This window comes from Chitinivorax sp. PXF-14 (assembly GCF_040812015.1).
Classification (GTDB): domain Bacteria; phylum Pseudomonadota; class Gammaproteobacteria; order Burkholderiales; family SCOH01; genus JBFNXJ01.
This window is the reverse complement of sequence record NZ_JBFNXJ010000018.1, coordinates 1-57,377: the sequence shown is the minus strand read 5'-3', so window position 1 is coordinate 57,377 and position 57,377 is coordinate 1. Positions and strand designations below refer to the sequence as shown.

The window sequence follows — 57,377 nt, the reverse complement described above, 5'->3', positions numbered from 1 at the left end:
TGCGGGCTGGTCCACGCGCAAGAAGACCCACCATTTCGCCGCCTACGACGAAGTGGCCGACGACTTCGCCAAGCTGATCGGCATCGACCCATGGCTGATCAACCCCTACTTTGACCGCTGCGAAGGCATCGACTTCCATGAGCGCAAGGGCGAGGAATGCCTCGCCGCCAAGGTGGAACTGCTGCTCGACCGCATCGCCGAGAAGTACAAGGAATACGGCATCACCGAACAGCCCTACGTCATCGTCAAGGCCAACGCCGGCACCTATGGCATGGGCGTGATGAGCGTGAAGAGCCCGGACGAGGTGATCGGCCTCAACCGCAAGCAGCGCAACAAGATGAGCGTGATCAAGGAGGGCCAGGAGGTGCACGAGGTCATCGTGCAGGAAGGCGTGCACACCTTCGAGAGCATCAACGACGCGGTGGCCGAGCCGGTGGTCTACATGGTCGACCGCTTTGTCGTTGGCGGCTTCTACCGCGTGCACACCGGCCGCGGCGTCGACGAGAACCTCAACGCGCCCGGCATGCATTTTGAACCGCTGTCGTTCGAGGCCCCCTGCAGCCTGCCCGACTGTGGCGCCGACCCGGACTGTCTGCCCAACCGCTTCTACAGCTATGGCGTGGTCGCCCGTCTGGCGCTGCTCGCCGCGAGCCTCGAGCTCGAACAGACGGCTCCGGCCGAAGAAGAAGCCTACCGGGTGGCCGTGTGACGCGGGCACCCCAGCTGGCCACCAGCACAGCGCAGGGTCGCGGCCAATGACGCTCGAACAGCTCGAAGCGCTGCGTGCCGAGTGCCGCGCTATGGTCACGCGGCGCGCCGGCCTGTCGGCTGGCGCCGCGGTCGTCCCCTTGCTGGGCATCGACATCGGCGCTGATGCCGCGTTGCTGCTGGAAATGATCCCGGCCATCAACCGCAAATTCGGCCTGACCCCCGAGCAGATCGACACGCTCGATCCACAACTCAAGAAGATCATGCTGGTGGCCATCACCAGCATCGGCAGCGAGATGATCGGCAAGGTCGTCACGCGGCAGCTGATCATGCGCGCCCTGAGCCGCATGGGCGTGCGCCTGGCCGGCAAGTCAGCGCTGAAGTTCGTACCGCTGCTCGGCCAGGCCGTTGCGGCATCGATCAGCTTCGGTGCCATGCGCATGATCGGCAACGCCCATGTCGATGATTGTTACGAAGTCCTCAAACGATCTTTGCCGGCAACCCAGCCATAGCGCTGCAATCGAGACGATTGGCCGCCCGCCCTGGGTGCCCGTTGCCGCGCCAGTTCGCCTGAACGGGGCTGCCTGCCTCGTTGTGCGCCCGTCAACCCTTGTCGCCCTGGCAAGCAAGGCGCCACTTTTCTCCCTCTGCCGTTACTTTTTTTAAATGATCCACGAACGGATGTAAGGAAAATATAGATTTGTAAATAATGTAAACCTTATATACTTGATTCTGATGTAACGCTCGCCGTATCCGGCCCGGATTCCCGGGCACCCCTCACACAACAACAAGGTTCGGAGGTTCAATGTTTGCTTCTCCCAGTTTCCGCCTGCGCGCACTTGCCCCGCTGGTCCTGCTTGCTCTTGCCGCCTGTGGCGGCGGTGGCGGCGGTAGTGATTCGCCGGCCGCACAAACCAATCAGGTCACGGTCGCACCGTCCCTTGGCAAATTCTCAGCCAACACCCGTATCGAAATTCACGACATGAGCGACAAGGTGATCGGTACTGGCACGATTGGTGCCGACGGCACGGCCACTGTCGACCTGGGCAGCTATAGCGGCGCCTTTATCGTCAAGGTGGTGGGTGGGGCTGGTGTCAAATACTACGACGAAGCCGCTGGCACCGACGTCGATTTCCCCGCGGGTGAATCGATCGAGGCCGTGGTGCCTGATGCCACGAGCAAATCGATTGCCGTCACGCCACTTACCGATGCCTCGGCCAAGCGCGTCCGTAGCCAGCTCGGCTCGCTGACCGCCGATCAGGTGGCGACCAAGATCAAGGAAGCAAACGCACTGATCGCGCAGGTGTTCGGCGTGGCTGACGTGCTGGTGCCGCCGCGCCTGGTGGATGCGTCGGTCAAGGACCTCAAGGACGACCCCAAGGACAAATATGCGCTGGTGCTCGCAGCTCTGGCTGGCAACGGCAACAGCGGCAAGAAGGCGTTCGAGATCGCCAAAGATCTGGCCAAGGATCTGGCCGACGGCGTGCTCGATGGCAAGGGGACGGATGGCAGTGCCGTCACCGCATTCGATTCGGGGGCGTTCGTCGCCAATATCAACACCGCCCTGATCGCGGCTGCCGAGAAATATGCCGATGATGCCACCAAGGAACGCCTGAAAGCCGACACCTACGTCATCATCGTCAAGCCGACACCGGTTACGCCGACCCAGGTCAGCGATCTGGCCAAGGCCAAGCAGATGCTGAGCGATGTGCGCGTATCGGCGCTGATTGCCCAGGATCGTCTGCTGGGGGTATCGCGCGGTGTGCAGGAGGCAGTTACTGTCGCATCGAATAACGGCTCGCTCGCTGCCGAACACTATCAGTGGCTGGCCAAGGGCATCGAGTTCGCCTCCGATATCGCGGCTGGCCGAGCGCCGGCTGCAGTAAATGGCCAGTATGTGTTGCAGACCTCGGCGGGTGGCGTGGGGGGTAAATGCACTGCCGATGCAACTACCCCTGCGGGTAATGTAACGTGTACCTACGGACGTAATGATCGCCAGGTCGATGGCGCAACCGTCAACTCCGCCTTTGCGTTTACCTTGCATGCAACCGGTAGCGGCGCCTATCAGTGGGATGCATTCAAGAAGACGTTTGCCAGCCCGAGTGCGACGACTGCAACCAAGGTTACCTTTCTGGCCGATATCGATGGCACCGCGACCGTGACCTATGACGGTAGTGGCAGGGCTGTCGGCGTGGTAGCCAAGGGCGACATGCCGTTCGGCTTCGGTTCGACCGACAACAAGACCAGCCTCGATGTCTCCGGCACGCTGAGCAGCGATGCCAACAGGGAAACGTTGACACTGAAAGGCACCGCGACAACCACGCTGAATGGTGTGGCGAGCTCGCTCCAGATTGGTGACGGCAGCGTCGTCTACTTCCCAGCCAATGACGGCACGCCGTATGGCTCGCTGAACCTGGTGGCAGCGGTTGGTGGCAACGCCTACACCGTGTCCGGCACGCTCGACGTGGGTGATCTGTCGGTTATGCCTGTCACCGGCAAGTTCACCGGCTCGGTCTCCAATGCTGTGGGTCCAGTCGCGGACGTGACCGCCAACGTGACGATGGCCGGCGAAGACGCCAACGGCCCGTTCGGCGCGGCTTCGCTGAAGGCAGTCGTACATGGGGCGCTTGCAGAAAACGATGTCACCGTAATCCTCGGCGCGAAGCGTGATGCGGCTACACCGACCAACGTGGCTTACTCGTTGAAGCATACCTTCCATGGCCGCACGATCACGGTCGATGCCGCGACGACCTCCGGTGAGCTTGCCGGCGTGGCAAACCTGTCGAATACCGACGGTGTCGTGGTGACGGTCGAGTTCGACAAGACCACTGGCCAGTACAAGGGCACGGTCAAGGTTGGTGACAACGCGGTTGGTACCATCATCGGCGGTCGAGCGAACTTCGTCGACGGCAGCAGCGAATCGCTGGGTTGATGCCACAGGCTGTTTGATGTTAAAGAAGCCGGCTTTGCCGGCTTCTTTTTTTGGAGTATGCGATGCCCCGCCGCCATTCCCTCGTGCTCGCCGTGATGTTTGCCATCCAGTCGGCCGCCATGGCCAGCCCACTGGCCATTTCCAACCCTGCCGAGATTGCGACGGTTGCTACGAGCCGTCTCGATTTCGAGCTTTACGGTGCCAACGACCCGATCGATGTCATGAAAGCCAGCAAGAGCTGGTCCGACCATGTGCGCTGCTGCCAGGGAAACAATTTCGCGTTGTTTCAGACCAAGCTCGAGCTGGCGGGTGACGCAAAAGGCTGGCGCCTTGGTGTCTTTCATCGGCGCGATGCGCTGGCACAAGGCAACGACGACGTGATTCGGCTGGCACCCTTGCTCGATCGCGGCGATGTGTTGACTCCCGGCAGCACTTACGATGTCGACTATCGCATGGAGTATTTCGCGGCAAACGGCGTCCGTCTGGGGCGTGCCATGGCATTCGATGCCGGTGGGCTCGGCAAGTTTCGCTCCGGCGTGGCCCTGAGTTATCTGCGCGGAACCCGGGTACGCCTGGAGCACGGAGCCGGACATGCCGACGTGGCAACGGCTGACAAACTCAGTTTCTACGGTATTCGGGAGCGGCTGGATTCCGGCCTGAATACTGGCGACCCGAATCAGTTCAACCCCTACGTGAGGGAGGGTAACCCCAGTGGCGACGGGTTTTCTACCGATGTCGGCATCAGTTGGGAGCTGCCGCAGGGCGTGAAGATCAACGCCGTGGTGTCGGATCTCGGTGCGCGTATCCGCTGGCGAGATATTCCGCAGACGGTGACGGCTGGTGCTGTGACCTACGATAACAATGGCAAGCTGGTCGGTGCCGAAAATGGTGCAGCCTCGCTGGTCGAGCAGGATAGCCGTGTGGCGGTCACCCAGCGGCTCAAGGAGAAATGGCTGGTCAACGCCTCTGCACCGTTTGGCGCATACCGGGCGCTGGCCGAGCTCAGCTATATCGACGGCCTGTGGATTCCTCAGATTGGTGGCGCATACGTGGTCAACGAGCGAACCACCGTGGGGTTGTCGTATGACACGCGCTTCAAGGCCTGGCAGATGCAGATGAGCTGGCTCGGCCTGGGCTTGTCGCTCTATGCCAGCGACCTGAATCTGGCTCGCGCGTCGGCCCTCGGGCTTGCCGTGCATACGGCAGGCAAGGGGCTGTAGCCGCGCCCTTGCTTGCCTTAACCCTACTGGTCGGAAACAATGATGGCCAAGGCGCGAATTCCGCTGCTTTCTAGAGAACTCACCATGAACATCGCCATCCTGCTCGACCCGCTCGATCATCTGAAGATCTATAAGGACTCCACCTTTGCCATGATGGAGGAGGCGGCCAGGCGTGGGCATGCGCTGTATGTGTTCGAGCAGCACGAGCTGTTCGTGCGCGATGGCGGCGTGCTGGCGACCATACGGCGTCTGCATCTGACTGGCGACCACACGCATTGGTATCGTCTCGACGCGACCGAGGTCCGGGCGCTGGCGGATTTCGATGCGGTACTGATGCGCAAGGACCCGCCGTTCGATATGGAGTACCTGTATTCCACGCATCTGCTCGATGCCGCACAGCGCCAGGGCGCGCGCGTCGTCAATCACCCGCAGGCCTTGCGCGATTTCAACGAGAAACTGGCCATCCTGCGGTTTGCAGAGTACATCACGCCGACGCTGGTGACGCGCGAGCCGGAGCAGGTGCGCGAGTTCCTGGCGGAGCATGGCGACGTGATCCTCAAGCCGCTCGACGGCATGGGCGGCATGGGCATTTTCCGCCTGAAGCTCGACGACCCGAACCTTGGCAGCATTCTTGAAACACAGATGCAGCAAGGTGCGCAGACGGTGATGGTGCAGCGCTACATCCCCGATATCGTCAATGGCGACAAGCGCATCCTGATCATCGACGGCGAGGCGGCGCCTTATTGCCTCGCACGCATCCCGAAACAGGGCGAGACACGCGGCAACCTGGCCGCCGGTGGGCGGGGCGTCGCACAGCCCTTGTCCGAGCGTGACTGGACCATCGCGCGCGCGCTGGGGCCGCAGCTCAAGGCTGAAGGGCTGCTGCTGGTGGGGCTCGACGTGATCGGCGATTACCTGACCGAGGTCAACGTGACCAGTCCGACCTGTTTCCGCGAGATCATGGACCAAACGGGGTTCAACGTCGCGGCCATGTTCGTCGATGCGCTCGAACGGGCTATGCCATGACTCGCGACTGGGTGGGGGCTGCGCTGCTGCTGGTCTTATCGGCCTGTACGAAGCCGCCGCTGGTGCAGCAGGGGCAGGCCTTCGGCACGACGGTCAGTGTTGCCATTGCAGGTGAGGAGGAACCCCGCGCAAGGCAGGCTGCGATGGCCGTGCTGACCGAGCTGGAAGGGCTGAGCAAGCGCTGGGACCCATGGCAGCCATCCGAGCTGGCCGATCTCAATGCCGCCCTGGCGCAGGGCTCGACACCGCACTCGGCCGACCCGGCCCTGCTGGCGATGCTCAAGGAGGCCCGCAAATACGAGTCGTGGTCCGATGGCATGTTCAACCTGGCGCAGGGGCGGCTGACCGAGCTCTGGGGCTTTCATGCACACCCGGTGACAGCGGCTCGCCCTGAGGAGGCCGAGATCAAGCGGCTGCTGACCGCTGCACCGTCGCTGCAGGCGCTGTCGATTGGCGACAAGGTGGTGTTCGGCAACAATGCTTTCTTGAAGCTCGACCTCAACCGCGTGGCACGCGGCTGGCTGCTCGAGCGCGAGGCGCAGACCCTGCATGGCCAGGACATCGGCAACGCGCTGATCAGCATCGGCGGCGACAGCCTGGCGCTGGGGCGCAACGGGCGTAGCGACTGGACTGTCAGCCTGCCGCACCCGCGCAAGGCTGGCGCGATGGCTACACTGGAATTGAAGGATGGCGAGACGGCCGTCACCGTTGGCGACTACCAGCGCCACTTCGAGCTCGACGGAAAACGCTATAGCGATCTGATCGACCCGCGCAGCGGTTGGCCGGTGAGCGGCATGCAGGCGGTGACCGTGGTGGTGCCGAGGGCGTCACAGGCCGGGCTGCTGGCCGAGGCGGTGACGCGACCGCTGCTGTTTGGCGGTGTGCAGACGGCGGCGGAGTATGCCAAGCGCTTCGACGTGGCCGATGTGCTGATGATCGACATGGCTGGCAAGGTATATGCCACCCCCGGTATAAACAAGCGCTTGTCATGGGTTGGGGACAAGCCTGAGGTGCAAGCCATACCGTAAACGCGTAAAATCAGACGCTTGGGCCTCGATGGGTGCGGTACGCCGCCGGTAGGCCGATATTCGGAACAGCAATGGTTGGTTTACTTCTCATCACGCACGACGAGCTCGGCCAGAGCCTGATTGCCTGTGCCAAGCACATCCTGGGGCCTGACGTGCCCCACTTGGCCGCGATGCCGGTCAACAAGCAGGACGATCCCGCCGATGGCCTGGCGCGAGCGCGCAGCCTGGTCGCGGAACTCGACGACGGTCAGGGTGTCTTGATCCTGTCCGATATTTTCGGCGGTACGCCCAGCAACATCGCCTGTCGCCTGATCGAGGCCGGCCGTATCGAAGCGATTGCCGGGGTGAGCCTGCCCATGCTGGTGCGGGCGTTGACCTATCGCAACGAGTCACTCGAGGTGGTGGTGAGCAAGGCCATCACCGGCGGGCTTGAAGGCGTGCGCTATGTACTGCCAGGGGAATGCAATGCTGCAGTGTGAAATCGAGATCATCAACAAACTGGGTCTGCACGCGCGTGCCTCGAGCAAGCTCACGCAGACCGCGGCTCGCTTCAAGAGCGACGTGTTCATCGCGCGCAATGGCAGGCGCGTCAACGCCAAGAGCATCATGGGAGTGATGATGCTGGCGGCCGCCAAGGGCTCCACGGTTCAGCTCGATGCCAGCGGCGAGGACGAGGCAGAGGCGATGCAGGCGATCGTTGACCTGATCAATGACAAGTTCGGCGAAGGCGAATGACTTCGCTTAGACTGAAAAGCTGAAACAAAAAACAACAATCAAAAATGGCGGGCTGAATGGGGATTACGTTACATGGCATTGGGGTGGTGGGTGGCATTGCCATCGGCCACGCCCATTTGATGTCGCACGAAGAAATCGACGTCGCCCATTACGAAATCTCCGAAGCACAGGTCCCCGCCGAGCAGGCGCGTTTCGACAAGGCCGTGCGCACCACGCGCAAAGAGCTCGAAATGCTGTGGGGCTCGATCCCCGAGAATGCCCCGGCCGAGTTGGGCTCCTTCCTCAGCCTGCACATCATGCTGCTCAACGATGCCACGCTGTCGCGCGAGCCGCGGCAGATGATCGAGGGCCAGCACTGCAATGCCGAATGGGCGCTGAAACAGCAGCTCGACACCCTGCTCGCGCAATTCGACGAGATCGAGGAAGAATACCTGCGCGAGCGCCGTGCCGATGTGATGCAGGTGGTCGAGCGGTTGTTCAAGGCGCTTGCCGGCCAGCCCGCCACGCCGCATCTGGCGCCGCCGCCGAACAAGAACAGCATCCTTGTCGCGCACGAGCTGAGCCCGGCTGACATGGTGCTGTTCAAGGACAACGAGTTCGCAGCTTTCGTTACCGACGTCGGCGGGGCCACCTCGCACACCGCCATCGTCGCGCGCAGCCTCGATATGCCGGCGGTGCTCGCGCTGCACCACGCACACCAGCTGATCCAGGAAGGCGAGCTGCTGATCGTCGATGGCATCCAGGGTGTGGTGATCATCGACCCGGACGAGAAGATTCTCGCCGAGTACAAGAAGCGCCAGACCGCCTGGAACCAGGAGCGCAAGCGGCTCAAGGGCCTCAAGGGCAAGGTGCCGACCACGCGCGATGGCGTGGCTGTCGAGCTGATGGCCAATATCGAGCTGCCTTCCGACATCGAGCAGGTGAAGGCCAACGGCGCGACGGGCGTTGGGCTGTTCCGCTCCGAGTTCCTGTTCCTCGGCCGTGACGAGATTCCCGACGAGGACGAACAATTCGAAGGCTACCGCCAGGCTGTCGAGCGCATGGGCAACCTGCCCGTGGTGATTCGCACGCTCGACCTCGGTGCCGACAAGATTCCCAAGTGGCAGCATAACGACCAGAGCGTGAACCCGGCGCTGGGGCTGTGTGGCATCCGCCTGTGTCTGTCCGAGCCGCAGATGTTCCGCGCCCAGCTGCGGGCGCTGCTGCGGGCCTCGCACTATGGCAATCTGCAGCTGCTGGTGCCGATGCTGATCTCGCTGACCGAGCTGTCGCAGATGCTGATGCATCTCGAGCTTGCCAAGCAGAGCCTCGCCGACGAGGGCATCCCGTTCAACCGCGACATCAAGGTGGGCGCGATGATCGAGACGCCAGCGGCCGCCGTGCTGGTGACGAGCTTCCTCAAGCATGTCGATTTCGTGTCGATCGGCACCAATGACCTGATCCAGTACACGCTGGCGATCGACCGTGGCGACGATACGGTGGCGCATCTGTACGACCCGCTGCACCCCGCCGTGCTGCACCTGATCCACCAGACGATCAAGTCTGCCGACCGCGTCGGTGTGCCGGTATCGGTGTGTGGCGAAATGGCGGGCGACAAGACCTTGACCCGGTTGCTGCTGGGCCTGGGGCTGCGCAAGTTCTCGATGCACCCGGCGCACCTGCTCGACGTGAAGAATCTCGTGCTCAATACCGATCTGGTGCAGATCCAGCCGCTGATCAACAAAATGCTCAAGGCCGAGGATTCCGATAAAATGCGCGACCTCCTCGAACAGCTCAACGCGCTGTAATCTCGCGCAACTTTATGGTTCCTGACGCAATCCCGCTCGACCAGGTCCGGCGCGTGCTGGTGATCAAGCTGCGCCACCACGGCGACGTGCTGCTGACCTCGCCGCTGTTCTCTGTCCTCAAGGCGCACGTGCCCCATGCCGAGATCGACGCGCTGGTGTATGCCGATACCGCGCCAATGCTGGCCGGCCACCCGGCGCTCGGCGAGCTGTTCACCACGCAGCGCAAGGGGGCGGGGTTCGGCGCCGAGCTTGGCCTGTTTCGGCGGCTGCGCGCGCGGCGCTACGACCTGATCATCCATCTCACCGATTCGAGCCGCGGCGCCTGGCTGGCCCGTCTGCTCAAGCCGCGCTGGGCCGTATCGGGCCAGTATGGCAAGCCCGGGTTCTGGAAGCGCAGCTTCACCCATCTCTACCCGATCGTCGGCGGCAACCGCCGCCACACGGTCGAGCTGCACCTCGACGCGCTGCGTCGCATCGGCATCTACCCCGGCCTCGACGAGCGCCGCATGACGCTGGTGCCGGGGCGCGCGGCCGAGGCCAAGGTCGCGTCCTGGCTGGCGGAGCAGGGGATTGCCGCGGGCCAGTTCATCCAGATCCATCCTGCGTCGCGCTGGCTGTTCAAGTGCTGGCCGGCCGAGCGCATGGCGGCATTGGTCGACCGCCTGACCGGGGCCGGCCACACCGTGGTGCTGACCGGCGCGCCCGACGACAAGGAGCGGCGCCTCATCGCCGATATCGAGTCGCGTCTCGCGCAGCCGGTGCATGGCCTGGTCGGGGCGCTCAGCCTCAAGGAGCTGGCGGCACTGACTGCATCCGCCAGGCTGTTCGTCGGCATGGATTCGGTGCCGATGCACATCGCCGCTGCCGTCGGCACGCCGGCCGTGGCCCTGTTCGGCCCCAGCGGGGATGTCGAGTGGGGGCCCTGGCAGGTGCGTGCCGAGGTGCTGACCTCCGACCACAGCTGCCGCCCCTGCGGCAAGGATGGCTGCGGCGGCAGCAAGCGCAGCGAGTGCCTGGAGGCGATCGAGGTCGGCCGCGTGTTCGACGCCGCCACCCGCTTGCTGGGCGAGGCCCGATGAGCGGGCCGCACATCGCGCTGATCCGGCAGAAATACAATGCCGCCGGCGGCGCCGAGCGTTTCGTCTCGCGCGCGATCCAGGCGCTGACCGCCAACGGCGCCGAGGTGACCTTGCTCACGCGGCGCTGGGAGGCGATCGAGGGGATGCGCACGATCAAGGTCGATCCGTTTTACATCGGCAATGTATGGCGCGATTGGGGGTTTGCCCGTGCCGTGGCGAAGACCCTCGAGCAGCATCGCTTCGACCTGGTGCAGTCGCACGAGCGGCTCGACTGCTGCGACCTGTACCGTGCCGGCGACGGCGTCCACCGCGAATGGCTGCGACAGCGTGCCCGCCATGCTGGGTGGCGCGCGCGCGTGTCGATGCGGCTGAATCCGTTCCATGCCTACAACCAGGCCGCCGAGCGGCGCATGTTCGAAAGCGCGCGCCTGAAAGCGGTGATCTGCATCTCCGAGATGGTGAAGCAGGACATCCTGCGTCATTTCCGTATCGACCCGGCCAAGCTGCACGTGATCTACAACGGCATCGATACCGAGCGCTACCACCCGCGCCTGAAAGCCGAGTATCGCGGGCCGGTGCGGCAGTCGCTCGGCATCGGCGAGGATGAGCTGGTGCTGGTGTTCGTCGGCGCGGGCTACGAGCGCAAGGGGCTGGCGACGCTGATCCGTGCCGTGCACGCCGCCAAGTTGCCCGTCCGCGCGCTGGTGGTGGGCAAGGACAAGCACGAGGCCCGTTACCGGCGCCTGGCGCAACAGCTCGGCGTGGCTGACCGGGTGCACTTTCTCGGCGCCCAGCGTGACGCACGCCCTTACTATGCGGCTGGCGATGCCTTCGTTTTCCCGACGATCTACGAGCCCTTCGGCAATGTGCACCTTGAGGCCATGGCCATCGGCCTGCCGGTGATCGCCTCGAGCGCGGCCGGCGGCGCCGAGTTCATCACCCCCGGCGAGAATGGCGAAGTATGCGAGGCGGGGGATGTGGCCGGCTTTGCCGCCGCCATCGACCGGCTCGAATCGGTGGCGCATTGCGCCAGGCTCGGCGAGGCGGCGCGTGCCCGGGTCGAGCCCTATACGCTGGCCCGCATGGCCGACGAAATGGCTGCGCTGTACCGGCGATTGCTCGGTACCTGAGCACGGCGCATCCGGTATAATCCCGCGATTGTTCCTAGCCCGGTTTCACATGTCCGCCACTGACACCAACGTGTCCAGCAAGGAGCTGTATCTGCGCCTGCTGGGCTACGCCAAACCATACTGGCGTATCTTCGCGGTATCGCTCGTGGCGATGCTGATTGCCTCGGGGGCAGAGGCTGCGTTTTCCTGGCTCATGAAGTTGCTGGTCGACGAGAATTTCGTCAACTCGAGCAAGACCATGGCCCCCTACGTGCTGCCGCTGGCCATCGTCGGCCTGTTCATGCTGCGCTCGATGGCGACGTTCGCCAACGACTATGCGTCGAGCTGGCTGTCCAACCGCATCGTCACCGACCTGCGTTTCAAGATGTTCGATCACATGCTCACACTGCCTGTGCGCTATTTTGATGAGCAGGCTTCCGGCCGTTTGCTGACGCGCGTCACCAACGATGTCAACAACGTGACGCAGGCCGGCATCAACGTGCTGACCGTCACCGTGCGCGATGGCAGCCTGATCGTCTGGCTGCTGGCCACCATGCTGCTGCTCGACTGGCGGCTGACCATGGTGTGCTTCCTCATCGTGCCGCTGGTGGCGGGCAGTATCCGCCTGACCGCCAAGCGCTTGCGCGGCTTGTCGAGCGGCCAGCAGAAGGCCACCGGCGAGGTTGCCCAGGTGCTGCAGGAGTCGATCGACGGCCAGCGCATCGTCAAGATCTTCGGCGGCCAGCGCTACGAGAGCGCGCGCTTCCGGCAGGTGGCCGACAAGCTGCGCCGTTTTGGCGTCAAGCAGACCGCGGCCTCGTCGCTCAATACCGGCGTCACCCAGTTCCTGGTCGCAACGGCGCTGGCCTTCATCGTCTATTTCGCCAGCAACCGCGCCGCCAGCCAGCATTTCAGCGCGGGCGACTTCGTTGCCTTCATGGGCGCGATGGCGGCGCTGTTTGCGCCGTTCAAGCGCATCACCAGCGTATCCGACGCGGTGCAGCGCGGCCTGGCGGCGGCCGAGTCGGTGTTCGAGCTGCTTGACGCCAAGCCCGAGGTCGATGGCGGTAGCGAAGTGATCGAGCGCGCTCGTGGGCAGGTGGAGTTCCGCGATGTCAGCTTCCATTACCAGGACCCGGATCGGCCGGCGCTGCGCCACATCAGCTTCAGCGTCAGGCCCGGCGAGACGATCGCGCTGGTGGGCAGCTCGGGCAGCGGCAAGACCACGCTCGTCAACCTGTTGCCGAAGTTCTACCACGTCAGCGGCGGCGAGATCCGTATCGATGGCCAGCCGCTGGAAAAGATCGACCTCAAGAGCCTGCGTGCCAACCTGAGCCTGGTTTCACAGGAGGTGGTGCTGTTCAACGACACGGTGGCGGCGAATATCGCCTACGGCCGTGCCGACACGCCGCGCGACAGGATCGTCGCGGCAGCCGATGCGGCCTATGCGCGCGAGTTCATCGAGCAGATGCCCGATGGCTTCGAGACGCTGATCGGCGAGAAGGGCATGCGCTTGTCGGGTGGCCAGCGGCAGCGCCTGGCGATCGCGCGCGCCTTGCTCAAGGATGCGCCTATCCTGATCCTCGACGAAGCCACCTCGGCGCTCGACACCCAGTCCGAGCGCCAGGTGCAGGCCGCCCTCGAGCGCCTGATGCAGAACCGCACGACCTTCGTCATCGCGCACCGCCTGTCCACCATCGAAAACGCCGACCGCATCATCGTGATGAGCCACGGCGAGATCGTCGAGGTCGGTACGCACGACGAGCTGCTGGCCAAGGGCGCGCACTACGCGATGCTGCACAAGATGCAGTTCCGCGAGGCCGAGGCCGCCGCCGAATGAAACGCGAACGGGCCTTGATCATGGCCCGTTCTGAAAAGGAAGCTGTACATGAGCAAACCATTGACGATCCTGCATACCGAGGCCTCCTGCGGCTGGGGCGGACAGGAGATCCGCATCCTGACCGAGATGGCCGGCATGAATGCACGCGGCCACCGCACGATCCTGCTGTGCCCGCCCGAGGCGAATATCTATCGCGAGGGCAAGGCGCGCGGGCTGGAAGTCCACGCCCTGCCGATCGGCAGGAAGCGCCTGAACGGCGTCGGCGCGTTGCGCGCCTGGCTGAAGAAACACCCGGTCGATGTCATCAACACCCACAGCTCGACCGACTCCTGGCTTGCTGCGCTGGCCTGCAAGACGCTCCGCAACGCGCCGCCGATCGTGCGTACGCGCCATATCTCGCCACCGATCAACAACAAGGCGACCACGCGCTGGCTCTACCAGACTGCAACCCGCTTCATCGTCACGACCGGCGAGAGGCTGCGCGAAACGCTGATCCGTGACAATGGCTACGATGGCAAGCGCATCCTGTCCGTCACTACCGGCATCGACACGCGCCGTTTCGTGCCCGGCGACAAGCGCGCCGCACGCGAGTTGCTCGGGCTCGACCCCGATGCGCCAACCGTCGGCATCCTCGCCACGCTGCGCAGCTGGAAGGGCCACCAGTACCTGCTCGACGCGTTTGCCGGCCTGGCGGACAAGCGTACCCGGCTGTTGATCGTTGGCCATGGCCCGCGTCACGATGCGATCATCGAGCAGATCAAGGCGCTTGGCCTCGATGGCCGTGTCACGCTGCCCGGCAACCAGGATGACGTCGTGCCCTGGCTGCAGGCGATGGACGTGTTCGCCCTGCCGTCCTACGCCAACGAAGGCGTGCCGCAGGCCATGCTACAGGCCATGCTGGTCGGCCTGCCCATCGTCACGACGCCGGTCGGCTCGATCACCGAGGCCATCGACAGCGGTCAGAACGGCTTGATCGTCGAGCCGCAGCAGGTGGCGCCGCTACAGGCCGCGCTGGAAAAGCTGCTGGGCGACCGCGCCTATGCCGAGGCATTGGGCGCCGCGGCACGTACCACGGCGCTCGCGCGCTACAGCACCGAAGTCATGCTCGACAAGATGGAAGGCGTGTTCAGGGGCGTCAGCACGCATGGCTAGTCGTGCCAGGGCACGGCTGCAGGCCGCGCCCCGCTTGGCTCGCAGCTGGCTTGAAAGCCGCTTCCGGCGCCGTTTTCCGGCCGACCCGCAGCGCATCCTGATCGCCCACCACCTGCTGTTGGGCGATACTTTGATGCTGGCGCCGCTGTTGAAGAAGCTGCGCACGCTGTATCCACGTGCCGAGATCGTCATGGCCACCCCCAAGGCGGCCGTGCCGCTGTTCGCCGGCCAGCCTTACGGTGTGCGGGCCTTGCCCTATGATCCGCGCGATCCGGGCAGCGTCGATGCGCTCGCGGCTGAACGCGGCTTCGACCTGGCGCTGATTCCGGGTGACAACCGCTACAGCTGGCTCGCCTATGCCCTGGGCGCCCGTTACATCGTCGCGCACGCAGGCGATCGGCCGGCCTACAAGAGCTGGCCGGTGGACCGGAAAGTCGCCTATCGCAGTGAGCCCGCACCGTGGTTCGACATGGTGTGCGACCTGGTGCCTGGCCCTGCGCCAACGCCGTACCGCACAGACGAGTGGCCGGTGCCGCCGTGCCTGCCGTTCGCTCGGCCGACCGGCGATTACGCCGTGCTGCATCTGGGCGCCTCGAGCACGCTCAAACTGTGGCCGGCAGAGCGCTGGCGCGAACTGGCCCTGCGTCTCGAACGGCACGGTATCCAGCCAGTGTGGAGCGCCGGCCCCAAGGAGACCGCGCTGGTCGATGCGGTCGACCCCGGCGGCATTTACCCCAGCTTTGCTGGCCAGCTCGACTTGGCGCAGATGTGGCACCTGCTGGCCGGCAGCCGGCTGCTGGTGTGCCCCGATACCGGCGTGGCGCACATCGGCAAACTGACCGGCACCCCCACCGTGACCTTGTTCGGCCCTGGCTCGGCATCGCTCTACGGTGCGGGCGAGTTCTGGGCGGCCATGCCTTATCGCGCCTTGACCGTCGATCCGTTCGAGTGCCGTGATCAACGTCAGCTATTCAAACGCGATATTGCCTGGGTCAGGCGTTGCAGCCGTACCACGGCACAATGCCAGGTGCCACGTTGCATGCTGGCGCTGAGCCTCGATCGCGTATGGCAAACATGTAGTGAGTTGTTGCACCGATGAAATCGTTCACGTCTTGGCTCGTCCCCGAACGAGCCTGGGAAGGCCCGGGGTTGGCGCTGATGGCCGCACTGATGCTGGTGCTGCCCTTGTCGCACACAACGGCCCTGCGCAATGTGCTGGCCGTGTTGCTGATCGGCATCAGCGGCTGGGGTGTTGTCGTGCGGCGCTGGCCGTTTCGCTTTCCCTTGCGCACGCCTTGGCTGACGTATGCGGGGTTTGCGCTGGCCTCGCTGGCATGGAGCGTCGACCGCGCGGCCAGCCTGGGCGAATTCAAGTCGGAGCTGCTGTATGCGTTGCTGTGTTTCCTGCTCGGCGCAAACTGGCTGGCCAGGTCGTCCAGGCTGATGCGCGTCGCGCATGCCATGGTTGCGTTGACGGCGGTGTTGCTGGCCGATCTCTTTGCCTATGCGATCGTTACTTATCTCCGCACGGGAGACTGGCCGATGATCACGGGGGGCTGGCTGGCAGGGGTTGGCAAGTTGTCAAGCTACCTGGTGATGGCCCTGCCGTTTCTGCTGCTGGTGGTGGCCCGGCGAGGCGTGCTGGCCTGGCTGGCTGCGTTCCTGCTGGCGGGCACGGCCGTGGCAATCTACATATCCGGCAACCGCATAGGGTTTTTCGTAGTGACGGCGCAGGTGGCCTTGGGGAGCATACTGTGGTGGCCACGCTTGTTACGCCCGCAACGTATCCGGCTGGTACTAGCCGGTTTGGCCTGGCTTGCCGTGTTGGCCGGTGTGGCGACACAGCAGTTCCACGAGCGAGCGCTGTCTGACTACGGTAACGCGGCGGCCGACAAGGGGTATGCGTCGATCGTCTATCAGGTCCAGGCCGACCCACGCTGGATGATCTGGTCTCACACGCTGGAAAACACGCGTGCGCCGTGGTGGCGAGGTGGCGGTTTCGGGTTGACGACGTTCAAGCACCTGTATCCCGAGCTGTCGAATACGCCGGAGACCGAGCTTTATTCGCACGCACACAATCTGCTGTTGAACAAATATGTGCAACTCGGCGCGCCGGGGCTCACGTTGTTCGTCCTGTTGATAGGCAGCGTACTGTTTGGCCTGCTGCGCCCCCCCTCGCCGGGGATCGACGCCTGGCGTATCGCACTGATTATGTCGCTGACGGGCTTGTTGCTCAAGGTGCAGACCGACGACTTCTTCAACCGCGATGTGGGCTGGTATTTCTGGCTGCTGGCCGGGCTGGCCACCGGGCTGGTGGGCAGCCAAGCGGCGCGACGGGATAACCATGGCTAGGCCGCGCATCCTCGTCAGCTATTTCTTCGGACCCGATGCGATTCCGCTCGGCGACTCCTGCGTGCGTGCCTTGCGCCACCTGGGGTGGGACGCGGAGGGCTTCCACGCCCAGGTCGAGAGCCCGCTCAATCTGCACCTGCTCAAGTGGGTGTCACGCCTACTGCGCCGGCTGGGCATGAAGGATGCCGACGTGGCGCTGTGGCTCGGTCACGACAACGACAGCATGCGCGACAAGGCCCTGCTGGCGCATGTTGAGCGCTTCCGCCCGGAGATCGTGCTGGTCATCCGTGGCAATAGCGTGTCTCCTGGGGTGTTGCGGCGCCTCAAGCACGACTTCGGCGTGCGCAAGATCATTGGCTGGTGGGTCAAGGACCCGCGAGACGACTGTAGCCAGCTGCTCAACGACATACAGCTGTATGACGAGTATTTCTGCATTCATCGCTTCGGCTGGCAGGAGAGCGAAACCGCGCGCCATATGGTGGCGCTCGGGGTCGATACCGATCTTTATCATCCCCTGCCCGGCACGCGGCAGCGCCATGTCGCCACCTTTGTCGGCGGCTACAACGAGCGCCGGCGCGAGGCGATGCACGCATTACGCGGCCTGCCGGTGGAAATCTACGGGCCGGGCTGGCGCAAGCCACGCAACGGCTGGGAGCCGGCCATCTGGCGCAGGGTGAAGGCCGACGGCATCTGGGGCGAGGCGCTCAACCGCGTCTACAACGAATCGAAAGTCGTGCTCAACATCACCGGCTGGAACGCCGCGAACAAGACCGGGCTCAATATGCGCGTATTCGATGTGCCTGCCACGGGGGCCTTCCTGCTTACCGATTACAGCGACGAGCTGGCCGAGTATTTCGAGCCTGGCAAAGAGGTGGAGACCTGGCGCACGCCGGAAGAGCTGGCCGACAAGCTGCGCTATTACCTGGCCCACGATGCCGCGCGTGAAGCCATCGCCCGGGCGGGCCACGAGCGCGTGCTGAAGCTGGAGTCGTTCGAGGCCAAGATGCGCAGGATGCTGGCAACCATCGGCGAGGAAGCGGCATGAGCCAGACGGTGATCCAGATCAACCTGCAGCGACATTTCGGCGGCGGCGAGGTCTACACCCGCTTTCTGACCTCAGCCCTGGCGCACCATGGCTGCCGCACCCTGCTGGTCGTTGCGGACGATGCGCCGTTCTGGCGTCAGCTCGATCTGCCCAATACCACGCTGCTGCCGGTTGCCAGCCTGCGCGAGGTGGCCGCGCAACTGCCTGGCGTTGCCACACCCATCATCACCCACGGACCGGTCGACGGTGAATCGCTGGCGGCCTGGCGGCGCGTGCACCCGGTATTCGGGATTGCCCACATGCCGCTGTTTGGGCGCAATCCGCGCGTGTTCGATGGCTATTCGGGTGTGTTCGCGGTGTCCGCTTACGTGCTGGCCAGCTTGCGCGATGCGGGCGTACCCAACCCTTGTCCCGAGCCATTGTATGGCGTGGCCGATCTCGCCCGGTTTGCCAGTGCGGATATCGGCCGCATCGTGCAGACTTCCGAGTACGAGTGGGACATGCGCAAGGGGCGCGATCGCCTGTTGTCATGGCTCGAGCCGCTGGTCGAGCCACTGCGGCGGCGCCCGGTGTTCGAGCGGCGGCCCGGACTGGCGCTTGGCATCGTATCGCGCATCACACCGATCAAGCAGTTTCCGCTGCTGTTCAAGCATATTGCGCCGCTGCTGGCCGAGTTCCCCGCCATCACGCTCGACATCTTTGGCGCCGGGGGCTACGCCTCGGTGCGCGACTTGCGTGCGGCGCTGCCGCCCATCAAGTCGCAGACGCGCTTCTGGGGCCATCAGCACGACGTCGGCAGTATTTACCGCCAGCTCGATTTCGTGCTGTCCGGCCTGCCGGAAAAAGAGGCGCTCGGCCTCAACATCATCGAGGCGCAGGCGTGCAACACGCCGGTGCTCGCGGTCAACGCCCCTCCTTTCACCGAAACCGTGGCGCATGGCCAAACCGGCCTGCTCTACCGCGACCCGCGCGAGGATCAGGGCCAGGAACTGCGCCAGCTGTTGGCCGCACTCACCGCCGGTGACGCACGGCCGAAGCCGCTCAACCATCCCGAGCGTCTCGCACGTTTTTCCTTTGAAGCCTTTGTGCAACGCACCGGCCACGTGCTGGATTTCATTCGACAGAGTGCCGCATGACGCCACCCGATTTCACCGCCCCGATCAAGCTGCTGGTCATCCGCCGCGACAATATCGGCGACCTGGTCTGTACCACGCCGCTGATTGCGAGCCTGCGCCGCCACTATCCGAATGCACGTATCGACGCGCTGGTGAACAGCTACAACGTTGCGGTGCTCGCCCACAATCCACACCTCGACCATGTTTACGCCTACACCAAGGGCAAACATCTCGAGCACGGCGAGTCGGCGTTCGGCAATCTGCTGGCACGGTTGAGGCTATTCTGGCAATTGCGCCGGCAGCGCTACGACTACATCATCCTGGCCGGCAATGGCTATACCGGGCGTGCCGCCGGCATGGCGCGCCGGCTGGCGCCGCGTCATATCGTCGGTTTTACGCCTGACGGCAAGCCGCGCGATGGCATCGACCGGGCGCTTGCCCCGCCGCCACCGGGCATCCACAGCGCCGAGATCATGGCGCCGCTGCTGCATCCGCTCGGCATCGAGGAGGTGCCACCCACCCTGGCCCTTGCGCCTGATCCGGCGCAAGCCGCCGCTGCAGGACACGAGCTGGAGGCGCAGGCATGGTACAAACCGGGCATGAAGATCGTCGGGTTGCACATCAGCGCGCGCAAGCCCAGCCAGCGCTGGCCGGCGGAGCGCTTCGTCGAGCTCGCACGTCGCCTGCACCAGGGCGGCGGTTACGGCTTCATGCTGTTCTGGTCACCGGGCGATGAAGACAATCCGCTGCATCCCGGCGACGACCGCAAGGCTGCCCAGATCATGGCGGCGCTGCGTGATGTCCCGCTCTTGCCCTATCCTACGCAGCGGCTCGAGCAGTTGATCGCGGGCCTGTCGCTGCCCGACACGGTCGTCTGTTCCGATGGCGGCGCGATGCATGTTGCCGCGGGGCTGGGCAAGCCCATCGTATGCTTCTTCGGCAAGTCGGATGCACGCATCTGGCACCCGTGGGGTGTGCCCTATCAGCTGCTGCAGAAAGACACGCTGGATGTCGGCGACATCAGCGTGGAGGACGCCGAGGCGGCCTTGCAGCGCCTCGTGAGTGCCTGAACATTCCGTTCAGCGCGGGGCGGCCGGCGCCTGGCCCTCGTTGCTGGCCAGTTGCACGCCTGCGGGCAGCGCCTGGCACGGGGTGAACGCCTGCGTGACGGGCTCCGTCACCGCGCTGTAGCTCAGCACGGCGAGGTGGTCCGGTGCCGTGTCGTCGAATTTTGCGTAGACCGTCGTGGCCCCGGCGATCTCGACATCCCCTTCGAAATGGTCACCCCGCTTGTCGAGCTTGATCCAGTGCTCCGCATCGCGGGCCACCGCGATCTCGACCGCGCCCGGCAGATCGAGCGAGAAGTGGGTGAGCGCGCCGAGGCTCAGCGTGCCGGCCAGCAGCGTCTGCAGCGTGCCGCCATGCTCGCGGAAGGTGACGTAATCGACCGGGAACTGGAACGCAGAGCCTGCCGGAAACTGCAGCGTGTAGTGCACCACCTGTTCGAACACGTGGCCGGGCGCGTTGGCTTCTTTGGCGTACAGCCGTAGCGTGTAATTACCGGCCGCAGGTGCGGCAACCAGCAACTGGTTGTCGTTACCATGGCGTTGCAGCAGGGTCTGCTGGCTCAGCACATGGCCATCGCGTTCCAGCGATGCACGCAGATAGACGTTGCCGGGCGTGTTGAAGGTGAGCGTCTGCGATGCGCACTGGGCCGTCAGCTGCTGGCGTGTCTCGCGTGCCTCGACGCCATAGCGGTGATAGGCCTCGTAGGGCCGGATCTGTGCGTTGAATGCCGCCAGCGATGGCGTATCCGCTACATGCCAGCGCGGGTCGGCCGCGAAATGGGTATAGGCGAGCTGGCCCGGGTCGACCAGAAAGTGGCGCTCGGAGAAGTGCTTCTTGAACTGCCCTGTGTCGTCCAGCCCGCCTGCGCCCCAGGTCGGTTCGAGCAGATACCATTGCCCAGCGAGCCGGACCGCGGACCAGTCGTGATTGGTGTCGGCGAACGGCTCGCCGTTCTGGTGCAGCACGTCCTTTACATAGCCGCGTATCGAGATGACTTCGAGTCCGGCGAGCTTCGCCATGCGCGAGAACAACTCGGCATAGCCGCTGCAGACGGCCTTGCGCCGCTTGAGCACGCCCTCGGCGCTCAGGTCGCCATATTGGCCGGAGAAAAAGCCGGCGGCGTCGTACTCGATATTCTCGGTGATCCAGCGGAAGATCGCCCGCGCCTTGTCTGCGTCGTCCCTGGCCGTTTCGACCAGATAGGCCACCAGCCCGCCGAGCGTCCGGGTAGCTTGATCGCCTGCCGCCAGCGCATGCCGGTCGATCTGCGTGTAATCGCGTTGCCGCAGCGAGCTGAGCTCATCGGCCTGGGCCGGCAGTGTCGGCCCGCTGCCCAGCAGCAGGGCGGCCAGCAGGCCTTGCCGGACAAGGCGTGATCGGGTGGTGGGGGAGGGCATGCCAATGTTTCCTGTCTGGCGGCGGACAGCTAAATATTAGCATTCAATGAAATAATGTTGTATTGGCCGGAATAGGGAAGGCTATCCGGATTTGGCTGTGGGCGACCCACACGCCTTCCTTGCTACTTCTGCACCCAAACACCGCCAGTTTTCACGGGAGACTGGCTCACAACAACCCTCGTGCAGGTCCACTTGCCAAACTTGGTTTCGGCGGTCGCCCCGATCGGGTAGGCACCCGAAACACCGTCAACAGCCGCTGCTTCCTGTAGGAGGCAAAGCGCATCCAGCGCTGGGTAGCCCCACGGTACAGGGGTCGGAGACATCGCCAGCGCTGCCGCCGTTAGGGAGGCAACGACAACCATTGCTGCGACTTTTCTGTGATTACTCATGTTTGCCCCCTCAATCGGTTAACAAGGCACCTTAAAGCCGGATTTCGTTGTGGGCAAACACACCGTAATCCGGATGCCCATAAAGAAAAAGGCCCGCTGGACGGGCCTGTCGATGAGGTAGCGCAATACTCAGTTGCTGACCATGCCATCCCCGCTCAGCTTGATCTTGTCGCCGACCTTGAACTCGGCCTTCTCTTCCGGCTTGTTGAGTTTGACCTTCTGCACCTTGCCGTTGTTGAGCTTCACCGTGTATTCGAAGTACTGCTTGGTCTTCAGCGCTTCTTCGGCCTTGTAGCCGCCATAGGCGCCTGCCGCGGCACCCGCGACGGTGGCGACCTTGTTGCCGTCGCCCTTGCCCACTTGCTTGCCGAGCAGGCCGCCGACCAGCCCGCCGGCTACCGCGCCGACTGCCGAGCCTTCGCCCTTGACTTCATACGGTGTCACCGCCGTGACCACGCCGCAGTCCGCGCACTTGGCCGCCGCATCGCGCTGCTGGCGGGCCTCGGCGAGCTGCGCCTGCATATCCTTCTTGGCGGCCGATTTGCACTTGGCCTGGGCCGATTTCGCCTCGGTCGCACAGGCCTTGACCGCGTCCTTGTACTTGGCGTCGATATCCTGCTTGGCCGCGCTGTAGTCGGCCGTGGCGTCGGCAAATGCAAAACTCGTGGCGGAAACGAGCAATGCGGCAAGCATCAGTTTGATTTTCATGGTGACTCCTTGTGTTGTCGGGATATTGCCTGGCGCTATTGTTGCCACGAAGGCAGTTAACCTTTGATGAACGGCCGGCGCATATATATCACATCGCGACATGGCCCGGTTGTGCGGCCACCCGCGCCAGCCAGCTGCGGATCGCCGGGTAGGCGTCGAGACAGAAACCGCCTTCGTGTGCCTTGTGGGTATAGGCATAGAGCGCGATGTCGGCGATCGAGTAGCGGTTGCCGACGAAATAGACCTGCTTGCCCAGGTGCTGCTCCATCACGTCGAGCGCCTTGTAGCCGCCCTTCATCTTGCTGGCGAGCTCGGCCTCGCGGCTCGCCGGGCGGCCGAGGAAGACATGGATGAAACGCGCCACGGCGATATGGGGCTCGTGGCTGTATTGTTCGAAGAACAGCCACTGCATGACCTGGGCCTGCTCCAGGCGGCTGGCCGGCATCAGCTCGGTGCCTTGCGCCAGGTAATAGAGGATGGCGTTCGATTCCGGCAGGAAGGTGTCGTCGTCGATCGCCAGTACCGGCACCTTGGCGTTCGGGTTCATGCGCAGGAAGGCCGGCTGCAGATGTTCGCCGTGCATCATGTCGACCTCATGCCACTCGAACGGCAGGCCGAGTTGGCTCAGGGCGAGTTTGACCTTGTAGCAGTTGCCGGACGGCGAGACACCGTAAGCGTGGTACATGCGGGCTCCTTGGGTAGCGGGGTTGCGAACCATTCAGCATGGTCCATGCGGCCCCCGCCGACAAGGAACAAAGCGGTATCGCCGCCACCGACACAGTCCAGCGCCCGATCAGGCGCCGCAACACGCGCTGTAGCACAAGGCGTGCGGGCGCGGTCGGCGCGAGCTGGCGGGCTATGCTAAGTGTGGCCAGGCTGCAAGGTGCACATGCTTGGCCGCGTGATGCCTTGCGCTTATCGGTTCGTCAGCCCGCCTTGAGCGTGCCGGTGAGGCGGAAGCGCTCGCATGCCTTGACCAGCTCGGCGCAGATGCCGGGCTCCCAGGCGGCGTGGCCGGCATCCGGCACCACGATGAATTCCGCTTCGGGCCAGGCCTGGTGCAGGTCCCAGGCCGATACGGGCGGGCACACGCCGTCGTAGCGGCCTTGTACGATCACGGCCGGTAGGTGGCGGATGCGGTCGATATTGGCGAGCAGGCTGTTGTCGGGCAGGAAGATCTTGTTGACGAAGTAGTGAGCCTCGATGCGCGCCAGTCCCAGCGCCACGGTGTCGTCGTCGAAGTGGCCGTGCAGCAGGGCCTCGTCCGGCAGCAGCGTCGAGCAGGCACCCTCGTAATGGCTCCAGACATGGGCGGCCGGCATGTGCACGGCCGGGTCGGGGTCGGTCAGGCGGCGGTAGTAGTTGCCGAGCAGATCGCCGCGCTCGGCCTCGGGCAGATAGCTGCTGAACTGCTGCCACTGTTCCGGGAAGAATTGGCGGATGCCGTGCATGAACCAGGCGATCTCGCTGTCGCGGCACAGGAAGATGCCGCGCAGCACCAGCCCCAGGCAATGTTCGGGGTGTGCCTCGGCGTAGGCGAGGGACAAGGTCGAACCCCAGGAGCCGCCGAACACCAGCCAGCGTTCGATGCCGAGATGTTGGCGCAGCCGCTCGATGTCGGCGATCAGGTGGGGCGTGGTGTTGTCCTTGAGCTCGCCGAGCGGCGTCGAGCGGCCGGCACCGCGCTGGTCGAAGATCACGATGCGGTAGAAGTCGGGGTCGAAGAACTGCCGGTGCTTGGGGCTCGCGCCCGCGCCGGGGCCGCCGTGCAGAAAGATCACCGGCATGCCGTCGGGGTTGCCGGCCTCCTCGAAATACAGCGTGTGGGTGGCATCGACGGCCAGTCTGCCGTGGCGGTTGGCTTCAAGCGGTGGAAAGAGTTGGGTGCGCATGCGATCTCGATCTTGGTTATTTTGGTGTGTTGGTCCGTGATTCGGCGACGGCGTGCCCGCCTTCGCCCTGCAGGCGCTTCGTCAACCAGGCCCGGCGCGCGTCGTCCCAGATGGGCACGGCCGCAAGCACCAGCAGCCACAGCGCGAGCGGGATCGTGGTGGTGAAGCCGAAGTGCTGGAAGGCCAGCGCGCCCACCACGCCTCCCGAAAAGAATAGCACCAGCAGCGTGATGTGCAGCCGCAGCTTGTCGCGGTTGGCGTGGACCATGTCTTCGTCGGGCCCGGCCGAGCGGTTCCAGTAAATCAGCTTGCCGAGCTCGATGCCGATATCGGTGACGATGCCGGTGACGTGCGTGGTGCGGATCACTGCTTGCGACACTTTGGTGATCATCGCGTTCTGGCAGCCCATGATCAGGCACAGCAGCGTCACCGTGAGCGGGATGTAAAATGGCGCGTCGTCCATCAGCCGCGCGCCCATCACGCCGAACAGCAGCAACAGCAAGGCCTCGAAACCCAGCGCCAGCGCGTAGGTGCTGTGCAGGCGCTGGCGGCGCGCCCAGTTGATGAGCAGGGTCGACAGCATGGCGCCGACGATGAAGGTGAGCAGCGCGACGAGCGCCGAGATCACTGCCGCGATGTGGCCGAGCGCCAGGTTATCGGCCATCAGCGAGACGATGCCGGTCATGTGCGAGGTGTACTGGCCGACGGCCAGGAAGCCGCCGGCATTGACCGCACCGGCGTTGAAGGCGAGCGCGTAGCCGAGATGGCGGTTGGCTCGCTGGTTGCGTTCCAGGCCGGTCAGGCTGCGCAGGTAGGATACGGGCATGCCCTGATTGTACGGCGCGGCGCGGCTGTCAGGTAGCCCTGGTTAGACGCTGCGGGTGAGGCCGCCGTCCACGCGCAGGTTCTGCCCGGTGATGTAGCTCGCTGCGTCCGACAGCAGGAAGGCAACCGTCGCCGCGATCTCGTCGCTGCGCCCATAGCGCCCCAGCGGGATGGCCGCCACCCGCTCGGGTTTTTCCGGCAGGCTGTCGATATAGCCCGGCAGCACATTGTTGATACGGATGCCGGCCTTGGCGTAGCGGTCGGCGAACAGCTTGACGTAGCTGCCGAGCGCTGAACGCATGCAGCCCGAGATCGGGAACTGCAGATCGGGCTCGAACGCGGCAAAGGTCGAGATGTTGACGATCGCGCCGCCGCCCTGGGCCGCCATGATCGGCGTGACCAGACGGGTGATGCGCACCACGTTGAGCAGCGCGATGTCGAGGCCGGCATGCCACTGCTCGTCGCTCAGCGCGAGCAGATCGCCCTTGGGCGGGTGGCCGGCGCTGTTGACGACGGCGTCGATACGGCCGAACTCGGTGTGCGCGAGCTCGACGAAGCGCGCCAGCTCGTCGGGATTCGTCACCGAGCCGGTGAAGCCGATGCCGCCGAGCTCGCGCCCCAGCGCCTCGCCTCGGCCCGACGACGACATCACCGCGACACGATAGCCGTCGGCGGCGAGTTTGCGGGCGATGGCCGCGCCCATGCCGGAGCCGGCGGCGGTGATCAGAGCGGTTTTCTGTGTCATGACGGGTTTCCTGTCTGGATGGGGGCTGGCAGCCGCGCAAGCGCCGGCCAGCCGTAGTGGATTTCGTGCAGCAGGGTGCCGCCGAGCTCGAAGGCCTGCTCGGCACCGGCGGTGGCACCCATCGCTGCGTAGAATTGGCGGGCCGGCAGATTCTCGCGGATCGCCCAGGCATGCATCGCGCGATAGCCTTGCCGCCGCAGCGCCTCGGCCATCGTCAGCAGCAGCGCGCGGCCGATGCCCGCGCCGTGGCAGGCGGCAAGCAGGTAGAGCGCATGCAGCTCGCCATCGTGTACTGGCGCCGCATCGCGGCTCGCGCCGCCATCGGCGAAACCGACCACCCGCCCTTCGACCACCGCCACGAAACACAGCGTCTCGCCGCGTTTCAGGACTTCGCACCGGTCGGGCAGCAGCCGGGCCGCGTCGAGCGACGCCAGATAAGCGTCAGGCACGATGCCCGGGTAGGTCTCGCGCCAGCTCTGCGCGTGCACCGCGGCAATGGCGGCCGCATCATCGAGTGCGGCGGGCCGGATGTGCCAGCGGCTCAGAACAGGCTCCACAGCATCTTCGCGCCTATCCCGAGCAGCAGCACGGCAAAGGTCTTCTTCAGCGCCGCCACCGGCAACCGGTGCGCCGCCCTGGCGCCGAGGCCGGCGGTCAGCACGCTCATCGCCGCGATACCGGCCAGCGCGGGCAGGTAGACGAAGCCGAGTGTCCATTCTGGCAGATCGCGCCCCACGGCGAGGCCGTTGACGACATAGCCGGCGGCGCCCGCCAGCGCGATTGGAAAGCCGATCGCGGCCGAGGTGCCGATGGCTTCATGGATCTTCACATTGCACCAGCTCATGAACGGCACCGACAGCGAGCCGCCGCCGATACCGACAAAACTCGACACCCCGCCGATCACATTGCCGGCTGCGAACATGCCGCCCTTGCCGGGCAGCTCGCGGGATGGCTTCGGTTTGACGTTGGCCAGCATCTGGATGCCGACGTAGAACACGAAGGCGGTAAAGAATATCTTCAGCGGCCGTGTCGGTAACTGGCTGACGATGGTGGCGCCGACTAGGGTGCCGAGCAGGATGCCCGGCGTGACATCCCTGACGATGCGCCAGTTCACCGCGCCGCGCGCATGGTGGCCGCGTATGCTCGACAGCGAGGTGAACAGGATGCTCGCGAGCGAGGTGCCGAGCGCCAGGTGCAGCACATGCGGCAGATGCTGAGCCTCGAAGGCGAACACCAGCGCAGGCACGATGACCAGGCCGCCGCCCACGCCCAGCAGGCCGGCGAGAAAGCCGGCACCGGCGCCGACGGCAAGGTAGAGCGGAAAATACGTCATCACTCGTGCAACTCCCTGATCATGATGTGGACGCTGTCCTCGATCGCCCCGCGCAGCCAGGGCTTGTGGCCGATCGTGCGGTAGCCGAGGCGGGGCCAGAACGCGAGCGCCGGCCGATTGTTGTCGACCACGGCGATGCGCAGCGTGCGGCCGCCCTGGCGCCGTACCGCCTCGCCGACCGCGCGTTCGAGCCTGCGGCCGAGGCCGCGTCCACGCCAGGCCTGGTCGACGATGAACCAGGCGAGCATCCACACGCCTTCCACCGGGTAGTCCTGCTGCAGCCCGGCGGCGCCGATCAGCGCGGCGTCGGCGAAGATCCCGATCAGCGCTTTCTCGTCGGCGGTGTGGCCTGGCGCGCTGGCCGCAAAAATCTCCCATGCGCAGTCCGGGCCGGGCGGCGCGTCGTCGCACAGTTCGAAATGGTCGGGATTGGCCTCGTAGAAGGCCTGCAGCGTGGCCAGGTCGGGCTTGCCGAGGCGCCGGCAGCCAAAGCCGGGCAGGTCGATCGCCAGCCGGCTCACAGCAGTTTCTCGATCAACGCCCAATGCTTTGGGTCGACCGGCGTGATCGACAGGCGGTTGCCGCGCTGCAATACCATCATGGTCTCGAGCCCCGGGATGTGGCGCATCTCGGCCAGCGGCATGAGCCGGGTCTTCCTGGTGAGCTGCACATCGACGTTGAACCAGCGCGGCTTGTCGCGGCTCGACTTCGGGTCGTGGTAGTGGCCGCCGACCTCGAACTGCGTCTCGTCCGGATAGGCTTTCCGGCTCACGCGTGCGATGCCGACGATGCCCGGCTCGCGGCAGCTCGAATGGTAGAACAGCACGAGATCGCCGACCTCCATCTGGTCGCGCATGAAATTGCGCGCCTGGTAATTGCGCACGCCGTACCAGGCCACCGTCTGGTTCGGCATCGCGGCGAGATCGTCGATCGACACATCATCGGGTTCGGATTTCATCAGCCAGTAGCGCATGCTTGCTTCTCCTAATCGTCCGCTTCCACCCGCTCGCCCGACTCGGCGAGCAGCCATGAGATGGCAAAGCCGGCGCTGGGCGTGGTCTTGCGCCGCACCAGCGGGCTGTCGGCGAATGGCGTGCCGTGCAGGTCGTCGGCTCGCGCAAAGGCACCGAACCACCATTTGCCGCTGCGTTTCGAGGTCGACAGCGTGAGCTGCATGCCGTCGTAGCCGCCTGCGGCGTGGTAGGCCGGGCGTGCGGTGGTGGCGTAACTGTCGGCCACCGAGTAGAAATAGTCGTGGTAGCGCTGCGTGGCAAAGCTCGGGCCCAGTTGCAGCGCGCGTTTCCAGCCGTTGCTGGCGTCCCAGTCGAGATTCAGGCGCAGCGCGGCGGTCGCGCCGATGTCGCGTGGCTGGCGTTCCACCGTGAATACGCTGCGCAGCGGTACGGTCAGCGTCGGCTCGGCGCCGAGCCATTTATCTTGCGACAGTTTGAGCTTGAGCGAGCCGCCGAGCTCGACCGTGGGGCGCAGGTCCGGCATGCCCTCGCGTGCGTGATTGTGGCTGCTGTCGACGGGCGGCGTGCCGTTGGCGCTGAGCTCGAGCTCCCAGCGCTCGCTGCGCGCGAGCAGGCCGCGCAGCGCCTCGCGGTCGACCTTGAGGCGCTCGCCGCGGTAGACGAAATAGGGAATCGGCAGCAGGTAGCCACGCTGCTGGTCCGCGCCACGGTAGTCGGGCAGCGTCAACAGCGCGGCGCCGACGCCGGCCTCCCACAGCGGGAGCTGGTCGGCCAGCGCCAGGCCGGGGGCGGCCAGGCAGAGGAGGGGCAGAAGGTGTAGGCGGGTCACGGAGCAGGCAGGCGGATGCGAATGCCCGGAGTTTGCCGCAAACGCAGGCCTGCTGCCAGTGACACGCAGGTGCTGTAGCGCAGCCTATCTGTGACGCTTAGTTGGTCAGCGTGCCGCTGCCGGTGAACACGGCCAGGTCGATGTAGCGCGAACCACGGCGGCTGTTGCCGTTGAATTCGACGAGATAGCCGCCGAGATCGAGCTTGCGCGTCGCGGCGATGGCGTGGCTCACCGTGGCAGGGTCGGAGCTCTTGCTGTTCTTCAGCGCATCGACCAGGTATTTGGCCGCGATATAGCCTTCGAGCGAGGCATACGACGGTGCTTCGTCGCGATAGGTCTTCATGGCGCGCACGTGTTCGCGTGCGATCGGCGACACCGGGTTGAATGGTGATGGGGCGAGTGTCGTCACCGCGACACCCTGCGCGGCCTTCGGGCTGCCGAGGAATTCGAGCAGCGTCTGATGGTTGATCGACGACAGCGCGAAGAATTGTGTGCCGGGCGACAGCTTGCGGTATTCGCGGATGAAGTTGGCGCTGGCGATCGTCGGTGCGGCGAGGACCACCGCCTGCGGTTGTGTCTTGAAGATCTGCTGTGCGACGGCGGCGCTGTTGCTGCGGATGTCGGCCACATTGGCCACCGGCCTGAGCCCGGCTTCGGCCAGCGCGGCTGCGAGCGACTGCCCGCCGCTGCGGCCGAGGTCGTCGCTGCCGTGGTAGATGGCGAGCCGGTCCAGGCCGAGGCCGCGGGTCTGGCGCACGATCTTGCGCGCCTCGTCGGCCTGGCTCGCGCGCAGGTACACGACATTGCTGTCCGCCTGGCTGTCCACGCCGGCATAGGGGCCGACCAGCGCCAGATTGTCGCGTGCCAGCAGGCCATCCTTGGCGACCGCCTCGATGCCTTCCGCGCCCATGTAGCCAAATAGCACGGCCGGCCTGTATTCCTGCACCAGCTGCCGGGTCAGCGCCAGTGTCTGCGCCGGCTGACCCTGGTCATCGCGGAAGACGTGGTTGATGCGGCGGCCGTTGATGCCACCCTTGGCGTTGACCGAGTCGAAGTAGACCTTGGCGCCGGTCCAGAAGTCCTTGCCCGTGTCGCCATTGGGGCCGGACAGGTCCACAACCTGGGCGATGGTGATGATGCCGGAGTCGGCCTGGGCCGGCTGGGCCGGCAGCATGCTGGCCAGCAGGGCGAACAGGGGGATGGCGAAGCGCATGGCGGTCTTCCCTGGGGAAAATAATTATGCGCGCATGATGAAATACTAATGTTGCTGGCAAATGTAGAGCTTTTATTTCAATCGGCGCTATGCGATGGGTGGCGGCGCACGGCTGGCCGCGAGCCCGTCGCTGGCCCGCGTGGACGCTCAGCGGTGCCCGAAGCGCAGCAGCCCGCTCTCGCTCAGCAGGGCGTCGAGCGGCATGTCCCACGGCTCGCGCGGGACGTGCTCGACGCGCTGGCAATCATAGGCCGCGCCGATCAGCCGCGGCTGGCGCCACACCTTGCGCTGGCGCAGGAAGGCCAGCGTCGTGTCGTAATAGCCGCCGCCCATGCCGAGCCGGTAGCCGTGCTGGTCGACGCCGACCAGAGGGACGAACACCAAGTCCAGCCGCTGTGCCGGCAGTGAGGTCGGCGCCGCCACTTCCGGAATGCGGTAGCGGTTGAGCGTCCAGCGGTGGTTGTCATGAATACGCGTGAAACGCATGCGCCGGCCCTGGCCCTTGGGCACGACCGGCAGGTAGCACTCGCAGCCCATCCACAGTGCCTGGTTGATCAACGGCAGCAGGTCGATTTCCGACGGCATCGGCACATAGAAGGCAATGCGCGAGCCACGCTTGAGCAAGCGGCTACGCAGGGCGTGGCGAACCAGCCGGTCGGCGGCATGGCGGCGGTATTGCTGGGAGAGGCTGGCGCGGGCCTGGCGCAATTGTTTGCGCAGCTGGGCTTTTTGAATGGCGGGAGGCGTCGGTGCCATGCGCGGAAAAGAATGGAAGAGGCTCCCCGCCTGTGCCGTCAGACCCGGCATCTTGAACCGTGAGGTTCAAGTGGGTGACCAACCGAGCCCATCAGGTGCGTCGTCGAGGACGCTCACAACAGGGCTCAAGGGATATGCCACCTCAGCAAAGCTATATTGGTTCAAAGAATATAGGGCCTAGGCGAACACCGCAGGGAGCTTGGCTCGATTCTAACACCGGAAGTCTGGCGCGTGAAAATCTTTCGCCGCGCGCGCCCTCATGGCGCCTGCCGGGGGCCGCAACAACAAAGGCCACCCGCGGGTGGCCTTGCCATTCGCCATCTGGCGGCTTAGAACAGACGGTTTTGCTCGAGCATCGCGGTGTCGATCATCTCGTTCATGTGCGCGACCTTGCGCTTGAACTCGCCGAGATCGACGTCGCCGCCCGACACGCGCGTGCTCAGCAGCTCGTGGGTCAGGTTGAGCGCGGCCATGATGGCGATCTTGTCGACGCCGATGATCTTGCCGGCGTCCTTGATCTCCTGCATCTTGCCGTCGAGCATGTCGACCGCCTGCATCAGCACGGGCTCATCTTCTTCCGGGCAGGCGATACGGAACTCGCGGCCCATGATGGTGACGTCGAGATTCTTCATTCGGCCGTGCCTTCAGGTATCGATTGCAGCAGGGTCTGGATGCGGGCCTTGGCGCCGTCCACCTTGTCCTGCAGGCGGCGGTTCTCGTCTTGCGACATGACCAGCGCCTGGCGGATTTCGTTGTTGTCTTGCCGGAGCCGCTGGCACAGCTCGGCCAACTGGGCGATCTTGCCCTCGAGCTCGTTGAGTTCGGTTTTCATGCGCGGAAGTCTAGATTCGACCGGACCTATCGTCAACCTGGCCCGCCTGCCCGGCCACCGGGCCGGTCGGCAGCCGGTGGCTGCGGGCCGGCCAGGGGTGGCCGTCGTAGCCTAGCCAGAGGCCGCGCCGGAACGGGCTTGCGGGCCCGGTGTCGGACTCTCCCGCCATTCCGGCGGCATCCACAGATGGCGCGGATCGCGGTCGTGCACGGTGTCGCGCAGCATGTCGCCCCATTCGTGGAAGGTCAGGCGCAGTGGGTTGTGGCTGTCGATCTGGCGCACGATGCCGTAGACGGGCGCCTCGGTTTCCTCGACGAAGCTGCCGAACAGCTTGTCCCAGATGATCAGGATGCCGGCGTAGTTGCGGTCGATGTATTGCGGATTTCTGGCGTGATGCACGCGATGGTGCGAGGGTGTGTTGAAGAGTTTTTCGACCCAGCCCAGCTTGCCGACCGCCTGGGTATGCACGAAGAACTGGTAGGCGAGCGACAGGCCGACGCACAGGATCACCCAGTCCGGCGTGAAACCGATCCAGGCGAGCGGGATCCAGAACACCCACATGCCCGAGATCGGGTAGGTGAGGCTCTGGCGGAAGGCGGTCGAGAAATTCAGGCGCTCGGACGAGTGGTGTACCACGTGCGATGCCCACATCCAGCGGATGCGGTGGCTGGCGCGGTGGAACCAGTAATAGAGGAAATCCTGTAGCAGGAACAGCAGCGGCACACTCCACCACGCATCGGGAATGGCCTTGAGCCCATGCTGGTAGCACCAGGTGTAGACGGTCTTGACGAACAGCCATAGCACGAGCGCGTCGGCGCCCTGGTGCATGAGCGCCAGGCTGGCGTTGGAGAGCGTGTCGCGCCAGCTGTACATTGGGCGCTTGCCGTGCCAGTACCAGGCTTCCCATGCCACGGTGAGCACGAAGATCGGCGCGAGCGACAGCAGGAGCAGGCCGGGGTCGAATTGCATGATGTTGTTTCTCCTCGTGTTTTCGTTCTGCCCCGCATGCTAGATCGCGGCTGCGAGCGTGTCGATGCGCGATCGCGACAGCACGCTGGCGCGAATTCGGAATGCCACGGGAGAGGCGGACGAGGCGGCTGCCTCGTCCGTTTGGCTCAACGCCGCTTGAAGCGGGCTTCGGCGATGTGCTCGGCCACGGCGCTGGTCGCCTGGCCATCACGGCGGGCGCGCTGGAAGACCTCGTCCAGCGTGTCTTCGATGCGGCGCACGTGGCTGTCGACCTCGGCCAGCGGTTTGCCGAGATAGTCGTAACACACCTTGATGATGCCGCCCGCATTGATGACGAAATCGGGTGCGTAGAGCATGCCCTTGTCGCGCAGCAGCTCGCCGATCTCGGGGCGCGCCAGCTGGTTGTTGGCCGCGCCGGCGATGATCTTGCACTTGAGGCGCGTCAGCGTCTCCGCGTTGACTGTGGCGCCGAGCGCGCAGGGGGCGTAGATGTCGGCCTCGACATCGTAGATCGCCTCGGGCGCCACCACCTCGGCGCCGAGTTCGCGCCGCGCGCGTTCCATCGCGGCCTCGTCGATGTCGGTGACCACCAGCTTGGCGCCGGCCTCGTGCAGGTGCTTGGCATAATGCCAGCCGACATGGCCTAGCCCCTGCAGCGCCACGCGCAGGCCGTCGAAGCTGTCGCGGCCAAGGCCGTGGCGGATCGCCGCGCGCGCGCCGACGAAGCAGCCGAGCGCGGTGAACGGTGACGGGTCGCCGGTCTCGGCCGAGGTGCCGAGCACGTGGCGGGTGCTGGTGCTGACGGCGCGCATGTCGGCGGGCGAGGTGCCCACGTCTTCGGCAGTGATGTAGCGGCCGCCCAGGCGCTCGATTGCCTCGCCCAGCGCCTGCATCAGCTCGGGCGACTTGTCTGTCCTGCTGCTGCCGATCACCACGCTCTTGCCGCCGCCGATGGGCAGGCCGGCCATGGCGTTCTTGTAGGTCATGCCGCGTGACAGGCGCAGCACATCGGTCAGCGCGTCGGCCTCGCTCGCGTAGGGCCACATGCGGCAGCCGCCCATGGCCGGGCCCAGCGCGGTATTGTGGACGGCGATGATGGCCTTGAGGCCGGTTTTCGCATCGTGGGCGAACACCACTTGTTCGTGGCCGTCAAAATCGATATGGGTAAAGACGTTCAACTCAGGCTCCTGTCGGGGCCATCGCGATCGGCTGCGTGACGGGCTTGCCCATGCCGGGCACAGCCTGCGGGAATGACGGGGAGACGCGCAGCCGGTGAAACCGGCCGCTAGTACCGGAAAACGGTAGCAGGGCTTGCGGTCATGCGATGGTGTCCTCAAAAATCGTGTTTTTGGGTGTTGGCGACCCGGGCCTGGCGCCCCGGTCGCTCGTTGCAGGCGCGATTGTGTCGCGCTGCAGGCTGATCATACGATGAAGGGCGCACCCCGCCAAGCACCGGCATGCCCGGCCCGGCAGCGCTGCCGGGCCCGCCCCGGCGCTGTCAGGCCGGGCCGGACGCCACTACAATCGGCCAGCTACCCGCGGATGCCCATTGACGATGCAAAGACGATCACCCATGCACGACATCGAATACGCGCGGCGGATGAATGCCGTACTCGATCATATCGACCGCCATCTCGACCAGCCGCTCGACCTGGCGACGTTGGCCGGGGTCGCACATTTTTCCGCCTACCATTTCCACCGGCTGTTCGCGGCCTGGACGGGCGAGACGCTCGGTGACTACCTGCGCCGCCGCCGGCTCGAGTGGGGCGCGCTGCAGCTGGTGATGCAGCCCCGGCTGGCAGTGACGACGATCGCGCTGACGGTGGGTTTTGGCTCTGGCGAGGCCTTTGCGCGCGCCTTCAAGAGCCATTTCGGCGCTACCCCGACGGCTTGGCGTGCTGGCGAGGCAGCTCGGCGCGCCAGCTATTTCGCGGCGATCGGCACGCGGCGCCGGCTGCCGGAACGCAATCCCGATCAGGTGCTGAGCAAGCACGATCAGGCCGGCGGCGCGGCTTTCGCGGATGATGGCGACGCCTATCCACAGCAAACGGAAACCATCATGGACGTGAAAATCATCGACCTGCCGCCGGTACGGGTGGCCTATCTGCGCTACACCGGCCCGTACGGCATCGGCATCGGCCATTTCTGGGTCAATGAATTCGACCCGTGGATGATTTCGAATGGTCTGGAAAACCGCACCTACTATGGCGTCGGCCTCGACAACCCGAGCATCACGCCGCCGGACAAGTGCCGCTACGATGCATGCGTCGAGGTCGCCGACGACTATGTTCCGAGCGGCAAGGCGTCGGTGATGGTGATCCCCGGCGGGCGCCATGCGGTGGCGTCGTTCGCGGGATCGGGCGCGCAGATGGCCGATGCCTGGGCCGAGCTGTTCCGTGACTGGCTGCCCGCCAGCGGCCTGCAATGCGACGCCCGGCCGTGCTTCGAACGCTACGGGCCGAATGCGGCGTCGGGCACCGTGCCACGCCAGCTGCGCTGCGAGCTTTGTATCCCGATCAAGCCGATGTAGGCGATGTCGCTTCAGCCGGGGCGCGCGGGCCGGCTCTGCAGCGCCTGGCGGTAGAGGCTCTCGGTCTCTGCCGAAGGCTGCCGGCCGCGCGTGGCGAGCAGTTCACGGCAGCGGCGGAATACTGTCAGTGCGTCGGCGGCCTGGCCTTGCGCCAGGTGGCAGTTCATCAGGCCGCGGTAGCAGCGCTCCGCGCCGGGGTCGCGCGCCAGCCCGAGGCAGTAGGTGGCGGCCGCGTGTGGCCAGGCCTGGCGCTCGATGAAGGCCTGGGCCAGCTTTTCGATCATGCTGAGGAATTTGGCGTGCAGGCGGTCGCGCCGCTCCGCGGCCCAGTGGAAAGCACCATCGAGGCTCAGGAACGGTGCCCGGTAGCGGCCCAGCTCGACCAGCCATTCGGCGCTCGGCGGGTACTCGTGGATATCGGCCAGCAGGCGGTCGATGCTGCGTTCCAGCTGGGCGGCATCCACCCAGCAGTAATCCGGGTTCAGCGACAGGCGCGTGTCGTCCAGGCGTAGCGCGGCGTCGACCGGCATCAGTTTGCGCAACCGGTGCAGCGCCATGCCGAAGGCTGCCTGGGCCTGTGTCGGCGAGGCGTCGGGCCACAGCAGCTGGGTCAGCCGTTCGCTCGATACCTGCTGCCCGCCGAGCGCCACCAGCGTCTTCAGCAGTTCGAGCGCCTTGCTCGGCGCCTTGCCGCGCTTGTGCAGCGGCGTGCCGTCGAGCACCAGATCGAAGCGGCCGAGGGTGTAGATGCGTACCGGCCACGGCCAGCTCTCCGGGGCATCGGCCGGTGGGCACAGGCCGCCGCGCGCGATCATGTCGCAGCAGTAGTCGGGCTCGATGCCGGCCTCGAGCGCGATTGCGCAGAGCGTTGCCAGTTGCTGCGGCCGGGCCAGCGGCGGTGGCGGCAGGCCCAGCGCCAGCCCCTGTGCCAGCAGTGCGCGCAGCAGGGTGTCGATGGGCTGGCTGGCGCGTTGCCTTGCGTAGCATTCCGCCAGGCCGAAGCAGAAGGCCAGGCCGGCCTGCTCGCCGATGCGCCATCGCCGCTCGCAGGCGTCGCGATGCGCGAGTACGGCGTCGAGCGGGGCGTGCTCCGCTAGTTGCTGCATGTGCAGGTAGGCATGCCACAGCGCGAGCTGCCCGGCCAGGGCCGAGGCCGCCGGCACGCGGTTATCGAGCCAGCCTGCCACGAGCTCGCCCAGTGCCTCGCTTGCCGCCTGCCTCGGCGCCGCATGGCGCTGGATCGCGCGCAGCACGCCACGGCAGCACCCGCGCGTGGCCGGGCGGGCCAGCCCGAGGCAGGCCGGCGCGAACAGCGAGGCGGAGCGCTCGGCCGACGGTATCTCATGGAGGGTGCCGCGCAGCGCGCGCAGCAGGGCCTTGAGCGGCGCAGCGCTGTCGCCACCCTCGACGAACAGGCGCATGGCCAGCCACAGCGCCTTCTCGCCTGCGGGCAGCGGGTGCTGCCCGAGTAGCATGGCGACGGTACGCAGCAGCGGCGCATAGCGCTCGCGGCCGCCATGCCAGCCGATGTAATGGGCAAGGGCGGTGGCCAGGCCAAGCCGGATGCGTGGCGGCAAATCGCGCCGCAGCAGCTGCGTGCAACGGTCGGCCAGCGCGGCTACGGCTACTGAGGTGTGCCCGGGCTGGTGGTACAGCAGGGCATGCAGCAGCACGGCATGGGCTCGGCCCTGCAGCGCAGGCTCGGCCTGATCCGTGGCATCGAGCGCCGCGACCAGCCAGGCCAGCCCCTGATCGAATCCGCCATCGAACCGGGCGTCGGCTAGCTGCCATGCCAGGCGCTCGCTCATGCAGGCCAGTTGGCCGTTGCGATCATGCTGCCCGGCAAATGCCTGGAAGGCCGCGTCGAGCATGGCGGGGACCTGGCCGTGCTGTGCCGGCGGGAGTGACAAGGCGCGCCACAGCAGCAGCCACGGAAAGCGCTGCAGCACGTCCTCGGGGAGCTGCGACAGCGCCAGACGCAGCAGCGGATGGCGTGCCGGCTCGGCGTGCCAGCCGGGTGCCAGCTCGCACAGCAGGCGTGCGGCCGCATCCCAGCATTCACCGTCGGCAAGCAGACGGAGGGCGGTTTCGGCGTGGCCGGTTGCGTACAGGGCGGGCACGGCCTGCTCGCGAAAGGCTTGTGTCTCGGCGCTGGCCTGCTGCAACAGATAGGTGCGCAGCATCGGGTGCAGCAGGTAGCGCGGCGCGTCGCCCGCCAGGCGCGACACGAATTGCTGGCGCCGGGCCCAGTCGGCCAGCTGCGCGGCGAGCCGGGGGGCCATCCCCCACTGTGGCAGCAGCGCGGGGTCGATCTCGGGCAGCAGGGCCAACCGCATGAGGTCGGCCCGCCCGACGGCATCGAGCTCATCGAGCATGGGTGCGAACAGCCCAGCGGCTGGCAGCCCTGGCCGTTGCTGCTGTTCGACGAGCAACATCAGGCCGGCGAGCCAGCCGCCCGATTGCTCGTGCAGCCGCGCTGCGAGCGCCGCGTCGACGATGCCGCGGCTGGCGAGCAGGGCCTGGCTTTCCTGCTGCACGAGCATCAGGCGATCGTAGGCGAGCACCCCCAGCCCCTGGTTGGCCAGCAGGCGCGACAGCATCGGCGGTGGCGCATCGCGGCTGATGACGATGATGCGGCAGGATTCGGGCAGCTCGTCGATGCCATCGCGCAACAGCTGTTCGAGCGCGTGCTCGCCGTGGGCCTCCTGCGCTTCGTCGAAGACCAGCAGGGCGCCGGCGGGCAGCAGCGCGAACAAGGCGCGCGCCAGCAGACGGAAACGTGCCGCCGGCGCGGCGGTGCGCCAGGCGGCGAGATGCGTGGCGGCAGCACCGACCCAGTGGTGCGCCGCGCGCTGCAGATTGTCGGCGAGCCCGTCGCTGCTGCCGTCGCTGCGGTCGACCCGAAACCAGAAGGCCGGCCGGCCCTCGGCATAGCTCGCGACCAGCGTGGTCTTGCCGCAGCCTTCCGGCCCCTGCACCCAGGTCAGCGGCCGGCCGGCATAGCGGTCGAGCTCGCCGCGCAGGCGCGGGCGTTCCACCGCATGGTACAGATGCGGCGGGCTGAGCTTGGCGGGCAAGGGGGTATCGAGCGTTGCGGGATGGTCCACGATGGGCAGGCCAGGTTGGCGGGAGGTCTGGCGCCGGGCGGCGCCTGCTTCATTGTATGCAAACTCGCTCGCGTTTGCCCACCCAGTTTCAAGCCTGGCGCGGATTACAGCGGTATGGCGAGGTGTCGGGCAGGCGCTCGCCGCTGCCCGTCGGCATCACTCGGCGTGCGGTAAGGTATCGAGCAGCTGCTGGTACAGCGCCTGGATCTCCTCGCCCGGGGTGATGCCCAATTGCACCGAGAGCTGCTGGCGGCACTGCCGGTAAGCGTCGAGCGCAGCCTCGCGCTGGCCCTGCGCCAGCTGCGCGCGGATCAGTCCCAGGTAGGCGTGCTCGGACAGGCTGTCGCCGTCGAGCGCGCGGGCAAAGGCGATGGCGGCCTGCTCGGGCCGCTGCTGAGCCAGGCAGGCCTCGCCGAGACCGATCGCGGCCTGTAGGTAGCGGCTGCGCAGGCGGTCGCGCAAGGCCACGCTCCACGGCTTGTCGCGCTGCTCCGGCAGGAAGTCGCCCGGATAGCCCGGCAGTACCATCGCGGCCGGCACGGCGCCGGCAGGGGCCAACAGCCGGTCGGTGCTGCGTTCGAAGGCCCAGGCATCGACCCAGCAGCGCTCGCGGTTCAGCGTGAGCTTGTTGTCTTCGAGCTGTAGCGCCGTTTCGTCCTGCAGCAGGTTGCGCAGGCGGTGCAGCGTGGTGTGGAAGGCCTTGACCCCGGCATCGCCCTCCGCCTCTGGCCACAGGTGGTCCACCAGATGCTGCACGTGCACACCCCGGCCGCCGGTCGCCAGCAGGGCCTGCAGCAGTTCGAGCGACTTGGCGGCGGGCTTGCCGCGGCGTGGCGGTTTGCCTTCGAGTTGCAGCGCGAAGCGGCCGAGCGTGACGATCTTCACCGGCCAGGGCCAGGCTGCGGTATCGGGGTCGGGCGGGGCGATCGCCGCGTCGTGAATCAGCCGGCGCACATAGTCGGGCTCGATGTCGTGTTCCAGGCAGATCGCGCACAGGCGTGCCAACTGGCGGGGTTGGCTGAGTGGCGGCGGTGGGTAGTTCTCGCGCGCCGCGACGGCCATCGCCGGCCGCAGGCGTGCCAGCGCCGCGGCGTGGTCGCCGGCCTGCCAGTCGGTCAATGCCAGCAGCCAGTCTTCGGCCATGGCCAGCCACGGGTTGGCCCGATGGCCTGGGCGTGCCGCCGCAGCGGCAACGATGCGCCGGGCATGGGCGCGGTCGCCGGTGGCTGCCGCCAGCTGCAGCGTGAGCTCGCTGGCGAGCCAGTTGCTGATGGCGATGCGGCAGCCGGCCTGGCGGGCCTCGGCCTGCGCGAGCCGGCCTGCCGCCAGCTCGACCTTGTCGAGTGTGAGGGCATGCCAGCCGCGCATGCAGTCGAGTATCAGCATGTCGAGCAGGCGGGACGAGTCGCAGTGACTGGCCAGCTCGTCGAGCAGGCTGGGCAGGCCGGCTTGCCAGCGCGGCAGGGTGTACAGGTGCAGCGCCGCCGTGGCGAGCGGCAGCGACAGGAAGCCCAGGCCATGCCGCGCGATCAGTGCGCGGGCCTCTTCGTGGGCCTGGCGGCCGTCGAAACCGGGGGTAAGGCGCGCGTGGAACAGCTGTACCATCTGCCACCAGATGCTCTCGAACGGCGGCAGCGCGGTCGTGGCGACGATGTCGCGCACACTGTCGCATACCTCGCGATACGGCGCGGCCAGGCCCTGCCAGCCCCAGTAGTAGGCCAGCGCGCAGCCGAGCTGTACCCGCAGGCGCGGGGCCAGTGTCGATGCCAGCAGCGGCTGACAGCGCGCTACCAGCAACGGCAGCGCCGGGTGGTTGAGGTCGCGGTTGAACAGCAGGTCGATGGCGCAGGCGCTGGCGCGCGCCGCCACCTCGACCGGCAGATGCGCCCAGTGCTCGTGAAGCAGCGCCAGCAGGCGCTCGCTGTCGGCTTCGCTGTCGACGCTGTTTTCCCATTCGTAGACATAGCTCGCCACCACCTCGGCCTGAGCCGCGGTCTCGCCGATGCAGTCCGCGCCTGCGGCGAACTCGGCGACGACCGGCCGCATGGCTTCGCGCGCAAAGCCGGGGCCGAACATATAGCCGGTGATCGCGCGCCAGTAGGCGAGCCAGGGGTGGCTTGCCACCCGCTCGGGCGGGAGCTGCCCGATGTATTGCGCCAGCAGCGGCCAGCGCCCCTGTTCGAACAGCGTCGGCGCCAGCCTGTGCAGCATGGCGGCGGCCTGGGTGTGGGCCTCGCCGGCCAGCAGCAGCTGCAAGGCGAGTTCCGGCTGGCCGGTCTCGGCCAGCAGCGCGCCCATGCGCCGGGTTTGTGCCTGGCGGGCGTCGGCTGGCCATTGGCTGAATTCCTGCTGCAAGGACTGGCGCAGCAGTGGGTGCAACAGGTAGCCGTTGCCGAGCTGGCTGACAAAGTGGTCGCGCTTTGCCCAGGCGTCGAGCTGCAGCGGCAGGTCCGACGCGTCGGTGAGCCGGCTGAGCAGTGCCGGCGTGATGTACTCGGCCAGCGACAGCGCCTGCAGCTGGGCCCTGAGCGCCTGCGGCAGGCGATCGAGCAACTGGTCTGCGAAGTAGTCGAACACCGCCTGGCTCGGCTGCAGCGCTTCGTCCGCCGCCAGCCGCGGCGCGGGGGTATGGGCCAGCAGCACGAAGCCGGCCAGCCAGCCGTCGGTATGCGTCAGCAGCTGGTGGGCGCTGGCCTGGTCGGCTATGCCGTAACTGGTGGCGAGCGTATCGCTCTCTTCGCTGGTGAGGCGCAGCGCCGGGTAGGTGATCTGCGCCAGGCCGTCGCCGAGCGCGGCATGCAGGCTGGCCGGCGGCACGTCGCGGCTCAGCACGATGATGCGGCAGCCCGGCGGCAGCCAGCACGGGGCGTCGCGCAGCAGGCGGTCGGCCAGGCTGCCGGTCTCCGCTTCGTGAAAATCGTCAAACACCAGGCTGGCGCGGGCCGGCAGCAGCGGCAGCGCGGCCTGGCACAGGGCGGATAGATAGCGCTCGGGGTGCATCAGCTGTTCCGCCGAGAACAGCGGCAGGCTTCGCTCGTCGGCGGGGAACCAGCTGGTGAACGCCTGCCTCAGCAGGGTGAGGAAGCTGGCCGGGTCGAGATCGGTGCAGTCGAGCCGGTACCAGCAGGCCGTCAGCCCGCGCGCCGTGAAATAGGTGGCTGCCAGCGTGGTCTTGCCGCTGCCGCCCGGGCCCGAGATCCAGGTTACCGGTGCCGTGGCCGTGGCATCGAGGTGCGCGTACAGCCGCTGGCGGTCCAGCGGGTTGTAGAGCCGGGGCGGGCGGAACTTGGGTAACGCCGTTTCGGATGAGGAATGATGTTCTGCAGGGGACACGCTGAGAGCCGGATGGTTGTGTCTGCTCCATTTTAGAGCTTGTGGCACATTATGTTGCATAGGCTGATCGAATGACATCGTACTGAGATGGCTGCCGCTGCAAAATTGATACGTCTGCATGCGAATGCACGAAAAGAGTGCATTCATATGTAGAAAAGGGTGCCGGCAGCTGACGAATTTGCGAATCCGTAAGTGATTCGTTAGTCCTGGGCGGGCAAAGTGGCCGGACAAACACCCCTTCCATGACGCAAGGAGTCCACCATGCTCAGTTCCAACGATTTTTTCGATGTATTGGCCGATGCCACCCGCCGTCGCATTCTTGCCCTATTGCTGGCGGAAGAGGAGCTGTCGGTCGCCGAGATCGCCCACGCCATTGACTGCAGCCAGCCCAAGACCTCCCGCCACCTGGCCAAGCTGCGCGATGCGCGCATCACCCAGGTCCGGCGCGATCGCGTGTGGAAATATTACCGGTTGCAGCCACAGCTGCCGGCCTGGGCCTTCCATCTGCTGCAGGTCATGGTGCAGAGCAGTGAGCTGTCCACGCGCCTCAACAGCGACATGATCCGCCTGAGCGCGATGGCCGATCGCCCGGAGAGCCGCGTGCTGCGCCGGCCGGAGCGTTTGTCGATGGTCGAGCCCGGCGTGCCGGCGCTGTCGGTGGTGGCCCCGGGTGAGCCTGGGCGGGCCACCTCGCGCTGAGTCGCCCGGTCAGCCGCGCCAGCAGGCGCGGCCAGCGTGAGTCGGCGGCTCAGCTGCGGCTGCGGGTGCGAGACACCGCGTCGAGCCAGCCGCGGTACAGCGCTTCGCGGCGCGACTCCTCGGCTTCCGGCGCGAAGGCACGGTCGAGCTGCCACATGTGCGTCAACTCGTCGAGCGACTGGTACATGCCAATGCCAAGCCCGGCCAGGTAGGCCGCGCCGAGCGCCGTGGTCTCGGTGACCTTGGGGCGCTCCACCGGCACCGCGAGGATGTCGGCAAGAAACTGCATGACCAGCTCGTTGACGACCATGCCGCCATCGACACGCAGCGACGTCGGCGACACGCCGTCGGCGTGCATCGCCTCGAGCAGGTCGCGCGTCTGGTAGCACACAGATTCGAGCGCAGCACGCACGATGTGGGCGATGCCCGAATCGCGCGTCAGGCCGACGATGGCGCCGCGCGCGAGCGGGTCCCAGTAGGGCGCGCCGAGGCCGGTGAAGGCCGGCACGAGGTAGACGCCGCCGGTGGTCTGCACCTGCCGCGCCAGTTCCTCGGTCTCCCCCGCGTGCTTGACCAGTTTCAGCGCGTCGCGCAGCCACTGCACGGCGGCGCCGGCGATGAAGATGCTGCCTTCGAGCGCATAGGTGGGCTTGCCGTTGAGGCGGTAGGCCACCGTGGTCAACAGCCGGTTCTGCGATGCGACGGCCTTGTCGCCGGTGTTCAGCACCATGAAGCAGCCTGTGCCATAAGTGCTCTTGATCATGCCCGGCTCGAAGCAGGCCTGGCCGACCGTGGCGGCCTGCTGGTCGCCAGCCATGCCGCGGATCGGGATGCGGGTGCCGAACAGCGCCTCGTCGGTATGGCCAAAATCGGCCGCGCAGTCGCGCACATCGGGCAGCAGCGATCTGGGCACGCCGAAGAAGTCGAGCAGCTCCTCGTCCCATTGCTGGGTATGGATATTGAAGAGCAGCGTGCGCGCGGCATTGGTCGCGTCGGTGGCATGCACGCGGCCGCCGGTCAGACGCCACAGCAGGAAGCTGTCAACGGTGCCGAAGGCCAACTCGCCGCGCTCGGCGCGTTCACGCGCACCGGCGACATTGTCGAGCAGCCAGCGGATCTTGGTGGCCGAGAAATATGGGTCGAGCAGCAGGCCGGTCTTGCCGGCAAGCCAGGTCTCGCGCTCCTTCGAGTGATGCGCCTGGCAGAAGGGGGCGGTGCGGCGGTCCTGCCATACGATGGCGTGGTGGATGGGCTTGCCGGTGGCGCGGTCCCAGACGATCGTGGTCTCGCGCTGATTGGTGATGCCGATGGCGGCGATGCGCGCCGGCGTTACGCCGTGTTGCGAGAGCGCCGCGCGGCACACGGCGAGCGTGTCGGCCCAGATCTCCTCGGGGTCGTGCTCGACCCAGCCCTCGCTCGGGAAATGCTGGGTCAGCTCTTCCTGTGCCCGGCTCACGGCCTGGCCGGCGCGGTCGAATACGATGGCGCGGCTACTGGTCGTGCCTTGGTCGATGGCTAACAGCAGGTCCGACATGGTCTCCTCCGTGTTCTATATCGAAAAAAGTCGCGCATTATTGTGGCATATTTTGCGTATTGTGCGCGGATGTTGTCAGGTATTTGTTCATGCCGCACGCTGGCTTATCTTTCCGAAACCATGCGAGGCCGCGCCCTGATTTGTATTGTGCACGTCAATCAGTACAATCCTAATGCAACGACACATCGCACCCATACATAAATCAGGAGGAGCAGCATGCGACAGCCGCGTCATGAGCGCATCGTGCAGTTGGTCAAACAGCAGGGGTTCATGTCGATCGAGGCCTTGGCCAAGGAGCTCGATGTCACGCCTCAGACGATCCGTCGCGACATCAACATGCTGGCCGAATCCAATGTGCTGAAGCGCTTCCACGGCGGGGCGGGGCTCGGATCCAGCGTGCAGAACGAGGATTACTCGGCGCGCCAGGTGTGGAACCAGGGTGAAAAGGAACGCATCGCCACGCTGGTCGCCCAGCATATTCCCGACAACGCGAGCCTGTTCATGAACATTGGCACCACGGTGGAGACGGTCGCCCGCGCGCTGCTCGACCACCGCGGCCTGCGCATCATCACCAACAACCTCAACATCGCCTCGATCTTCGGCGGGCGCCAGGACTTCGAGGTGATCATCGCCGGCGGCGTCGTGCGGCCGCGCGACGGTGGCATCATCGGCGAGGCGACGATCGATTTCATCCGCCAGTTCAAGGTCGATTTCGCCGTGATCGGCATCTCGGGCATCGACAACGACGGCACGCTGCTCGACTTCGACTACCGCGAGGTGCGTGTTGCCCAGGCGATCATCGAGCATTCGCGCCAGATCTATCTGGTGGCCGACCACGGCAAGTTCGGCCGCAACGCGATGGTCAAGCTCGGCCATATCGGGCAGGTATCGGCGCTGTTCACCGACGAGCGTCCCGATGACGCCTTGATCCAGCAGATGGAAGCGGCTGGCACCAAATTGTTCGTTGCATCAGAATGATTCGCCGCGGGCCGCTCAGGCCCGGTAACTTCAGTACGATTGTCTGACGAGCGAGCGCTCGAACACCGGCTGAATGGCGATTCATGCCGGTTCCTTTCCGAATCTCGTCGTGTTGTTTGCCTCCCAAAGTGGTGTAGTAACGCTACTTTCCGCCATGTTGCATCTGCAGCATCCAAATTATATTTACTTGTGGATTCCCGCGGTTTTCCCTGATTCAGCGCGACTTGGCCTGTTTTTGCCAAAATGTTGCGTTGCGCAAGTTAAAGTAACAATACGAAAAAAAATTGTAAAAAGCGAAAATTCACGCCTATAGTGCTCTCCATCAAGTCGCCGATCCGACGCGGGCAATGTCGACTCGCCACGGCGCAGCTGTCATGCACAACTGGAGGAGACGGGCGTGCAACAACAGGTTTACGACGTTCTTGTCGTGGGTGGTGGCATCAACGGTGTCGGCATCGCACGCGATGCGGCCGGGCGGGGTTTGTCCGTGCTGCTGTGCGAGCAGGATGACCTGGCCAGGCACACCTCTTCGGCCAGCACCAAACTGATACACGGTGGCCTGCGCTATCTCGAGTATTACGAGTTCGGCCTGGTGCGCAAGGCGCTGCAGGAGCGCGAGGTGCTGCTGCGCTCGGCGCCGCACATCATGTGGCCGCTGCGCTTCGTCATGCCGCACGACCGCAGCATGCGCCCGGCAATGCTGATCCGTGCCGGCCTGTTCCTTTATGATCATCTGGCGCGGCGCGAAATCCTGCCCGGCTCGCGCGGTGTCGATCTGCGCCATCACCCGGCCGGCGCGCCGCTCAAGTCCGGTTACGACAAGGGCTTTATCTATTCCGACGGCTGGGTGCAGGATGCGCGGCTGGTGGTGCTGTGCGCGATGGATGCGCGCGAGCATGGCGCCGAGATCGTCACCCGTACCCGCTGCATCGAAGCGACACGCGACGGCGCGCTATGGCATGTCGTGCTGCAGGCCGAGAACGGGACGCGGCGCCGTGTCAGCGCGCGGGCGCTGGTCAACGCCGCTGGCCCGTGGGTGGCGGAATTCGTTGACCAGGTGGCGGGCATCGGCTCGCAACACCGCATCCGGCTGGTCAAGGGCAGCCATATCGTGGTGCCCAGGCTGTTCGCCCACCACTATGCCTATCTCTTCCAGAACCCCGACAAGCGCATCATCTTCGCGATTCCGTACGAGCAGGATTTCACGCTGATCGGCACGACCGATGTCGAATATCAGGGCGACCCGGCGCAGGTGCGTGCGGGGCAGGACGAAATCGACTACCTGTGCGAGATGGCGAGCCGCTATTTCCATAAGCAGGTGAAACCGGGCGACGTGGTGTGGCACTACTCCGGCGTGCGCCCGCTGCTCGACGACGAAGCCAGCAACGCAGCCAGCGTCACGCGCGACTACTCGCTCGAGCTCGACGAATGCGGCGCGCCGCTGCTGTCGGTGTTCGGCGGCAAGATCACCACCTTCCGCAAGCTGGCCGAAGAGGCTGTGGCGCGGCTGCAGCCCCTGCTGGGCAACGATGCCGCACCGTGGACCGCCACCGCGCCGCTGCCCGGCGGCGATATGCCGGCTGCGGACTTTCAGTCCTTCCTGAAACTGATCAAGACCTTGCACCCCTGGCTGCCGGTTCGGCTGGCCGAGCGTTATGCGCGCTCCTACGGCACGCGCATGGCGCACTTCCTGGCCGGCGCGCGCCATCTCGACGATCTCGGCGAGGAGATATTGCCAGGGCTGTATCGGGCCGAAGTGGACTATCTTATTCAAGAGGAATGGGCGCGTAGCGCGCAGGACATCCTGTGGCGCCGCTCCAAGCTCGGGCTGGCCGTGCCGGCGGACGGTGAAGCCGTCCTGACGCGTTGGCTCAAGGCCTATTTTGCAAGTGCGACGCAAGAGAATAACGGCGCGTTGATGGCGGCCCGCCTGGGTGCCTGAACAGCCAAGGAGACACACATGCAGTTGAAACTGAGTGGCGTCAGCAAGCGGGTGGGGGTGGAAACCCACATCTATCCGCTCAATCTCGATCTGGCGCCGGGACAAATCAATGTGCTGCTCGGCCCCACCCGTGCCGGCAAGACCACGCTGATGCGGCTGATGGCGGGGCTGGAGGCGGTCAGCAGCGGGCGCGTGCTGGATAGCGGCGTGGACGTGACCGGTTGGTCGGTGCGCAAGCGCAACCTGGCGATGGTGTACCAGCAGTTCGTCAACTATCCATCGTTCAGCGTGTTCGAGAATATCGCCTCGCCGCTGCGGCTGCAGGGCAAGCTCGGCGACGGCGAGATCAAGGCGCGTGTCACGGCGGTGGCCGAGAGGCTGCACATCGCCCACCTGCTCGATCGCCTGCCGGGCGCCCTGTCCGGCGGCCAGCAACAGCGTACGGCGATGGCGCGGGCACTGGTGAAGCGCGCTCCGCTGCTACTGCTGGACGAACCCCTGGTCAACCTCGACTACAAGCTGCGTGAAGAGCTGCGTGCCGACCTCAAGGACCTGTTCGCCAGCAGCGAGACCACCGTGGTCTACGCCACCACCGAGCCGCAGGAGGCGCTGCTGCTGGGTGGCCACACGGTGGTGATGGACGAGGGCAGGCTGCTGCAGTTCGGCCCGACACTCGACGTGTTCCACAAGCCCGCCTCGGTGCGGGTGGCGCAGGTGTTCAGCGATCCGCCGATGAACCTGCTGGCCGCCGGCGTCGATGTCGCGACCCGTGAGGCCTGGTTCGGCGAGGATGTGCGCATCCCGCTCGACGCGCATCTGGCATCGCTCAGGCCTGGCCCGCTGACGCTCGGCGTGCGCCCCTGCCACGTCAGGCTGCGGCCCAATTCACCACGCGACTGTGTGGTGCACTGCGAGGTGGACCTGGCCGAAATCAGCGGCTCGGATACCTATCTGCACGCCCACCATGGCGACTTCACCCTGGTTGCCCAGCTGTCCGGCGTGCAGCTGCTGGAGCCCGGCTCGCGCGTGCCGCTGTTCATTGATCCGGCCGAGGTGTTCGCATTCGAACCTTCGGGCCAGCTCTTGTGTTCCCCCGAGCGCCAGCGTCCGGCTGCGCTCGCGGCAACCGCATCCGCCCAGGAGGCCGCATGGCACGCATCGAACTGATCAATCTCGGTCATCGCTACAGCGGTAACGGCAGCTATTCGCTGCAGCCGCAGAGTCTGGTCTGGCAGGATGGCGGCGCCTATGCGCTGCTCGGCCCCTCGGGCTGCGGCAAGACAACGCTGCTCAACATCATCTCCGGCCTGCTGATCCCGAGCGAGGGCACGGTACTGTTCGACGGCCGCGATGTAACCCGGCTGCCGACCGAGAAGCGCAATATCGCGCAGGTGTTCCAGTTCCCGGTGATCTACGACACGATGACCGTATTCGACAACCTGGCCTTTCCGCTGCGCAACCGCAAGGTCGCCGAAAGCGAGGTCAGGAGCCGGGTGCAGGAGATCGCCGAGATACTCGACCTGACCCACGAGCTGCAGCGCCGCGCGGCCGGCCTGTCGGCGGAAGACAAGCAGCGCATCTCGCTCGGCCGCGGGCTGGTGCGCAAGGACGTGGCCGCCGTGCTGTTCGACGAGCCGCTCACGGTGATCGACCCGCACGTCAAATGGCTGCTGCGCCGCCAGCTCAAGCGCATTCACCAGCAGCTGAAGCTGTCGCTGATCTACGTGACCCACGATCAGGTCGAGGCGCTGACCTTTGCCGACCAGGTGGTGCTGATGTACGAGGGCCAGGTGGTGCAGAGCGGCACGCCGCAGGAGCTGTTCGAGACGCCGGCCCACACCTTCGTCGGCCATTTCATCGGCAGCCCCGGCATGAACCTGCTGCCGTGCGAAACCAGTGCGGACGGCATCCAGCTCGGCGGCCAGGCGCTGCCGCTCGATGCCGAGCGCCTGGCCAAGCTGCGCGCCGCCGGCAAGCCGATCACGCTCGGCGTGCGGCCCGAATTCGTGCGCCATGCCGGCACAGACGAGGCGGCCCTGCTCGCCGACGTGATCAAGCTCGAAGACCTGGGCACCTACAAGCTGCTGACCGCGCAGGTAGCGGGGCACCGGCTGTGCGCCAAGTTGGGCGAGCATGATCGCGTCGAGCAGGACAAGGTCAGGCTCAGCCTGGCGCCCGAACGCATGATGTTCTATGCCGACGGCCCGCGTGTGGCCTAGGGGAGAGATCGAATGAACAAGACACTCAACAACAAGGCCTGGTTCCTGATCCTGCCGGTGATCCTGTGCGTGGCATTTTCGGCGGTGATTCCGCTGATGACGGTGGTCAACTATTCGGTGCAGGACATCCTGAGCCCGGAACAGAAGGTGTTCGTCGGCACCGAATGGTTCAAGGCGGTGATGCGCGATCCCGAGCTGCATGGCGCGCTGTACCGGCAGATCGTGTTCTCGGGCGCGGTGCTGCTGCTCGAGATCCCGCTCGGCATCCTGCTCGCGCTGGCCCTGCCGGCCGCCGGCTGGCGCGCGTCGCTGAGCCTCGTGCTGCTGGCGATGCCACTGTTGATCCCATGGAACGTGGTCGGCACGATCTGGCAGATTTTCGGGCGTACCGACATCGGCCTGGCCGGTGTGCTGCTGACCCGGCTCGGCATCGACTACAACTACACCGGCCATTCGTCCGATGCCTGGTTGACCGTGCTGATCATGGATGTCTGGCACTGGACGCCGCTCGTCGCGCTGCTCTGCTATGCCGGCCTGCGCGCCATCCCCGAGGCCTATTACCAGGCCGCCAAGATCGACGGCGCCTCGCGGCTCGCGGTGTTCCGCTTCATCCAGCTGCCCAAGATGCGTGGCGTGCTGCTGATCGGCCTGCTGCTGCGCTTCATGGATAGCTTCATGATCTACACCGAGCCCTTCGTGCTGACCGGCGGCGGGCCTGGCAACGCCACCACCTTCCTGTCGCAGTACCTGGCGCAGAAGGCGGTCGGCCAGTTCGACCTGGGCCCGGCGGCTGCCTTCTCGCTGGTGTACTTCCTGATCATCCTGCTCTTGTGCTTCGTGTTCTACAACCTGATCCAGAACGCCGGCCAGGCCCAACAACAGGAGGTGTCGCAATGAAAAAGCGCAGCATAGGCCTCGCGCTCTACCTGATCCTGGCGCTGTTGCCGATCTACTGGATGCTGACCATGTCGCTGAAATCGAACGAGGAGATCCTCGGTGGTTTCAGCCTGTGGCCCAGCCATGTCACCTTCGACAATTTCCACCTGATCCTGACCGATGCGTCGTGGTACTCGGGCTACATCAACTCGCTGATCTATGTCGGCATCAACACGGTGCTGTCGGTATCGGTAGCGCTACCGGCTGCCTATGCCTTCTCGCGCTACACCTTTCTCGGTGACAAGCACCTGTTCTTCTGGCTGCTGACCAACCGCATGTCGCCGCCGGCGGTGTTCCTGCTGCCGTTCTTCCAGCTGTATTCGAGCATCGGCCTGTTCGACAAGCACATTGCCGTGGCGCTCGCGCACATGTTGTTCAACGTGCCGCTGGCGGTGTGGATTCTCGAAGGCTTCATGTCCGGCATCCCGCGCGAGATCGACGAGACGGCCTATATCGATGGCTACAGCTTTCCACGCTTCTTCGTGCGCATCTTCATCCCGCTGATCCGCGCGGGGATCGGGGTGACGGCCTTTTTCTGTTTCATGTTCAGCTGGGTCGAGCTGCTGCTGGCGCGCACGCTGACGTCGGTCGACGCCAAGCCCATCGCCGCCGTGATGACGCGAACCGTGAGTGCTGCCGGCATGGACTGGGGCGTGCTGGCCGCCGCGGGCATACTGACCATCGTGCCCGGCGCAATGGTGATCTGGTTCGTGCGCAACTACATCGCGAAGGGCTTCGCGATGGGCCGCGTGTGAGCCGCTATTCGATCGAGGAGCAAGAATATGGAATGGATGGCCTGGACCCCCGTCGTGGAGGTGTTCTTCATCTGCGTGGTGCTGATGCTGATCGGCATGACCATCTGGGAGGTCGTCAGCCCGACCGTGGCGCGGCGTGGTTTCCTGCCGATGGTCACGACGCGCGGCGACCGGCTGTTTCTCGGCCTGCTCGGCGCGGCCTACGTCAATCTGGCCTGGGCCGGCGTGACCGACGCGGCACAGTGGATCGGCGCCGGCATTTCCTTCGTGGTGCTATTGATCGTCATGCGCTGGGGCTAGCCCCAGCGTGGCGATACAGGAAATCAGTAAATTCTGTATTGCTAATTGTTATGAACTATAACCCTAGCTGGTCCCTCCCCCGGTTTCGCGCCTTCGGCCGCGGGCATGAATCAGGCAAGTGCAGAAGGCGATTCCAACAAGAAGCAAGGAGACAACCGTGATGAAGAAACTGGTGTTGGCGGTAGCTGCTGCCCTGGCCGCACAGTCCGCGATGGCGGGCGTGCCCGAGGCGGAAAAATGGGTGAGCAATGAGTTCCAGCCCAGCACGCTGTCGAAGGACAAGCAGCTGGCCGAGATGAAGTGGTTTATCGATGCGGCCGCCAAGTTGAAGGCCAAGGGCATCAACGAGGTCAACGTGGTGTCCGAGACCATCGACACCCATGTCTACGAGTCGAAGACACTGGCCAAGGCATTCGAGGAAATCACCGGCATCAAGGTCAAGCACGACATCATCCAGGAGGGTGACGTCGTCGAGAAACTGCAGACCCAGATGCAGTCGGGCAAGAACATCTACGACGGCTGGATCTCCGACTCCGACCTGATCGGCACCCACTATCGTTACGGTCAGGTCATCTCGCTGACCGACTTCATGTCTGGCGAAGCCAAGGAATTCACCAACCCCGGCCTCGACCTCAAGGATTTCATCGGCACCAAGTTCACCACGGCGCCGGACGGCAAGCTCTACCAGTTGCCCGACCAGCAGTTCGCCAACCTGTACTGGTTCCGCGCCGACTGGTTCGCCAAGCCCGAGCTACAGAAGAAGTTCAAGGAAAAATACGGCTACGAACTCGGCGTGCCGGTCAACTGGTCGGCCTATGAAGACATCGCCAACTTCTTCACCAACGACGTGAAGACCATCGACGGCACCAAGGTCTTCGGCCACATGGACTACGGCAAGAAAGACCCGTCGCTGGGCTGGCGCTTTACCGATGCCTGGCTGTCGATGGCGGGCGAGGCCGACAAGGGCAACCCGAACGGCCTGCCGGTCGATGAATGGGGTATCCGCGTCGCGGCCGACAAGTGCACGCCGGTGGGCGCCTCGGTATCGCGCGGCGGCGGCGCCAACAGCCCGGCCGCCGTGTATGCGCTGACCAAGTACATCGACTGGATGAAAGCCTACGCACCGCCGCAGGCCATGGGCATGACCTTCTCCGAGGCCGGCCCGGTGCCGGGGCAGGGCAATATCGCGCAGCAGATCTTCTGGTACACCGCCTTCACCAAGTCGCTGACCAAGCCCGGCCTGCCGGTGGTGAATGCCGATGGCACGCCTAAGTGGCGCATGGCCCCAGGCCCGCACGGCCCGTACTGGAAGGACGGCATGCAGAACGGCTACCAGGATGTGGGCTCATGGACCTTCTTCAAGTCCACTCCGCCCGATCGCCGCCTGGCCGCCTGGCTCTACGCCCAGTTCGTGACCTCGAAGACCGTGTCGCTGAAGAAGAGCGTCGAGGGTCTGACCTTCATCCGCGAGTCGGACATCCAGAGCAAGGCGATGACCGAGATGGCGCCGAAGCTCGGTGGCCTGGTCGAGTTCTACCGCAGCCCGGCCCGCGTGGCCTGGACGCCGACCGGGACCAACGTGCCCGACTATCCGAAGCTGGCGCAGCTGTGGTGGAAGAACGTCGCCACCGCCGTCACCGGCGAGAAGACCCCGCAGGCCGCGATGGACAACCTGGCCAAGGAAATGGATGGCGTGATGGCCCGCCTGGAACGCGCCGGCATGAAGAACTGCGCGCCCAAGCTCAACCCCGAGACCGATCCGGCGCAGTGGATGGCCAAGGGAACCGCCCCGTGGCCCAAGCTCGCCAACGAGAAGCCCAAGGGTGAAACCGTACCTTACGACCAGCTGCTGAAAGCCTGGAAGGCCGGCAAGGTGCGTTGATCATAGTCGACCGGCCGGGCAACCGGCCGGAGACTTCATCTTGCTCGCCCGGCGTCAGCGTGGGGCGAGCGACATGAGGTTTCAGGAAGCAATCGTGATGACACAACGCATCCCGCTGATCGCGGGCAATTGGAAAATGCATGGCGACCGTGCGCGTGCCCGTGCGCTGCTCGATGCGCTCAAGCCGCTGAGCCCCGCGCAGGGCGAAGTCGCCGTGTGTGTGCCCTATCCCTACCTTGAACTTGCCCAGGCCGTCCTGGGCGGCTCGGCGGTTGCCTGGGGCGCGCAGAACGTTGCCGAATGGGAGGAGGGCGCCCATACCGGCGAAGTGGCTGCGTCGATGCTGGCCGAATTCGGCTGCGGCTACGTGATCGTGGGGCACTCCGAGCGCCGCCGCGAAGCATCGGAAGACGACGCCTGCATCGCCCGCAAGCTGGCGCAGGCCATCCGTCTCGACATCAAGCCGATCCTGTGCATCGGCGAGACGCTCGCGCAGCGCCAGGCCGGCAGTACCCATGCCGTGCTGCAGGCGCAACTACATGGTGCCCTGGCGCTGCTCGACAGCACGGCTCTGACACGCCTCAGCATCGCCTACGAACCCGTCTGGGCGATCGGGCAAGGGCAGGCGGCCACGCCGGCCATGGTCGGCGACGTCATCACCGCCCTGCGCGCCATGTTCGGCGAGGCCGGTGCCAGTGTTCGGCTGCTCTATGGCGGCAGCGTCAGCGCTGCCAATTGTGGCGACTTCGCCGCACTGGCCGGACTCGACGGCCTGCTGGTCGGTGGCGCCTCGCTGCGCGGCGACGAATTCACCGCGATCTGCCAACGGTTTTGCACCCGGCGCGAGGGGCGCTCGCTCCCGGCCTGATGCGTACCTGATTTTGCCTCGCGGCAACGAGCTTGCGTTGGCCGCGTGGCGATCCGCCTGTCCCTGCCGCGAGGCGTTGACGGCCCGCTGGTTGCCTTGCGCTGCCGGACGGGCCGTTTCTTTTTAGGCCAAGCCGACGCGGGACGGCGCAACCATCGGTGCGGCTTTTGGTCTATGGTGGAAAGCAGGCCCAATGTTATTGGGAGTGATGGCCTTCGATTTAAATCGAACAAAATCGAAAATAAATATTGATTGATTCGAAAATAAGTTTTAATATTTTCGAAATTGCTCGTTTTGCATGAGCAAGTTGGCGCGAATTTGTGTTCGCATCGGATCAATCAAGGGACTGCAATCATGGGTGAGGTAGCGAATCTCGTGTATGACCTGCTGGTGATTGGCGGCGGCATCAACGGTGTCGGCATCGCCAACGAAGCGGCGCAGCGTGGCCTGTCCGTGCTCGTCTGCGAGCAGGATGACCTCGCCTCGCACACCTCGTCCCGTTCCAGCAAGCTGATCCACGGTGGCCTGCGCTACCTCGAATACTATGAATTCCGCCTCGTGCGAGAGGCGCTCTCCGAGCGTGAAGTGCTGCTCGCGATGGCCCCTCATCTGATCAAGCCGATGCGCTTCGTGCTGCCGCACCACGCAGCACTGCGTCCGGGCTGGATGATCCGTGCCGGGCTGTTCCTGTACGACCACCTGGGTGGTCGCAAGGTGCTGCCCGCGTCGAAGGGCCTGCGCCTGCGCCACGTGGCGCAAGGGCAGCCGCTCAAGAACGAATTCGTCAAAGGCTTCGAATACTCCGACTGCTGGGTCGACGACGCCCGCCTCGTGGTAGCCAACGCCCTGCAGGCAGTGGCGTATGGCGCCCGCGTGCTGACGCGTACCCGTGTCGAGGCCGCCGAACGGTCCGGCAACGTCTGGCGTGCCCGTATCCGCGATCTGGCGACCGGCAATGTGCAGACCGTCAGCGCACGTGGCCTGATCAATGCGGCCGGCCCCTGGGTGGAAGATGTGCTCAAGGAACGCCTCGGCGTGCAGACGCGCAAGGGCGTGCGCCTGGTCAAGGGTAGCCACATCGTGGTCAGGAAGCTCTATGAGGGCGAGCAGGCCTATATCCTGCAGAATCACGACGGCCGCATCGTGTTCGTGATCCCCTACGAGCAGGATTTCTCGCTGATCGGCACTACCGACGTGCCTTACGAGGCCGATCCGGCCCATGTCGAGATCGATGCCGACGAGTCGGCCTACCTGTGCCGCATCGTGTCCGAATACTTCAAGACGCAGATCGTGCCCAAGGACATCGTCTGGCAGTACTCGGGCGTCCGGCCGTTGTTCGACGATGCGTCCGACAACCCGTCTGCCGTGACGCGCGACTATGTGCTGTCGCTCAAGGCCGATGGCGGCCAGGCGCCGGTGCTGTCGGTATTCGGTGGCAAGATCACCACCTATCGCCAGCTCGCACTGCACGCGATGCGCGAACTGGCGCCGTTCTACCGCTACCGCAAGCTGCCCGATACGCCAGCACCACTGGCGGGTGGTGATATCGGCGATTTCTCGGTATTCCTCGCCAGTTTCGTCGCACGCAACCCGTGGCTGCCTGTCCGTGTCGCGACCCGGCTCGCTCGCTGCTACGGTGACCGCGCCAACCGCATTGTTGAGGGCGCCAGGGCCATGGCCGATCTCGGCATGGACTACGGGCACGGCCTGACGGAACGTGAAGTCAGTTACCTGATCGAGCAGGAATGGGCTCGCAGCGCGGATGACGTGCTGTGGCGCCGTACCAAGCTCGGTCTCCATTTCTCGTCCGAACAGCGCCAACAGCTCGCTGTTCGATTCGGCGATGTGCAGGGGGAAAAGCCTGCACGCCTTGCAAGTTAGCTGTTACCCAATCTCTGAAAACCATCCTTCGGGGCGACCATTCAACCGGTCGCCCATTTTTTTTGAACCGACGAGCTAAGCAGCCCGCCTGCGGGCTGCTTAGCCGTCGAGTTCTTATCTGTCGGACTGCACAGCAGGCCGGCCGGTGAAAGACCACCCGTCCGAGGGCAGAAGGCCGCCAGCGCCCTCTTGCCCGCAGCCCTTTGCCAGCCAGTGTGGGGTGGTGATCGAATTGGCATAGTGACAAAGGATCAAGAAAGGCGAAAAACCCCAAACGGAACAAAAGGCTAGCGCTAAACAGGCTAGCCTTTATGTTTTGCACAGAATTGCTACTTTTTGAGCGGGAAATGATCTGTTTTGCGCAGGTTTTGACACTTACTGTACATCGAATGATCTGGGCGGCAAGAAAGGCTAGGCGGCCACCTGGATAGAAGGCGTCATCGTTAACTGCCAATGTTCTCCGTGCTATTTCCTGATCCAGGCCGCGCACCCACAAGCCATCTAGGCATATCGCACTATCTGTTGCCCGTCGGTTAAAACGCCGCCGCTCTACCATGAACTTGGTTACTCGGCTTCGCACAAGGCCTCCTTCACAAGCAAACCCTGAAGGATAGCCCAGCCTAATATTCGATTACGCGGATTTAATTAATATATTTTTCAGCCGCCGCAGATGGCCCAGGATGCCGTCGACGGTCACGTTCTTCTTGTCTGCAAAGTGTTTGTAGACGTGCTCGACCATGGCTGACTCAATCTCTACCGGCGGTGGCTCCATGCCGCGCTCTTCCCAAAAGTAGTCAAACGCATCGGCTACCTTGGTTAACAGCACATAGTCCAGGTCGTCTACGGCCTCCCGGTGCTGCTCCAGATCAATGACCTGGGCCGGAGCCTGCTTTGACCTATCCTCATCCGCTTGCCGATCTCCGCCCGCAATGCCTGGTGAGTGGTTTGCGGAGGCAACACTCTCAGTACGCATTGGCCCCTCCCCGGTTGCCAGCCAGGCGATATTTACCTCCGCCGCTTCCGCCATCTTTATAAGGTTCATTCTCGACGGATCGGCCTCACCCTTCTTCCAGCGCGCAAGGGTTGTAAGTGTCACCCCGGTTTTTCTCATAACTTCAGCAGGCCCACCAATCAGGTCAATTGCTTTGGCCACTCGCTCAGGGAAGCCACCGTAAAGGTTTCTTTCACTCATCTCATACGCCTAGAAAAAGTGAGAACAACAACGTAATAGTTAATATAACGTGTTGATACACATGGTTAAATCAACTTAAGCGGGTCAATGCGTAAAGGAAATAACCTTTACGTTCACCGTTTTCGTTGCAATAACTAACTTTTACGTTTAATATGCACTCACG

51 protein-coding genes and 1 other RNA gene (1 of these 52 running past the window's edge) are annotated in these 57,377 nt (G+C 65.1%); 30 read left to right on the top strand and 22 right to left on the bottom strand.

Going from position 1 to position 57,377, the window contains the following annotated elements; translation table 11 throughout:
• The 18 genes from gshA to ABWL39_RS18135 all read left to right on the top strand — a co-directional run.
• On the top strand, nt 1-709 hold the 3' portion of the coding sequence (gshA, locus tag ABWL39_RS18220) for a glutamate--cysteine ligase (protein ID WP_367794696.1). It extends 596 nt beyond the left edge of the window; only the last 709 of its 1,305 coding nucleotides appear in the window; its start codon lies beyond the left edge, outside the window; its stop codon occupies nt 707-709.
• Nucleotides 710-755: 46 nt separating this feature from the next.
• Nucleotides 756-1,220: a hypothetical protein gene (locus ABWL39_RS18215; protein ID WP_367794693.1), complete on the top strand. Its 465-nt coding sequence runs from the start codon at nt 756-758 to the stop codon at nt 1,218-1,220.
• Nucleotides 1,221-1,513: 293 nt separating this feature from the next.
• Nucleotides 1,514-3,640 (top strand): hypothetical protein, encoded by a 2,127-nt coding sequence (locus tag ABWL39_RS18210; RefSeq protein WP_367794690.1) that lies wholly within the window; start codon nt 1,514-1,516, stop codon nt 3,638-3,640.
• A gap of 62 nt (nt 3,641-3,702) precedes the next feature.
• A complete protein-coding gene (locus tag ABWL39_RS18205) occupies nt 3,703-4,860 on the top strand; it encodes a hypothetical protein (RefSeq protein WP_367794687.1) in 1,158 nt (385 codons plus the stop codon).
• An 84-nt stretch (nt 4,861-4,944) separates the two neighbouring features.
• The gene (gene gshB, locus ABWL39_RS18200) at nt 4,945-5,886 is read left to right on the top strand and encodes a glutathione synthase (RefSeq protein ID WP_367794684.1); all 942 of its coding nucleotides are present in this window, start codon (nt 4,945-4,947) and stop codon (nt 5,884-5,886) included.
• Nucleotides 5,883-6,914, top strand: coding sequence for an FAD:protein FMN transferase (locus tag ABWL39_RS18195; RefSeq protein WP_367794681.1), 1,032 nt, complete (start codon nt 5,883-5,885; stop codon nt 6,912-6,914). The genes gshB and ABWL39_RS18195 overlap by 4 nt, the downstream gene beginning before the upstream one ends.
• A 71-nt stretch (nt 6,915-6,985) precedes the next feature.
• A complete protein-coding gene (locus ABWL39_RS18190) occupies nt 6,986-7,393 on the top strand; it encodes a PTS sugar transporter subunit IIA (RefSeq protein ID WP_367794678.1) in 408 nt (135 codons plus the stop codon).
• Nucleotides 7,380-7,649 (top strand): HPr family phosphocarrier protein, encoded by a 270-nt coding sequence (locus ABWL39_RS18185; protein ID WP_367794675.1) that lies wholly within the window; start codon nt 7,380-7,382, stop codon nt 7,647-7,649. Before ABWL39_RS18190 ends, ABWL39_RS18185 begins: the two co-directional genes overlap by 14 nt.
• A 56-nt stretch (nt 7,650-7,705) precedes the next feature.
• The gene (gene ptsP / locus ABWL39_RS18180; RefSeq protein WP_367794672.1) at nt 7,706-9,436 is read left to right on the top strand and encodes a phosphoenolpyruvate--protein phosphotransferase; all 1,731 of its coding nucleotides are present in this window, start codon (nt 7,706-7,708) and stop codon (nt 9,434-9,436) included.
• A gap of 14 nt (nt 9,437-9,450) precedes the next feature.
• Entirely contained in the window at nt 9,451-10,515 is a 1,065-nt protein-coding gene (gene rfaQ / locus ABWL39_RS18175) for a putative lipopolysaccharide heptosyltransferase III (protein WP_367794669.1), read from the top strand.
• Nucleotides 10,512-11,645 carry a glycosyltransferase family 4 protein gene (locus ABWL39_RS18170; protein ID WP_367794666.1) on the top strand — a complete coding sequence of 378 codons (1,134 nt, stop codon included), beginning with the start codon at nt 10,512-10,514 and terminating at the stop codon, nt 11,643-11,645. The genes rfaQ and ABWL39_RS18170 overlap by 4 nt, the downstream gene beginning before the upstream one ends.
• 49 nt (nt 11,646-11,694) lie before the next feature.
• Entirely contained in the window at nt 11,695-13,464 is a 1,770-nt protein-coding gene (msbA, locus tag ABWL39_RS18165) for a lipid A export permease/ATP-binding protein MsbA (RefSeq protein WP_367794663.1), read from the top strand.
• Nucleotides 13,465-13,512: 48 nt separating this feature from the next.
• Nucleotides 13,513-14,616 (top strand): glycosyltransferase family 4 protein, encoded by a 1,104-nt coding sequence (locus tag ABWL39_RS18160; protein ID WP_367794660.1) that lies wholly within the window; start codon nt 13,513-13,515, stop codon nt 14,614-14,616.
• The gene (locus ABWL39_RS18155; protein ID WP_367794657.1) at nt 14,609-15,715 is read left to right on the top strand and encodes a glycosyltransferase family 9 protein; all 1,107 of its coding nucleotides are present in this window, start codon (nt 14,609-14,611) and stop codon (nt 15,713-15,715) included. Before ABWL39_RS18160 ends, ABWL39_RS18155 begins: the two co-directional genes overlap by 8 nt.
• Nucleotides 15,712-16,968: an O-antigen ligase family protein gene (locus ABWL39_RS18150; protein WP_367794654.1), complete on the top strand. Its 1,257-nt coding sequence runs from the start codon at nt 15,712-15,714 to the stop codon at nt 16,966-16,968. The genes ABWL39_RS18155 and ABWL39_RS18150 overlap by 4 nt, the downstream gene beginning before the upstream one ends.
• Nucleotides 16,961-18,013, top strand: coding sequence for a glycosyltransferase (locus ABWL39_RS18145; protein ID WP_367794651.1), 1,053 nt, complete (start codon nt 16,961-16,963; stop codon nt 18,011-18,013). The genes ABWL39_RS18150 and ABWL39_RS18145 overlap by 8 nt, the downstream gene beginning before the upstream one ends.
• Nucleotides 18,010-19,149 (top strand): glycosyltransferase family 4 protein, encoded by a 1,140-nt coding sequence (locus tag ABWL39_RS18140; protein WP_367794648.1) that lies wholly within the window; start codon nt 18,010-18,012, stop codon nt 19,147-19,149. The genes ABWL39_RS18145 and ABWL39_RS18140 overlap by 4 nt, the downstream gene beginning before the upstream one ends.
• Complete coding sequence (locus ABWL39_RS18135; RefSeq protein ID WP_367794645.1) at nt 19,146-20,198, top strand: glycosyltransferase family 9 protein; 1,053 nt, start codon at nt 19,146-19,148, stop codon at nt 20,196-20,198. Before ABWL39_RS18140 ends, ABWL39_RS18135 begins: the two co-directional genes overlap by 4 nt.
• Nucleotides 20,199-20,207: 9 nt before the next feature.
• Here ABWL39_RS18135 and ABWL39_RS18130 read toward each other — a convergent pair whose 3' ends face one another.
• The 18 genes from ABWL39_RS18130 to ABWL39_RS18045 all read right to left on the bottom strand — a co-directional run bounded on the left by ABWL39_RS18130 (nt 20,208) and on the right by ABWL39_RS18045 (nt 34,236).
• Complete coding sequence (locus tag ABWL39_RS18130; protein ID WP_367794642.1) at nt 20,208-21,593, bottom strand: transglutaminase domain-containing protein; 1,386 nt, start codon at nt 21,591-21,593, stop codon at nt 20,208-20,210.
• A 518-nt stretch (nt 21,594-22,111) separates the two neighbouring features.
• A complete protein-coding gene (locus ABWL39_RS18125; RefSeq protein ID WP_367794639.1) occupies nt 22,112-22,690 on the bottom strand; it encodes a glycine zipper 2TM domain-containing protein in 579 nt (192 codons plus the stop codon).
• A gap of 88 nt (nt 22,691-22,778) precedes the next feature.
• On the bottom strand, nt 22,779-23,375 hold the full coding sequence (locus ABWL39_RS18120) for a glutathione S-transferase family protein (RefSeq protein WP_367794637.1): 597 nt from the start codon (nt 23,373-23,375) through the stop codon (nt 22,779-22,781).
• 241 nt (nt 23,376-23,616) lie between these two features.
• Nucleotides 23,617-24,582: a prolyl aminopeptidase gene (pip, locus tag ABWL39_RS18115; RefSeq protein WP_367794634.1), complete on the bottom strand. Its 966-nt coding sequence runs from the start codon at nt 24,580-24,582 to the stop codon at nt 23,617-23,619.
• Between the two features lie 16 nt (nt 24,583-24,598).
• The gene (locus tag ABWL39_RS18110; RefSeq protein ID WP_367794631.1) at nt 24,599-25,408 is read right to left on the bottom strand and encodes a YoaK family protein; all 810 of its coding nucleotides are present in this window, start codon (nt 25,406-25,408) and stop codon (nt 24,599-24,601) included.
• 42 nt (nt 25,409-25,450) lie between these two features.
• Complete coding sequence (locus ABWL39_RS18105) at nt 25,451-26,152, bottom strand: SDR family oxidoreductase (protein ID WP_367794628.1); 702 nt, start codon at nt 26,150-26,152, stop codon at nt 25,451-25,453.
• Nucleotides 26,149-26,709, bottom strand: a complete 561-nt coding sequence (locus ABWL39_RS18100; protein WP_367794625.1) for an N-acetyltransferase family protein — start codon at nt 26,707-26,709, stop codon at nt 26,149-26,151. Before ABWL39_RS18100 ends, ABWL39_RS18105 begins: the two co-directional genes overlap by 4 nt.
• Nucleotides 26,694-27,485: a sulfite exporter TauE/SafE family protein gene (locus tag ABWL39_RS18095; RefSeq protein WP_367794792.1), complete on the bottom strand. Its 792-nt coding sequence runs from the start codon at nt 27,483-27,485 to the stop codon at nt 26,694-26,696. The genes ABWL39_RS18100 and ABWL39_RS18095 overlap by 16 nt, the downstream gene beginning before the upstream one ends.
• Nucleotides 27,485-28,006, bottom strand: coding sequence for a GNAT family N-acetyltransferase (locus ABWL39_RS18090; protein WP_367794622.1), 522 nt, complete (start codon nt 28,004-28,006; stop codon nt 27,485-27,487). The genes ABWL39_RS18095 and ABWL39_RS18090 overlap by 1 nt, the downstream gene beginning before the upstream one ends.
• Nucleotides 28,003-28,458, bottom strand: a complete 456-nt coding sequence (locus ABWL39_RS18085; RefSeq protein ID WP_367794619.1) for an EVE domain-containing protein — start codon at nt 28,456-28,458, stop codon at nt 28,003-28,005. The genes ABWL39_RS18090 and ABWL39_RS18085 overlap by 4 nt, the downstream gene beginning before the upstream one ends.
• A gap of 11 nt (nt 28,459-28,469) precedes the next feature.
• Nucleotides 28,470-29,288 carry a MipA/OmpV family protein gene (locus ABWL39_RS18080; protein WP_367794616.1) on the bottom strand — a complete coding sequence of 273 codons (819 nt, stop codon included), beginning with the start codon at nt 29,286-29,288 and terminating at the stop codon, nt 28,470-28,472.
• Between the two features lie 97 nt (nt 29,289-29,385).
• The gene (locus ABWL39_RS18075) at nt 29,386-30,501 is read right to left on the bottom strand and encodes an ABC transporter substrate-binding protein (protein WP_367794613.1); all 1,116 of its coding nucleotides are present in this window, start codon (nt 30,499-30,501) and stop codon (nt 29,386-29,388) included.
• Between the two features lie 147 nt (nt 30,502-30,648).
• Entirely contained in the window at nt 30,649-31,257 is a 609-nt protein-coding gene (locus ABWL39_RS18070) for a 5-formyltetrahydrofolate cyclo-ligase (protein WP_367794611.1), read from the bottom strand.
• A 19-nt stretch (nt 31,258-31,276) separates the two neighbouring features.
• A non-coding RNA gene (ssrS, locus tag ABWL39_RS18065) (6S RNA) lies at nt 31,277-31,457 on the bottom strand.
• 129 nt (nt 31,458-31,586) lie between these two features.
• Entirely contained in the window at nt 31,587-31,889 is a 303-nt protein-coding gene (locus ABWL39_RS18060; RefSeq protein WP_367794608.1) for a cell division protein ZapA, read from the bottom strand.
• Nucleotides 31,886-32,089, bottom strand: a complete 204-nt coding sequence (locus tag ABWL39_RS18055) for a hypothetical protein (RefSeq protein ID WP_367794605.1) — start codon at nt 32,087-32,089, stop codon at nt 31,886-31,888. The genes ABWL39_RS18060 and ABWL39_RS18055 overlap by 4 nt, the downstream gene beginning before the upstream one ends.
• A 111-nt stretch (nt 32,090-32,200) precedes the next feature.
• Nucleotides 32,201-33,058 carry a sterol desaturase family protein gene (locus ABWL39_RS18050; protein WP_367794602.1) on the bottom strand — a complete coding sequence of 286 codons (858 nt, stop codon included), beginning with the start codon at nt 33,056-33,058 and terminating at the stop codon, nt 32,201-32,203.
• 146 nt (nt 33,059-33,204) lie between these two features.
• Nucleotides 33,205-34,236 carry a Glu/Leu/Phe/Val dehydrogenase dimerization domain-containing protein gene (locus ABWL39_RS18045; protein WP_367794599.1) on the bottom strand — a complete coding sequence of 344 codons (1,032 nt, stop codon included), beginning with the start codon at nt 34,234-34,236 and terminating at the stop codon, nt 33,205-33,207.
• Between the two features lie 395 nt (nt 34,237-34,631).
• On the opposite strand from ABWL39_RS18045, the gene ABWL39_RS18040 reads away from it, so the two are divergent.
• Nucleotides 34,632-35,588 carry a GyrI-like domain-containing protein gene (locus ABWL39_RS18040; protein WP_367794596.1) on the top strand — a complete coding sequence of 319 codons (957 nt, stop codon included), beginning with the start codon at nt 34,632-34,634 and terminating at the stop codon, nt 35,586-35,588.
• Nucleotides 35,589-35,599: 11 nt separating this feature from the next.
• Here the strand turns inward: ABWL39_RS18040 and ABWL39_RS18035 are convergent, their stop codons facing one another.
• The gene (locus tag ABWL39_RS18035) at nt 35,600-38,695 is read right to left on the bottom strand and encodes a BTAD domain-containing putative transcriptional regulator (RefSeq protein WP_367794593.1); all 3,096 of its coding nucleotides are present in this window, start codon (nt 38,693-38,695) and stop codon (nt 35,600-35,602) included.
• Between the two features lie 156 nt (nt 38,696-38,851).
• A complete protein-coding gene (locus tag ABWL39_RS18030) occupies nt 38,852-42,028 on the bottom strand; it encodes a BTAD domain-containing putative transcriptional regulator (protein ID WP_367794590.1) in 3,177 nt (1,058 codons plus the stop codon).
• Nucleotides 42,029-42,289: 261 nt separating this feature from the next.
• Here ABWL39_RS18030 and ABWL39_RS18025 point away from each other — a divergent pair, with 261 nt between their 5' ends.
• Nucleotides 42,290-42,727: a metalloregulator ArsR/SmtB family transcription factor gene (locus ABWL39_RS18025; protein WP_367794587.1), complete on the top strand. Its 438-nt coding sequence runs from the start codon at nt 42,290-42,292 to the stop codon at nt 42,725-42,727.
• Nucleotides 42,728-42,776: 49 nt separating this feature from the next.
• On the opposite strand, the gene glpK is transcribed toward ABWL39_RS18025, so the two are convergent.
• Entirely contained in the window at nt 42,777-44,261 is a 1,485-nt protein-coding gene (glpK, locus tag ABWL39_RS18020) for a glycerol kinase GlpK (protein ID WP_367794584.1), read from the bottom strand.
• A 216-nt stretch (nt 44,262-44,477) separates the two neighbouring features.
• Here glpK and ABWL39_RS18015 point away from each other — a divergent pair, with 216 nt between their 5' ends.
• The 10 genes from ABWL39_RS18015 to glpD (ABWL39_RS17970) all read left to right on the top strand — a co-directional run bounded on the left by ABWL39_RS18015 (nt 44,478) and on the right by glpD (ABWL39_RS17970) (nt 56,022).
• Nucleotides 44,478-45,239 (top strand): DeoR/GlpR family DNA-binding transcription regulator, encoded by a 762-nt coding sequence (locus ABWL39_RS18015; RefSeq protein WP_367794581.1) that lies wholly within the window; start codon nt 44,478-44,480, stop codon nt 45,237-45,239.
• 397 nt (nt 45,240-45,636) lie between these two features.
• Entirely contained in the window at nt 45,637-47,181 is a 1,545-nt protein-coding gene (glpD, locus tag ABWL39_RS18010) for a glycerol-3-phosphate dehydrogenase (RefSeq protein WP_367794578.1), read from the top strand.
• 18 nt (nt 47,182-47,199) lie between these two features.
• A complete protein-coding gene (locus ABWL39_RS18005) occupies nt 47,200-48,348 on the top strand; it encodes an ABC transporter ATP-binding protein (protein ID WP_367794575.1) in 1,149 nt (382 codons plus the stop codon).
• Nucleotides 48,330-49,400: an ABC transporter ATP-binding protein gene (locus ABWL39_RS18000; protein ID WP_367794572.1), complete on the top strand. Its 1,071-nt coding sequence runs from the start codon at nt 48,330-48,332 to the stop codon at nt 49,398-49,400. Before ABWL39_RS18005 ends, ABWL39_RS18000 begins: the two co-directional genes overlap by 19 nt.
• Nucleotides 49,401-49,412: 12 nt before the next feature.
• Nucleotides 49,413-50,297, top strand: a complete 885-nt coding sequence (locus ABWL39_RS17995; protein ID WP_367794569.1) for a carbohydrate ABC transporter permease — start codon at nt 49,413-49,415, stop codon at nt 50,295-50,297.
• Entirely contained in the window at nt 50,294-51,091 is a 798-nt protein-coding gene (locus tag ABWL39_RS17990; RefSeq protein WP_367794566.1) for a carbohydrate ABC transporter permease, read from the top strand. The genes ABWL39_RS17995 and ABWL39_RS17990 overlap by 4 nt, the downstream gene beginning before the upstream one ends.
• A 27-nt stretch (nt 51,092-51,118) precedes the next feature.
• Complete coding sequence (locus ABWL39_RS17985; protein ID WP_367794563.1) at nt 51,119-51,391, top strand: DUF2160 domain-containing protein; 273 nt, start codon at nt 51,119-51,121, stop codon at nt 51,389-51,391.
• Between the two features lie 160 nt (nt 51,392-51,551).
• Complete coding sequence (locus ABWL39_RS17980; protein ID WP_367794789.1) at nt 51,552-53,273, top strand: carbohydrate ABC transporter substrate-binding protein; 1,722 nt, start codon at nt 51,552-51,554, stop codon at nt 53,271-53,273.
• A 97-nt stretch (nt 53,274-53,370) separates the two neighbouring features.
• Nucleotides 53,371-54,141, top strand: a complete 771-nt coding sequence (gene tpiA / locus ABWL39_RS17975; protein WP_367794786.1) for a triose-phosphate isomerase — start codon at nt 53,371-53,373, stop codon at nt 54,139-54,141.
• Nucleotides 54,142-54,495: 354 nt separating this feature from the next.
• Nucleotides 54,496-56,022, top strand: a complete 1,527-nt coding sequence (gene glpD / locus ABWL39_RS17970) for a glycerol-3-phosphate dehydrogenase (protein ID WP_367794560.1) — start codon at nt 54,496-54,498, stop codon at nt 56,020-56,022.
• Between the two features lie 631 nt (nt 56,023-56,653).
• Here the strand turns inward: glpD (ABWL39_RS17970) and ABWL39_RS17965 are convergent.
• Complete coding sequence (locus ABWL39_RS17965; RefSeq protein ID WP_367794557.1) at nt 56,654-57,214, bottom strand: helix-turn-helix domain-containing protein; 561 nt, start codon at nt 57,212-57,214, stop codon at nt 56,654-56,656.
• Nucleotides 57,215-57,377 lie beyond the last annotated feature (163 nt).

Bases quoted from the DNA above. Each gene is read 5' to 3' on its own strand.
- ABWL39_RS18195 (WP_367794681.1), top strand. From the start codon at position 5,883: ATGACTCGCGACTGGGTGGGGGCTGCGCTGCTGCTGGTCTTATCGGCC.
- msbA (WP_367794663.1), top strand. From the start codon at position 11,695: ATGTCCGCCACTGACACCAACGTGTCCAGCAAGGAGCTGTATCTGCGC.
- ABWL39_RS18070 (WP_367794611.1), bottom strand. From the start codon at position 31,257: ATGGCACCGACGCCTCCCGCCATTCAAAAAGCCCAGCTGCGCAAACAA.
- ABWL39_RS18105 (WP_367794628.1), bottom strand. From the start codon at position 26,152: ATGACACAGAAAACCGCTCTGATCACCGCCGCCGGCTCCGGCATGGGC.
- ABWL39_RS18005 (WP_367794575.1), top strand. From the start codon at position 47,200: ATGCAGTTGAAACTGAGTGGCGTCAGCAAGCGGGTGGGGGTGGAAACC.
- rfaQ (WP_367794669.1), top strand. From the start codon at position 9,451: ATGGTTCCTGACGCAATCCCGCTCGACCAGGTCCGGCGCGTGCTGGTG.
- ABWL39_RS18155 (WP_367794657.1), top strand. From the start codon at position 14,609: ATGGCTAGTCGTGCCAGGGCACGGCTGCAGGCCGCGCCCCGCTTGGCT.
- ABWL39_RS18040 (WP_367794596.1), top strand. From the start codon at position 34,632: ATGCACGACATCGAATACGCGCGGCGGATGAATGCCGTACTCGATCAT.
- glpK (WP_367794584.1), bottom strand. From the start codon at position 44,261: ATGTCGGACCTGCTGTTAGCCATCGACCAAGGCACGACCAGTAGCCGC.
- ABWL39_RS17985 (WP_367794563.1), top strand. From the start codon at position 51,119: ATGGAATGGATGGCCTGGACCCCCGTCGTGGAGGTGTTCTTCATCTGC.
- ABWL39_RS18130 (WP_367794642.1), bottom strand. From the start codon at position 21,593: ATGCCCTCCCCCACCACCCGATCACGCCTTGTCCGGCAAGGCCTGCTG.
- ABWL39_RS18185 (WP_367794675.1), top strand. From the start codon at position 7,380: ATGCTGCAGTGTGAAATCGAGATCATCAACAAACTGGGTCTGCACGCG.
- ABWL39_RS18215 (WP_367794693.1), top strand. From the start codon at position 756: ATGACGCTCGAACAGCTCGAAGCGCTGCGTGCCGAGTGCCGCGCTATG.
- ABWL39_RS18160 (WP_367794660.1), top strand. From the start codon at position 13,513: ATGAGCAAACCATTGACGATCCTGCATACCGAGGCCTCCTGCGGCTGG.
- ABWL39_RS18140 (WP_367794648.1), top strand. From the start codon at position 18,010: ATGAGCCAGACGGTGATCCAGATCAACCTGCAGCGACATTTCGGCGGC.
- ABWL39_RS18060 (WP_367794608.1), bottom strand. From the start codon at position 31,889: ATGAAGAATCTCGACGTCACCATCATGGGCCGCGAGTTCCGTATCGCC.
- ABWL39_RS18085 (WP_367794619.1), bottom strand. From the start codon at position 28,458: ATGCGCTACTGGCTGATGAAATCCGAACCCGATGATGTGTCGATCGAC.
- ABWL39_RS18000 (WP_367794572.1), top strand. From the start codon at position 48,330: ATGGCACGCATCGAACTGATCAATCTCGGTCATCGCTACAGCGGTAAC.
- ABWL39_RS18015 (WP_367794581.1), top strand. From the start codon at position 44,478: ATGCGACAGCCGCGTCATGAGCGCATCGTGCAGTTGGTCAAACAGCAG.
- ABWL39_RS18150 (WP_367794654.1), top strand. From the start codon at position 15,712: ATGAAATCGTTCACGTCTTGGCTCGTCCCCGAACGAGCCTGGGAAGGC.
- ABWL39_RS18110 (WP_367794631.1), bottom strand. From the start codon at position 25,408: ATGCCCGTATCCTACCTGCGCAGCCTGACCGGCCTGGAACGCAACCAG.
- ABWL39_RS18095 (WP_367794792.1), bottom strand. From the start codon at position 27,485: ATGACGTATTTTCCGCTCTACCTTGCCGTCGGCGCCGGTGCCGGCTTT.
- ABWL39_RS18135 (WP_367794645.1), top strand. From the start codon at position 19,146: ATGACGCCACCCGATTTCACCGCCCCGATCAAGCTGCTGGTCATCCGC.
- ABWL39_RS18125 (WP_367794639.1), bottom strand. From the start codon at position 22,690: ATGAAAATCAAACTGATGCTTGCCGCATTGCTCGTTTCCGCCACGAGT.
- gshB (WP_367794684.1), top strand. From the start codon at position 4,945: ATGAACATCGCCATCCTGCTCGACCCGCTCGATCATCTGAAGATCTAT.
- ABWL39_RS18145 (WP_367794651.1), top strand. From the start codon at position 16,961: ATGGCTAGGCCGCGCATCCTCGTCAGCTATTTCTTCGGACCCGATGCG.
- ABWL39_RS18025 (WP_367794587.1), top strand. From the start codon at position 42,290: ATGCTCAGTTCCAACGATTTTTTCGATGTATTGGCCGATGCCACCCGC.
- tpiA (WP_367794786.1), top strand. From the start codon at position 53,371: ATGACACAACGCATCCCGCTGATCGCGGGCAATTGGAAAATGCATGGC.
- ABWL39_RS18170 (WP_367794666.1), top strand. From the start codon at position 10,512: ATGAGCGGGCCGCACATCGCGCTGATCCGGCAGAAATACAATGCCGCC.
- ABWL39_RS18210 (WP_367794690.1), top strand. From the start codon at position 1,514: ATGTTTGCTTCTCCCAGTTTCCGCCTGCGCGCACTTGCCCCGCTGGTC.
- ABWL39_RS17990 (WP_367794566.1), top strand. From the start codon at position 50,294: ATGAAAAAGCGCAGCATAGGCCTCGCGCTCTACCTGATCCTGGCGCTG.
- pip (WP_367794634.1), bottom strand. From the start codon at position 24,582: ATGCGCACCCAACTCTTTCCACCGCTTGAAGCCAACCGCCACGGCAGA.
- ABWL39_RS18050 (WP_367794602.1), bottom strand. From the start codon at position 33,058: ATGCAATTCGACCCCGGCCTGCTCCTGCTGTCGCTCGCGCCGATCTTC.
- ABWL39_RS18190 (WP_367794678.1), top strand. From the start codon at position 6,986: ATGGTTGGTTTACTTCTCATCACGCACGACGAGCTCGGCCAGAGCCTG.
- ABWL39_RS18205 (WP_367794687.1), top strand. From the start codon at position 3,703: ATGCCCCGCCGCCATTCCCTCGTGCTCGCCGTGATGTTTGCCATCCAG.
- ptsP (WP_367794672.1), top strand. From the start codon at position 7,706: ATGGGGATTACGTTACATGGCATTGGGGTGGTGGGTGGCATTGCCATC.
- ABWL39_RS18120 (WP_367794637.1), bottom strand. From the start codon at position 23,375: ATGTACCACGCTTACGGTGTCTCGCCGTCCGGCAACTGCTACAAGGTC.
- ABWL39_RS18055 (WP_367794605.1), bottom strand. From the start codon at position 32,089: ATGAAAACCGAACTCAACGAGCTCGAGGGCAAGATCGCCCAGTTGGCC.
- ABWL39_RS17965 (WP_367794557.1), bottom strand. From the start codon at position 57,214: ATGAGTGAAAGAAACCTTTACGGTGGCTTCCCTGAGCGAGTGGCCAAA.
- ABWL39_RS18075 (WP_367794613.1), bottom strand. From the start codon at position 30,501: ATGCGCTTCGCCATCCCCCTGTTCGCCCTGCTGGCCAGCATGCTGCCG.
- glpD (WP_367794560.1), top strand. From the start codon at position 54,496: ATGGGTGAGGTAGCGAATCTCGTGTATGACCTGCTGGTGATTGGCGGC.
- ABWL39_RS17980 (WP_367794789.1), top strand. From the start codon at position 51,552: ATGAAGAAACTGGTGTTGGCGGTAGCTGCTGCCCTGGCCGCACAGTCC.
- ABWL39_RS17995 (WP_367794569.1), top strand. From the start codon at position 49,413: ATGAACAAGACACTCAACAACAAGGCCTGGTTCCTGATCCTGCCGGTG.